Genomic DNA, 56,688 nt, shown 5'->3' with positions numbered 1-56,688 from the left:
GGCGACGACGAAGGAAATCAGCACCGCCGGGCCGGCCTTTTCCGCACCGACACCGATCAGGGTGTAGATGCCCGTGCCGACGATGGCGCCGATGCCCAGCGCGACCAGATGCGGCCAGCTGAGCGTGGGGACCAGCCGCCGGCCTTCTTCGTGCTCGGTGATCCGGTCGATGGATTTGCGCCGTAGCCAGGTCATGGAGGGTCCTCGGAGTGCGTCAACGGAACAGCGCGCGGGCGAAGCGCCAGCGCAGGCGGGATGCGGGGGTGATCGGGCACCAAGCCTCGACCGACCGCAGCCTAAGCGGCCCACCCCCGCGCTGGCAATCGGCGGCGCACCACGCGCACTCCCGCATGCTCAGGGGCTGAGACGCCAGCGGCTACACTGTCCGCATGGATTCCCAGACCCTTCTTTTCCTCCTCCTGGTCCTCGTCGCCATTGCCATCGTGCTGCTCGCGGTGCTGGTGCTGCGCCGTCCGGAGGCACGCATCGGCGACCTGCTCGAGCGCGCGTTGCGCGATGAACAACGCGAGGGCCGCAGCGAACTGCGCGAACAGCTCGAGGGCCTCTCGCGGGCGCAGGAGGTCCGCATCGACGGTTTCGCGCGCAGCCTGGCCGATCTCAGCACCCGTACCGACCAGCGCCTGGACGTACTGCGCGATACGCTGAGCGAGGACGCGCGCAAGGGTCGCCTGGAGGCCTCCGAGTCGCAGCAGCGCTTCGCCGACACACTCGGCCAGCGATTGAACGAATTGACCCAGCGCAACGAACAACGCATCGGCGAGATGCGCACCACGCTGGAAGGCCGCCTGAAGGAACTGCAGGCCGACAATGCCCAGAAGCTGGAGCAGATGCGCGCGACGGTGGACGAGAAGCTGCAGGCGACGCTGACTCAGCGCCTGGACGCGTCGTTCTCGCTGGTGTCCGAACGGCTGGAAGCGGTGCAGCGTGGCCTGGGCGAAATGCAGCAGCTGGCGACCGGCGTCGGCGATCTCAAGCGCGTGCTGACCAACGTCAAGGACCGTGGCGGCTGGGGCGAAGTGCAGCTGGAGAACCTGCTGGAGCAGGTGCTGACGGCCGAGCAGTTCTCGCGCAGCGTCAAGGTCCGCCCCGACAGCAACGAAGCGGTGGATTTCGCCATCCGCCTGCCCGGTCGCCAGGAGGGCGACGTGCCGGTCTGGTTGCCGATCGACGCCAAGTTCCCGCGCGAAGACTACGAACGCCTGCTCGACGCGCAGGAACGCGGCGACACCGAGGCGATGCGCCTCGCCGCCACGCAGCTGGAGCGTGCGATCAAGGTGCAGGCGAAATCGATCAACGAGAAGTACGTGGTGCCGCCGCATACCACCGACTTCGCGGTGCTGTTCCTGGCCACCGAAGGGCTCTACGCGGAAACCATCCGCCGTCCCGGCCTGGTGGATGCGCTGCAACGCGACCATCGCATCGTCGTCGCCGGACCCACCACCCTGGCGGCGCTGCTCAACAGCCTGCAGATGGGCTTCCGCACGCTGGCCATCGAAAAGCGTTCCAGCGAAGTACGCGTGCTGCTGGGCGCGGTGAAGACCGAGTTCGGCAAGTTCGCGACCGTGCTGGAAAAAGCCAACAGTCAGCTGGACACGGTGCAGAACAGCATCAAGCAGGCCGGCGTGCGCACCCGTGCGATCGAGCGGCAGCTGCGTGGTGTCGAAGCATTGCCGGGTGAGGAAAGCCAGAAGCTGCTGGGCGGCGACGAGGCGGAGTGAGGCGTCGCGTGTTGTTCCTTCTCCCCACCCGCGTGGAGAAGGCGCCCAGCGGGCGGATGAGGCGCGGGCGCGGCCCTCATCCTCGCGCTGGATCTTTCCCGCTCCGTTCGCCCCTCACCCGCCTTCGGCATCCTCTCCCCGCTGCGCAGGGAGAACCCCCAAAAGAAAACGGCGCCACCAGGCGCCGTTTTCATTCATCGCCACCTGCCAGCTTCAACCGCCGCCGCTGATCTCCGGCATCGGCATCGCGTCGGCCGGCACGGTCGGGGTGTTCTCGTCCTGCAGGTACTCCGGCAGCTCGTCTTCGGTCGACTGCTTGGTGCTGCGATGGCTTTCGATCTGGTAATTGCGGCGCTGCAGCCACGAGTCGCGGACCAGCGCGTAGTCGTCCACCGCACCCTCGCGCAGGCTGTCCAGTGACAGCAGTTGCGCCCGGGTATCCACCAGGTTCAGGCCCTGCAGGAAGATGCGCGTCTTGTCGTCCTCGATCTTGCTGACCGGACTGAGCGGCATGTCGCCGGCCAGGCCCAGCACGTCGCGTAGGGTGCGCGGGCCGAAGAACGGCAGCTCCACGTAGCGCGAGCGCTTCCAGCCCCACGTGCCCAGCGTCTGCCCGAAATCCTCGCTGCGGCGCTTCATCTTCAGGTCGCTGGCGGGGTCGAAGATGCCGCCGATGCCGACCGTGGAGTTGAGCAGGAAGCGGCCGAAGGTCTGCGTGGCGTCACGCGGACGCCCCTGCAGCAACTGGTTCACCATCGTCAGCGGCTGGCGCAGGTTGTCGAAGAAGTTGCCGACGCCCAGGCGCACGGGGCGCGGCACCGCCGCCACATAGACACGGGCCAGCGGCCGTGCGACGGCGCGGTCGACGACGTTGTTGAAGGCGTGCACCTTGCGGTTGAACTTCTCCCACGGGTCGTAGGCAGTCGGCGACTGCGCCGGTGCGGGCAGCGTGGGATCGGCGACCGGATCATAGGCGCCCTGGCCGTAGATGGCGGCGAAGTCGTCCTCGCCTTCCGACGCGGTGGCGGTGGCGGCCGCCGGTGCGGGGGCATCGATACTGGCGGGATCGATCGGTGGCTCGGGCGGCAACGGAGCCGACGCCGTGGCGGTACTGTCGACCACCACCGCATCGGCCGGCGCAGCCGTCGAAGAGGGGGGAGCCGACGCACAGGCGGTCGCCAGGGCGGCCAGCAGGACGACGGTGCTGAGGCGGAACAGATTCATCCTGATTCCTGCAAACGGCGGGGGTGGGGTTATGCCGGGAAATCCAGTTCCGGCGTCAGGCGATACGCGGCCTGGAGATCGGCCAGGCCAGCGGGCTGGCCTTCGAAACGCGGGGTGATACCACTGGCGTGCAGGCGCGCGGCCAGCGCCGACAACAGTGCCAGCCCGGCGCTGTCGACGGTAGTGACGTTGGTCAGGACGATGCGTTGCGCCCCGGCGCACTGCGCCGAGGCCTGTGGCCACAGCACGGCGGCCGCGGCGCGGTCCAGCGCGCCCGAGAACAGCAGCGCGTCGCCGTCCCGCCGGACGCCGGCGTCAGTTGCCGCCGGCACTGCCGTTGACCTGCAGCTTGCCGGACTTCAGGTCCGCCGCCACCTGCGCGATCGACTTCTGCCGCAGCGGGGTGTCGAACTGGGTCTTGAACGTCTGAACGAAGGACACGCCTTCCGGCAGCACGTCGAACACCTTCCACTGGCCGCCCACGTTGCGGGCATAGAAGGTGATCGGAGTGACCGTCTGGTCCGCCTGCACGAACTCGGTGTCCACCTTCACGCCGCGGCCGCCGGGCAACGGCGATTCGGACTTCACCCGCACCTTAAGGCGCGCGTTGAAGTCGGCCAGGCGCGCGCCGTAGGCGGACAGCAGGCGCTCGGTCAGGGCCTGGCCGAACAGCTTCACGTCGGCGTCGGAGGCGCCACGGCCGTGCACGCCCAGCACGAGGCGGGCCGCATAGTCGCCGTCGAACAGCGTGTTGAACTCACCGGTGACGAACTGGCGCAGCGCCGCGGGATTCGACTTGAACTCGGCGCGGCGCTGATCGAGCGTGGCCAGGATGCGCGTGCTGCTGGCCAGCACGACCTGGCTGGCGGTGGCCTGCTTGGCCGCGGTGGCCGGCGCGGCAGCCTGGGCGAACACGGCGACGGGCGCGGACGCCAGCAGCGCGGCCGACAGCACGACGGAGAGCAGGGAGGGCTTGATGAGGGTCTTCATGGGGTCGGTCCTTCCGTAACGGGGGGCGCGGCGGTCTCGCCGCTGGCCGGGGGTTCCCCGGAGCCTGCACCGGCATTGTTGGTGCCGCCGCTGAACATGTACTTGCCGGCCAGCTGCAGCAGGTCCACCGCCGGCTGGGTGAAGGCGATTTCCTCGCCGGGCTTCAGCACCTCGGGATCACCGCCCGGCGACAGGCCAATGTAGTTCTCGCCCAGCAGGCCGCTGGTGAAGATGCCGGCGGCGGTATCGGCCGGCAGGTCCTTGTAGCGGTTGTCGATGGACAGCGTGACGATGGAATCGAACTTGACCGGATCCAGCTGGATGTCGGCCACCTGCCCGATGACCACGCCCCCGATCTTCACCGGCGCCTGCTTGCGCAGCTGGCCCAGGTTGGAGAAGCGTGCGCTCAGCTCGTAGCTGCCGCCGCCCACGCCGAAGCGCTTGTTGGTGGAAGCCAGCGCCAGTACCAGCAGCGAGGCCAGGGCCAGCAGCAGGAAGGCACCGACGGCGAATTCGAGGCGGGGTCCACGGACGGACATGGGGTCAGCTCCTGAACAGCAATGCAGACATGACGAAATTGAACATCAGCACCAGCAGCGAGGCGTTCACCACCGCGCGGGTGGTGGCTACCGACGTGCCTTCGATGGTCGGCTCGGCGTGGAAGCCCACGTAGGCCGCGACCAGCGCGGCGGTGCCGCCGAACACGGCCGACTTCAGCAGTGCCACGCCGAAGTCGTCCCAGAAGTCCACGCTGTTCTGCAGCGCGGACCAGAAGGTGCCATTGTCGAGGCCTAGCACGTGCACGGCCTCGAAGTAACTGGCGCTGATCGCCAGCGAGCAGAAGAAGCCGGTCAGCAGCGGCACCGTCAAGACGGCGGCCCAGAAGCGCGGCGCCACGGCCTTCGCCACCGGGTCGATGGCCATGAGTTCCAGCGCCTTGATCTGGTCGGTGGCGCGCATCAGGCCCAGTTCGGCGGCGATGGAGCTGCCGGCGCGGCCGATGAACAGCAGCGCGGTCAGCACCGGGCCCAGTTCGCGATAGAGCGACAGGCCCAGCAGTGTGGACAGCGCATCGCTGGCGCCGAACGTGGTCAGCGTGCGATAGCCCTGCAGCGTCAGCACCAGGCCCACGAACGCACCGCCCACGGCGATGATCGGCAGCGAGCGGCCGCCGATCTTGTAGATCTCGCGGGTCAGCTCGGCGAAAAAGTCGCGGGTCGGCGCCGAGGCGCGGAACACCGACAGCGAGAACAGGCCGGCGCGGCCCAGCGACCGGGTGGCGGCGACGAAGGGCATCAGGCGGCCTCCCCGCGCTTGACCGTATCGAACGCGATCGGGCCGTCCGGCTCGCCGCGCAGGAACTGCTTCACCAGCGGGTCCGAGGTGGCTTCCAGCTCGGACGGCGTGCCCGAGAACACCAGGCCGCCATTGGCGATCACCACCGCCTGGTCGGCGATGGGCAGGGTTTCGTGCACGTGGTGGGTCACGATGATGCTGGTCAGCCCGAGGGTGTCGTTGAGGCGCTGGATCAGGCTCATGATCACGCCCGAGGCGATCGGGTCCAGCCCGGTCAGCGGCTCGTCGTAGATCATCAGCGGCGGGTCCAGCGCCAGCGCACGGGCCAGCGCCACGCGGCGCGCCATGCCGCCGGACAGCTCGCGCGGATAGGCGTCGGCAGCGGCGCGCAGGCCGACCGCATTCAACTTGAAATCGACCAGCCGGCGGATCAGCACGTCCGGCAGCTTCGTATGCGTGCGCAGCGGCAGCGCCACGTTCTCGGCGACCGTCAGGTCGGTGAGCAGGCCGTTGCCTTGCAGCAGCACTCCGATCCCCTTGCGCATCTCCAGCAGCGCGCGGCTGCGGTGCGGCACGGGCTGGCCGAACACCTCGACCGTACCGGCGGCAGGCGGGAGCTCGCCGGTCAGCGCCGCAAGCATGGTCGACTTGCCGCTGCCCGACGGGCCTAGCACCGCGGCGATGCTGCCCCGGGGCACGGTCAGGTCGATGTCGCGCAGGATGGTGCGGCCGCCGCGATCGAGGCGGAGGCCGGACAGGTGCACGGCAGGGGCGTCGGCAGGCGTCATGGGCGTCGTCGGCGGACCACAGGCGGGTTAACGGAAAAACAACGGCGTAGCTTCGCGGCCAGCGGCTGAACATAAACCGTACCGCGCAGTTTGATTATTGTGGCACCCGACCATCGCCTGCGCGCACGATCGTGCGGGATGCTGTGGCCCAAACCGCGGTGTCTCCGGCGCGATGCCGGCATCCGGCACAATGGCGAAGACGATGACGACCGACGCCACGCCCGACTTCCGCCTCTACCACTCCAATGCGCTGGAGGTGTTGGCGGGGCTGCTGGCGCGGGAATTGAGCACACCTGCGCCCGGTGTGCCGCTGCTGGCGCCGGAGACCGTGCTGATTCCCCAGGTCGCGATGCGGCGTTGGCTGCAAGCCACGCTGGCCACCGCGCATGGCATCGCCGCGAACCTGGAATTCCTCACCCCTGGCGAGTTCGTCGCACGTGCGCTGGACGCCAATGTGCCGGGCGAGGGCGACGATCTCGATGCCGCGACGCTGCACTGGCGGCTGTACGCCGCGCTGACCGACCCCGTGCTGCTCGCGCGCCCGGCCATGGCGCAGATCGCCGCCTACCTGGCGGATACCCCGTCGCGCCTGCCCGATCCACTCAAGCCGTGGTCGCTGGCGGGGGAACTGGCCGAGGTGTTCGAGAAGTACCAGGCCTGGCGTCGCGACTGGTTGCTGCGCTGGGAAAGTGGTGCCGATCCCGACGACCCGCAGGCGATCCTGTGGCGCCACGTCGCCGAAGGCCATGACTACCGCGCGCGGCGCATCCAGCGCTATCTCGACCGCTTCGAGGGCGCAGGCCAGCCGTTGCCGCAGGGACTGCCGCCACGCGTATTCGCGTTCGCCACGCTCAATGTCTCCCCCGATGTGCTGCGCGTGCTGGCCACGCAGGCGCGCGTGGGCACGCTGCACTTCTATGTCCCGTCGCCGGTGAAGGACTACTGGGGCGACCTGCAACGCCTGCGCGCGGGCGCCGAGGACGACACGACCGGCGACGCCCGCCTGCTGCAGGCGTGGGGGGCGGCGGGGCGCGATTTCATGGCCGTGATCGGCAGCTACGAACTGGTGCACCCCACCCTGGACGTGCGGGGCCATGCCGATCCCGGTACAGGGGGCGGCAAGTTCCACGGCAGCCTGCTGCGGCGCCTGCAGTCGGACCTGTTCCATCGCCGCGCGCAGCCGCCCGACCTGCTGCCGGCCCTGCGCACCGACGATCCCAGCCTGCAGGTACACGCCTGCCACACGCGCCTGCGTGAACTGCAGGTGCTGCACGACCAGCTGCGTGCGTTGCTGGAGGACGACCGCTTCGACCCGCCGCTGCAGCCGCGCGAGATCGCGGTTCTGGCGCCGGACATCGATCCGTACGTGCCCTATCTGGAAGCCGTGTTCGGCGCGCCGGGCGATGGCGACCGGTTGCCGTACGCGCTGGCCGACACCAGTCCGCTGGCCGGCGAGCCATTGGCCGACGTGTTCGTGCGCCTGCTCGGCCTGCCGGTTTCGCGCTTCGGTACCCACGAGATCCTCGATCTGCTCGCCAGTGCGCCCATCGCGGACGCGGCCGGTCTCGATGCCCCCGCCCTCGAACGCCTGCTCGCGTGGCTGCAGGCCGCGGGCGCGCGCTGGGGACTGGACGCGAAGCACCGTGCCGCGCACGGCGCACCCGCCGACGATGCCTACACCTGGCAGTTCGCACTCGACCGCCTGCTGCTGGGCCACGCCAGCGGCGCGCAGGACGACATCGCCGGCGTCGCGCCCTGGCCCGAACTGGAAGGCAGCGCGCTCGACGCGCTCGACATCCTGGTCCGCCTGCTGCGCGTGCTGGCCCGCCACCAGAAATCGCTGGGCGAGGCGATCACGCCTGCGCAATGGCGCGAACGGCTGCTTGGACTGCTCGCCGCACTGCTGCCGCGCGAACCTGCCCTGCCTGCCCGCCAGCGCGCACTAGACCGCCTGCGCATGCTCATCGACGACTTCGCCGTGCAGGCGGAGAAAGCGGGCTATGCCGACACCGTGCCCGCCGACGTGGTGCGCGCGCACTTCGCTACCACGCTTGCCGAAGCCGATACGCGCGCGCCCCTGTTGACCGGCGGCATCAGTTTCGGCCGCATGGTGCCGATGCGGCTGCTGCCGTTCCGCGTGATCTGCGTGCTCGGCATGAACGACGGCGACTATCCACGCCGCGATCCCGCCGCCGGCCTGAGCAAGCTCACGGCCGAACTCGGCACCGACAAGCGCCGGCATGGCGACCGCTCGCTGCGCGAAGACGACCGCTTCCTGTTCCTGCAGCTGTTCGCCGCCGCGCAGGATGTGTTCCTTCTCAGCTATCTCGGGGCCGATCCTCGCGACGGCAGCGCGCGCGAACCGTCGGTGCTGGTCAGTGAGCTCATCGACGCCGCCGCGCGGCAGCATGCCGATCCGGCGTCCGTCGCCAGGGCGATGGTGGTGCACCATCCGCTGCAGCCGTTTTCGCCCGTCGCGTTTGGTGGCAACGACGATCCACGCCGCTTCAGCTATCGCCGGCAGTGGCATCCCGCCGCCGGCCGGCTGGCGGGGCGACGCTCGCTCCTGCCGCGCTGGTTTCCGGGCGACGCGATGCCACCACCTGCCGACGCCGGCTCCGGGCTGTCGCTCGACCAGCTGCGCCGCTTCCTGACCGCGCCGGCCGAGCAGTTCCTCCACCAGCGGCTGGGCCTGCGGCTGGAGGGGATCGATGAAGCGGGCGATGACGTCGAGCCGTTGCTGCTGCCGGGCCGCGGCCTGGCGCGCAGCGACGTGCAGGCAGCCGTGTTCGCCGGGGTGCTGCAGGGCGACGATGACGCCACGCTGCATGCCGCCTTGCGCGCCCGCGCCCTGCTGCCTTCGGGTCCGCTGGGGCGGCGCACGCTGTCCACGCTGCGCAGCGAGGTCACGCCGTACGCACGCGCCTTCGCCGACTGGACCGGCGGCGAGTTGCCGGCGACGCAGCGCATCGAGGTGGACATCGACGGCGTCGCACTGCACGGCACGCTGGCGGGCATGTATCCGCATGGGCTCGCGCGTGTTCGCATCGGTTCACCGGGCGGAAGCGCGGCGATCCGCGACGGCCTGGACTGGCTGCTCGCCAGTGCGGCCGGCCTCGCGCTGCCGTTGGTTCAGTTCCACGAGGGCGGCACGAAGCCGGCATCCGGCCATCCGTTCGGTCCCCACGTGCGTCCGGCGCTCGATCCTGGCCAGGCACGCACGGTGCTCCGGCACCTGCTCTGGCTGCGCGAACAGGGCCTGCGCGAACCGCTGCCGTTCGCGCCTTACAGCGGCTGGGAATTCTTCGCCGCCGCGCCCGACATGGAAGCAGGCCTGAAGGAAGCGGCGAAGAAATGGTACGGAAGCGAGCGCGGCTGGAGCGAAGGCAACGGCGATGCGCTGCGGCTCGCGCTGCGCGGGTGCGATCCTTTCACCGATGACGCAGCGCGGCTGCGGTTCGCGGATCTTTCGATGTCGATCTATCTCGCGGTCACGCAGGGCGAGGTCTACGCTGGCACCGATCCGGATGCGTTGCGCGCACTGGCCCTCGTCTTCGACGCGGAGGACGCCGGATGACCGTCGCGCACGATCCCTACCTCGCGCTGCCGCTCGATGGCGTGCAGTCCATCGAGGCGTCCGCCGGTACCGGCAAGACCTTCACCCTGGCCACGCTGGTCGTACGGCTGGTGGTCGAAGGCGGCTTGCGCATCGGCGAAGTCCTGGCCGTCACCTTCACCGAGGCCGCCACCCAGGAGCTGCGCGCGCGCATCCGTGCCCGCCTGCTGCTGGCAGCATCGCTGCCCGCCGTCGCCGCCGCCGATGAAGCGCCTGAGGCGGCATTGACGCGTGCGCTCCTCGATGCGCATCTCGCGCGGAGTGGTGAACCTCCCGCCGCACTGCATCGGCGTCTGCGCGAAGCCGCCGACGGCATGGACCTGGCGGCGGTGTTCACCATCCACGGCTTCTGTGCACGGGTGTTGCGCGAACACGCCCTGGAAAGCGGGCACGGTTTCGATGCGCCGCCGTTGCTCGCCAATGACGCAGCGCTGCGGCAGGAAATCGCCGCGGACCTGTGGCGCGCGCATGGCGCGGACGATGACGGTGCGGATGATCTGCTTGCGCTGTGGAAGGGCGGCCCCGACGCCTTGGCGGCCGACCTGCCCGCGTTGCTGCGCGAACAGCGGTTGCAGCCATACCCCGTCGATCCGCTGCCTGCCGACCCTGCAACGGCCTTGCGGGCGGCCGGCGAAGCGCTCATTGCCGCGTATCGCGCGCACGCGAGCGCGTTTCGTGACGCCCTGGTCGCCGCAGTGGAGGGAAAGGTGCTGCACGGCGGCAGCTACAGGGTCGAGTGGATCATCGGACTGTTCGACGCGCTGGAGGCATGGGCGGCCGCGGACGATGCTGGCATGCCGTTCGCGCACGACAGGCTGCCGCAGTTGCGCCGTGAGGCGCTGCTGCTGAAAACCAGCAAGGCCGGCGCGGGCCGCACCCCGGAATCGCCGCTGACGCATGCCATCGATGCCTACCTGCAGGCGCAGGACCGCGTCGACGCCTATCGCGAAGCGCGCCGCGTCGCCCTGCTGCATCGCCTGCGCGACGATGCCCGGGCACGGCTGATGCTGCGCAAACAGCAGCTGCGTGTTCAGACCTACGACGACCTGATCGACGGCGTCGCGGATGCGCTCGAAACGCCACATGCGGACGCCCTCGTGCAGCGCCTGCGCGCCCAGTATCGCGTCGCGCTGGTCGATGAGTTCCAGGACACCGATCCACGCCAGTGGCGCATCTTCGACCACGTGTTCGGCAGCAGGAGTCCGAAGCCGGCGCTGTTCGTCATCGGCGATCCCAAGCAGGCGATCTACGGCTTCCGTGGCGGCGATGTGGAAACCTATCTCGCCGCTCAGGCCGATGCCGTCGCCGCACCACCGCTGTCGCACAACTTCCGCTCGCGGCCGTCGGTACTGCGTGCCATCGAAGCGTTGTACGCACAGGCCGGTGACGCCGCATTCGTCGATCCACGCATCCATTTCCATCCGGTCGCGCCCGGTGGCACACGTCACGATGACGACTTCCAGTGTCATGGCGCGGCCGCGCCCGCGCTGACCGTATGGCGAGCGCCATCGCCGGCGCCCGGACCGGACGGCAAGGTCAAGCCCTGGGACGCAGGCACCTCGCGTGAACTGGCCACCGCTGCCTGCGTGGCTGCCATCCACCGCGTACTGACGGATGCGCGCGCCGGCAACGCGACGATAGGAGGCAAACCCGTTCAGCCCGGCGATATCGCCGTGCTGGTCCGCACGCACCGGGATGCCACCCGCATCCGTGCCGCGCTGGCCGAGGTCGGCATTCCCGCTGTTGCCGCCGGCAAGCTCAGCCTGTTCGCCGCGCCGGAAGCGCGCGAACTGCACGCGCTGCTGCGCACGTTGATGCACGGCGCGGACGACGGCCATGTGCGCGCCGCGCTGTCCACCGTCCTGCTGGGCGTGGATGCCGCGGGCATCGCCGCGCTCGAAACCGACGGCGATGCGATGCGCGGCTGGCAACAGCGCGCGCAGGACTGGCGCGAACGCCTGCATCGCGGTGGCCCGCTGGCGCTGGTCAACGACCTGTGCGCCGAGCACGCCCCGCGCCTGCTCGGCCTGCTCGACGGCGAGCGCAGGCTCACCAACTACCTGCAGACGGCCGAGATGCTGCAGGAAGCCGACGCGCGTACGCTCGGCCTGCCCGGCCTCGTCGACTGGCTGGCCGCTGCCATCGCCGATGCCGGCACCGCTGCCGATGACGACGCACAGCTGCTGCGGCTGGAATCCGATGCGCACCGCGTGCAGGTGGTGACGCTGCACAAGAGCAAGGGCCTGGAGTACCCGCTGGTGTTCCTGCCGTATGCGGGCATCGGCGGAAGGGCGCCCGATCCCGGCCAGCGCGTCGTCGTCACCGACGCGGACGGCCGCGTGCTGCACTGGAAGTTGCAGGCGGAGGTCTCCGGGTGGGGCGCGGCCAGAGCGCAATGGAGCGAGGCGCAGCGCGCCGAAGACGCGCGCCTGCTGTACGTCGGCCTGACCCGCGCCAGCCACGCGCTGTGGCTGGCAACGGGCGCCTTCTACCAGCACGCGCAGTCGCCGCTATGGGCGATGGTGCGCGATGCCGACGCCCTGCTGGCGCACGACCCGGGCATCCGCATCGATCCCGCCGCACCGCCCGCCGAACTGCCGTGGTTGCCGCCCGTGGCGGAAGGCGCGGTGCCGCCCGCCCGCGTCGCCCGGCGTTCCATCGCGCCCGACTGGTGGGTCTACAGCTTCACCCAGCTTGCGCATGCCGATGCGGGCCACGCCGTCGACGCTGCCTCCACCGAGGCCGACGGCGCGGCCGCGGACGAACCGGTGCAGCCGCCCGATGACGCAGACGCGTCCCCCGACATCACCGCCGACGCATACGACCCGCGCTTCAGTGGCAGCCGTTTCGGCAACGTGCTGCATGCGGCGCTCGAAGACACCCGCTTCAGCGCATGGGCGCAGTGGCAGGCGGGGGATGCGGCGCCGGAAGGCGAACATGCCGCCCTGCTCGCCGCGCTGCGCAGGGAAGGCTACGCGCAGGACGACCTGGCCGAGGGCGTCGCCCTGCTCACCTCGCTGGTCGGACGCACGCTGACCGTCGCGCTGCCCGAGGGTGGCGCATTGCATGCGCTGGGCGACCACGAGCGGCGTGCCGAAATCGAATTCCATTTCGCCCTCGCACCCACTGCCGTGCCGGCGTTGCTGGCGCTGCTGCACGCGCATGGCGTGGCGCGCGCGCGCCACGGGTTCGGCCTGCGCTCGCGGCTGGAAGGGTTGATGACCGGCAAGATCGACCTGACCTACGTGCGCGACGGGCGCTGGTACGTGCTCGACTACAAGTCCAACCGGCTGCCGCGCTACGACGCGCCCGCGCTGGCGGCCGCGATGGCGCACAGCGAGTACGACCTGCAGGCCCTGGTCTACACCGTCGCGCTGCATCGCTGGCTGCGGTTCCGCCTGGGCGACGGCTACGACTACGCGCGCGATTTCGGCGGCATCCGCTACGTGTTCTGCCGCGGGCTCGATCCCGCGCGCGATGCGTCGCTCGGCGTGCATGCGCAGCGCTTCGCGCCGGAACTCGTGCACGCACTCGACGCCTTGTTCGCCGGCCACGGGCAGGAGGCGGCCGCATGAGCCTGCTCGATACCCTGTTCCGCAACGGCCACCTGCGTACCCTGGACCACGCCCTCGCCCAGAGCCTGCGCCGGCTGGATGTGGCCACGCCCGACGACGTGCTCGCCGCCACCGCGCTGGCGTCGCTCGCCGTCGCCAAGGGCCATGCCGGTCTATCGCTGCGCGAGCCGCAGGCACTGCTCGACGCCGATACCCCCATCGACTGGCCATCCGTCGACGCGTGGCGTGCATGTCTCGCCGCGTCGCGCTGGGTGGCCACGCCGGACGATGCCGATGCGGTCGCCGACCCGCACGCGCCGCTGGTGCTGGAACACGACCTCCTCTACCTGCGCCGTTATCGCGAGTACGAACGGGCACTCGCGGCCGGCCTGCAACGCCTCGCCACGCAACCGGTGCCGGCAACCGGCGTCGATGCGCTCGCGCCTTTGTTCGCGCAGCTCTTTCCGCCGGCCGCGCACGATGTCCACCAGGCGCGTGCCGCCGCGCTCGCACTGCGCCATGCCCTGCTGCTGGTCACCGGTGGTCCCGGGACCGGCAAGACCACCACCACCGCGCGCCTGCTGGTGCTGCTGGCCGCACAGGCACGGTGCGCAGGCCGCGCCGCGCCACGCATCGCCCTGGCCGCACCTACCGGTCGCGCCGCCGAGCGCATGGCCGAAAGCGTCCGCCATGCGGTGCAAGCCTTGGCGGCGCAGGGCGTGGACGCCGACCTGCTCGCGACGCTGCCCACCACGGGCACCACCCTGCACCGCTTGCTCGGCACGATTCCGGATTCGCCCCGCTTCCGCCATCACGCCGACAACCCGCTGCCGTTCGACGTGGTGGTCGTCGACGAAGCCTCGATGATCGACCTGCCGCTGATGGCCAAGCTGGTGGACGCCGTCTCCGATGGCACGCGCCTGGTGCTGCTGGGCGATCCGGACCAGTTGCCGTCGGTGGAAGCAGGCGATGTGCTCGCTGCCATCCTCAGCGCGGCAGGGGATGGCAACGACATCGGCTTGCGGGATGACGAGGCGCTCCACCCGTTGCTGGGCGATGCTTCCCTCGCTGATCATCCGGCAAGCCTGGATCATCGACACAACCGCTTCGCCGGCATCCGCGTGCACCTGCAGCGCGGCTGGCGCCAGAGCGAAGCCCTGCAGCTCGCGCCGCTGGCCGCCGCCGTGCGCGAAGGCGATGCCTCCACGACGCTCTCGCTTCTGCGCAGCGACACGCTGGCCGGCGTGCAGTTCCACGATGACCTGGTCGATCCGCTCGACATGCAGCGCGAACGCCTGCTGTTGCACTGGCGCGCGCTGGGCGAAGCCGCCACGCCCGCCGACGCGCTGGCGCTGTCCGCGCGCCTGCGCATCCTCACCGCCGTGCGTGAAGGCCCGCAGGGCGCGCGCACATTGAACGCCCGCATCGAGCGCCTGCTGGTGGAGGGCGGCAGCGGCCTGCAGCGCGCCGGGCAGGGCCACTTTCATGGCCAGCTGGTCATCGTTACAGAGAACAGCTATCGCCACCGTCTGTTCAACGGCGACATCGGGCTGTGTTTCCGCGATGCGCAAGGCGTGTTGCTGGCCTGGTTCCCAGGCGACACACCCACGCAGCCGCGCGCATTCCATCCCGCATCGCTGCCCGCGCACGAGTCCGCATTCGCCATGACCGTGCACAAGGCGCAGGGCAGCGAATTCGATGCGGTCTGGCTGCTGCTGCCCGCACGCGGCAACCGCGTGCTGTCGCGTGAACTCCTCTACACCGGCATCACCCGCGCCCGGCGTGAGCTGCACGTCGCCGGCAGCGAAGCGGTGATCCGCGACGCACTGTCGCGGCATGCGAGCCGGTGGTCGGGACTGGGGTGGCGGTTGGCGCTCCCACGCATCGCGTCGTAACGCCGCAGCGCCGTGCAGCCGCATCGCACGTGCGTCGCAAAGCATGAACACGGGTTTGCGGTCACGCCCCCAAGGGCGTATACCTGTCATGGCTGACGGGCAGTCTCCTCCGCCGCCTCCCGCGGGCCGATTTCTCTCCCTCTCGGCTTCATCCACGCGACGCCCTGTCGCGCCGAGGAGAGATGCGTGTCCAAGCAGCACGTCCAGGTGTTCATTCTTCATCTTGGATCGCAGCAATCCATCGGTCCGGGCGACCTGCGGGTGATGTGGGCCACGGCCTGCGAGTCGCCGGACATCGCGGTGTCCCGCCGGCCGGCGACCCACGGTCACGCCACGGCACGGCCCTGCTTCGAGTTGTGGGCGGGCCGCCAGTTCCACCGCGCACCGGCAGAACGGCGCATGCGCGCGTTGCTGGAGTCGCGCGGCTTTCTTTTCACGTTGACGCATACCGCCCTGTAGGAGGGTGCATGACTTTTGATGTCGGGATCGGCAAGTGCCGGTCGGTGCAATCGGATTCGGTGGACGTATGGGTGGACGGTTCCATCGTCCGCCGGCTGGTGCCGGAAACCAAATGGCAGCGGGACGGAATAAGCGTGTTGCAGGTGCCGGTGAAGCTGTGCAGTGCGCGCCATCGGTTGGCGGCGGGCGAGGAGGTGTTCCTCGACACGGCGCTCATCACTGCGAACAGTGCGGGCAAGCTGGACGTCGACGGCAGCGGCGACTATGCCAAGGCACGCCTGTCGCTGCTGGTTCCCAGTATCGACGCCACGCCCTCGCCCCCGCCGCCCTCGCGCAAGGCGAGTTGGCGCTGACACGCCGGCCCTGCAGGCTGTCGCGCACGCGGCGTTCGCCGTGGCGGCGGGCCCTGGAAGGAAAAGACGCTGCCTGCAACGCCGACGCATCCCTCGGAGGTCATGCCGACCTCTAGAATCGCGGCATGCCCGACGTCCTTCACGCCATCCGAGATGCCGCGTCCACCCTGCCCCACCTCGCCGGGTGGATCACGCTGGCCTGGCTGCTTTACCTGGTGCCACTGTGTACCTGGATCATCCTGCAGAAGCGCGAACCGGTGGCCACGCTCAGTTGGCTGCTTTCCCTCGCGCTGCTGCCGTACGTGGGGTACTTGGTCTACTTCCTGTTAGGGCCGCAGCGCATCAAGCGGCATCAACTCCGGCGGACGCGCGCGCGCGAAGGCGTGGAGAGCTACGAGGTCTTCGCACCGGCTGACGGCAACAGCGCGGAACTGCCCATGCTGGCCCAGAAGACGACGGGACTGCCGCCTTCCACGGCCACCTCGGTGCAGCAGCTCGTGGACGGGTGCGCCACGTACAAGGCGATCCTGGATGCGATCGCCGCCGCGGAGAACCACATTCACCTGGAGTACTACATCTTCAACGGCGACCGTACCGGCCAGCGCATCCTCGAGGCGCTCGCGGTGAAGGCGCGCGAAGGCGTCAAGGTGCGACTGCTGCTGGACGCCGTGGGCTCGAACCGACTCAAGACCCGGGCCTTGCGCGCATTGATCGATGCCGGCGGCGAGCACGCCTGGTTCCACCCTACCCGCTTCCGTCCCTTCACCCGTCCGTGGCTGAATCTGCGCACGCATCGCAAGATCGTGGTGGTCGACGGGCGCATCGCGTTCACCGGCGGCATCAACGTCACCGACGATGAGGACGAGTCCCTCTGCGACGATGCATTCCGCGACCTGCACCTGCGCCTCGAGGGCGAGATCGTGCGCAGCATCCAGCAGGTGTTCGTCGAGGATTGGGTATATGCCACCGGCCAGCAGCGCAAGGATTTCCAGGGCACGCGGCTGTGGAGCGCCAGCGATGCCAACGTGCGGGGCGGGATTGCGGTACAGGCACTGGTGTCGGGGCCTGATTCCGCATGGGAGCCCATCCACCGCACCAAGGTCGCGGCGATCCATGAGGCCAAGCAGCGCGTCTGGCTGGTCACGCCCTACTTCGTGCCGGGCGAAGCCGCGCGCATGGCGCTGACGTCCGCCGCGCTGGGCGGTCTGGACGTCCGCCTGGTGGTGCCCAAGACCAGCGATTCCCGGCTGGCGACGCTGGCCGCGCGGTCGTATTTCGACGAACTGCTCGCCGCCGGCGTGAAGGTCTACGAATACGGCCCACGCATGATGCACAGCAAGGCGCTGCTCTGCGACGACACGCTGGCCATCATCGGCAGCGCCAATTTCGACCACCGCAGCTTCCGGCTGAATTTCGAGATTTCCATGATGTTCCGCGACCGCGGCGTCGCCGGCACGCTGGGACAGTGGATGGAAGGCGAGATCGCCGCCAGTGAACCGGTGCGCCTGCAGCGCGACCGCGCGCTCTGGCGCCATCGACTGCCCGAAGCACTGGCACGGCTGATGTCGCCCTTGCTGTGAAGCCGGTCGATGCCTGCCGCGCAACGGACGCGGTAATATTCCGCCACCAAGCCCCGGGGGTGGACGATGCACTGGCTCTTCCTGTTGATGGCGATCGGCTGCCTGTTCATGGCCGTGCGCACCACGTCGATGCCCTTGATGGTCGTCCTGATGCTGGTGTCGCTTTGCCTCTTCGTGGTCTGGATCATCGGTCGGCATGCGCGCAGGCTGGGTGAAACGCGTCGCGACGAATCGCTGATGATCGATCCGGCCGAGCTGCGCCGCCTCCGCGAGATCGCCGAGGCGCGGCGCAATGCACCGCCGTCCGAACCGCCCGCACCGTGACCCTGCTCAGCGTCAACGTCAACAAGATCGCCGTCCTGAGGAATTCCCGCGGCGGCGATGAACCCGATGTGGTGCGCGCGGCGCAGGCTTGCCTGGCAGCCGGCGCACACGGCATCACCGTGCATCCCCGGCCCGACCAGCGGCACATCCGTCCTGGCGATGTCGACGCGCTGGCGCGGCTGACGCGCGGGCACGGCGTCGAACTGAATCTGGAAGGCAATCCGTTCGCTCCGCCCCGCGACGGTTATCCCGGCTTCCTCGCGCTGTGCGACGCGGCCCGTCCTGTGCAGGCCACGCTGGTGCCGGACGGCGACGGCCAGATCACGTCGGACCATGGCTTCGATTTCGAACAGGATTCGGAACGCCTGCGCCCGCTGATCGCGGCACTCAAGGCGATGGGATGCCGGGTCAGCCTGTTCGTGGATGCCGGCTGCGCGGGACTCGAGAATGCGGCGCACATCGGCGCGGACCGCATCGAGATCTATACCGGTCCATTTGCCGAGGCGGCTTCGCGTGGCGATGCCGGCGATGCGCTCGAGCGCTGCAGGCGCACTGCCGAGCAGGCCCACGCGCTGGGCCTGGGCGTCAACGCAGGGCACGACCTCAGCCAGGACAATCTCGGCGGATTCCTTGCGGCGGTGCCCGGGGTACGCGAAGTCTCGATCGGCCATGCGCTGATCGGCGAAGCACTGTACGCCGGCCTGGACGCGACCGTGCGCCGCTACCTCGCGATCCTGAGCCAGGCCGGGGGCGTCGCGCGGGACTGAGCGGTGTCGATCCCGGCGACGCGCGCCGGGCGTCAGTTCCTCATCACGATATTGCGCATGCCGCTGGCTTCGGCCTGCGACAGCGCGCTGACCAGTTGCTGGTAGTCGGCGCTTTCCGACGCCTCCACCTGCAGCACGGTACGGGGGTCGGCCGTGAGCGCATCTTCCAGCCGCGTACGGAGATCGCCCAGCGCAACCGGACGGTCGTCCAGGGTGTAGTGGCCGCCGACGCCCACCTTGAGCACCAGGTCGTTGGGCGGCTCGGCGTGCGTACCGGGAACCGGTTGCGGCAGGAGCGTCTCGATGGGGCGTGACAGCATCGGCGCCGTCACCATGAAGATCACCAGCAGGACCAGCATCACGTCCACCAGTGGCGTGATGTTGATGTCGGCCAGTTCGGAACGGCTTGCAGGAGCGGAGAACGCCATGGCACACCTCCTTCTGTCGGGGACCGTGCCCCTGACGCTACGCCCGCGCTTCCAAGGACGCAAGAGGGCCCCTGTTCGCCCTCCGGAACGAAGAACGCCGCCCCGGAGGGCGGCGTTCGAGAGCCAACTGCTGCTCGTTTCGCGATTACTGCACGAAACCGATCTTCATCATCTGCGCATTCTTCGCGGCGGCCAACACCTTGGCCATCACTTCGTAATGCGCGTCCGACTTGGCTTCGATGCGCAGCTCCGGCTGGTTGGTCGGATCGCGCTGGACTTCGTCTTCCATCTTGCGCTGGAGGTCGGCCACGTTGGTCGGGCTGTTGTTCCAGTACACCGTGTTGTCCGACTCGATGCGCAGGTCGATCGGCGGCGGCGGCTCGCGTACCTGCGGCGGCGGGTTGATCACACGCTGCGGCAGGGCCACCTCGATCGGGTACGTCATGATCGGTGCGGTCACGATGAAGATGATCAGGAGCACCAGCATCACGTCCACGAGGGGCGTGACGTTGATGTCGGCCATGGGGCCCTTGCTACCACCACTGCTGAATGCCATGGCTTACTGCCCCTTCTCTTTCGTGGCCACGTAGCCGATATCGAGCATGCCCTGGCCTTGCGCGATCTTGGTGACTTCCGCGATGGTGCCCATCTTGGTCGTCTTGTCGCCACGCAGGTTGAGCTTCGGCTGCGGCTGCAACTGGGCCACGCTCGACAGGCGCGATTCCAGGATTTCCTTGCTGACCGGCTCGTCGCCCCAGAACAGATCGCCATTGTCCTTGACGGAAATGGTGATCGGCGGGGTCTTGGGGGCGGTCTTTTCGTCCGGATTCTGGACGAGGTTCGCTTCGGGCAGCTCGATCTTCACCTTGTGCGACATCAACGGCGCCGTGATGATGAAGATGATCAGCAGCACCAACATCACGTCCACGAGGGGCGTGACGTTGATCTCGGCCATCGGGCCACCGCTATTACCACTACTGAAAGCCATGACGGGCTCCGTCTAGAACGTTGCGTTGACTGCTTGTACCGCCGGCTCAGCGAACGCGCGAGCCGGTGGCGAAGAAGTCGTGCAGGTCGTGCGCGAACGTGTCGAACTTGGCGATGACGGCCGCGTTCGTCTTGCTGAAGAAGTTGTAGGCGAACACGGCCGGGATGGCGACGAACAGACCGATGGCGGTCATGATCAGCGCTTCACCCACCGGGCCGGCGACGGCGTCGATCGAGGCCTGGCCGGTCGCACCGATGCGGATCAGGGCGCCGTAGATGCCCCACACCGTACCCAGCAGACCCACGAACGGCGCGGTCGCACCGACGGTGGCGAGCAGCGTCATGCCGCCCTGCAGGTTGGTGCTCTCGCGGGTCACGGCCTGGCGCAGGGCGCGGTCCACGAACTCCGAGCGGCTCAGGGTCTCGCCCGAACCTTCCGAACGCTGGTGGTGCGCAGCGGCCTGGGCGGCGTCGAGGGCGATCTTGGAGAACGGCTCGTTCTTCGGCTGCTCTTCCATCAGGCGGATGGCGTCCTGCGCATTCGGGGTTTCCCAGAAGGCGCTGGTCACGCGGTCAGCCTGGCCCTTCAGGCGGGTGCTGCGGAGCACGTTGATGACCGTCCAGTACCAGGACATGGCCGACATGATCACCAGGGTGAGCAGCACGACCCAGGAGACGATGAACTCGCCGGGCTTGCTGACCATCTCGCTGATCATGTGCTCGAAGCCCATCTGCGACAGGGCATTCGCGGCGTTGTTGCCCCCGGCGGCGGCGGCGAAAAGGGTTTCCTGCAGCATGACGCTTACCTTTATTTAAGTGTTGATTGAGGGTGGTGCGGGTTTCTTGCGTTGGAATCTGTCGATGCCTGGCGGCATCAGCCGCCCATGTTGAAGTCCACGGGCACGCGGACGCGGCCTGCGGCCTTCTGGCCATTGACGACGGACGCGTTGAAGCGCCATTTGCGTGCGGCTTCCATGGCAGCACGATCGAGATCGCGGTTGCGGCTGGACTTTTCCACCGACACATTGGTGACGTTGCCGTTCGCGTCCACGTCGATGATCAGGATGACCGTGCCTTCGATACCCGAGCGCGCGGCGGCCGGCGGGTAGCGGGGCGGATTCATGTTCTTGGACGAGATGTCGACGCTGGCGCCGATGTCCGGCGTCGGCGACGGCGGTGCGGGCGGCGACGGCGGGCTGACGATGTCGGTCGGACGCGGTTCGGCGATGTCCACGGGCGGTGCTTCCGGCGGCGGAGGCAGCGGTGTGGTCTTGGGCGGCGCGAGGTTCTTGACCGGCGGCGGCGGCGTGTCCTGCTTCGGCGGCGGCGGCGGCGGCGGCGGCGGGGGAGGCGGGGCGTCGACGATCACCACCGAGGTGCGACGTTCCTGCTCCTTCTCCGCCGGCGGGGCGACGGCCGGGATCAGCAAGGCCAGCAGCGCGGCTGCGTGCAATGCGATCACAAAGGCAATACCGATGATACGCGGCCAGTTGAGGCTGTTGTCCTCTTCCTGTTCCCGGTACCTGTTGATGACCAGTTGTTCAGCCATGCGCCAATTAACTCAAGGTTGATACGGGCACCGGAGCGCCTCGTTGATTCTGGATTCCGCCGGCCGTTTTGCGCGGCGGAATCCCCAGCTTATACCAATCCGACGCCCGGTTGCCATTATCCGTACGGATTTTTGGCCTACGGTGTCACTGGATCACGTCACTTAAGCGCGAGGATCTTCTTCGCGTCTTCCGGCTTCTTCAGACCCTTGTTCAACGCCGCCTGGGCGGCGGTCTTGGCTTCGGGGATGCGGCCTTCCTGCCAGAGCACGCGGGCCAGGTTGAGGTAGGTCTCGCCATCCTTCGCAAGCGGGGCGGCCTTCTGCCACGCCTCGATGGCCTGGGGGACCTGTTCGGAGTAGTAGTACGCCTGTGCCAACGCAAGATACGTCTGGTAATCCTGCTTCAACAGACCCTTCTGCAGGCCCTCGTTGACGACGGAGATCACGTCCTTCTCCTTGCCGTCCATGTTGGCGTAGGTGATGTACAGCTGGCGGTATTCCTTCTCGTCCGTCAGCTGGCCGGCTGCGCGCAGCTTTTCCAGGATCGCGGCGGCCTTGTCGAACTGGTCGGCCTGCTGGTACGTCGCGACCAGGTTCATCTGCGACTTCTTGTCGGTCGGGTTCTTGGCTGCCTGCTGCTCGGCCAGCTTGATGGCTTTCTCCGGCTGGCCCGCTTCGTTGTACGACGCCAACAGCAGGCTGTACCAGCTGTCCTTCGGCTCTGGAGTGGCGGCAATGGCCTTTTCCAGTACCGGAATGGCTTCGGCGAACTTTTCCGTCTGGTACAGCGCCTGGCCCTTCATGATGAGGTCTTCCGGACGCGACGACTTCGTCTCGGTCAGGTAGCGATCGAGGTTGGCCATGCCCGGCTCGAACTCGTCGTCCTGCAACTGCAGCTGGGCCAGCATCATCATGGACTGGTAATGACCGTTGTTGTCCAGCGCGTTGAGATCGACGGCCTGCCGCAGCAACTGCTTCGCGGTCGCCATGTCGTCGAGGTTGTAGGCAGCCTGCGCGCCAAGCTGCGCGGCCATCGCCTTGTCGTAGTCGTTGGCGTTGGGCTCGGCCAGCAGATCCTTCGCGAGGGTCAGCGTCTCGGTGTCGTTGTCTTCCTTCTCATAGGCCTTGAACAGCTTGCTGAGCTTGCCCTGGGCCTTGCTCGAACCCTTGGCCTTGGGCTCCTCGCGGGTCGCGTCCGGATAACGCACTTCCGGCTTGGCGCTGCTCTTGCGTCCACCGCGTTCTGCGGAGCGGGCGTCATACGCCACGGCGTCGGCAACGACGGCGCCGCCAAAGGCGGCCAGCAACATCAGGCTGAGGACAGTCTTCTGGGGCATGCGGTGTTTCATGTCTAAACCTCGTGGGGACAAGCAGAAGGCGGTTCACCCGTCCCCTCTGCGTGCGGGGCCGGCAAAACTAACAGAAACCAAGGGAAGGCGGATACCGTTTCACGTGCTGCTGCGCAGCAATACCGGCGCGTGTGTCAGCCGCATTTCGGCGCGTTTCCGGCCTTCCTGGCCGCCTCGTACGTGGGTACGAGGGAAGGGGCATCGCGCTCGAGCTCGCGGATGCGGTTGGCGGGGTCGGGGTGGGTCGACAGCCATTGCGGCGAGCGTCCTCCGCTGGCGGCCATCATGTTCTGCCACAGGCCTACCGCTTGGCGCGGATCGAAGCCGGCCTGCGCCATCAGACGCTGGCCGACGACGTCGGCCTCGCTTTCCTGTGTTCGGGAACCGGGCAGCAGGAACGCCGCCTGCGCGGTCATGCCGCCGAGCTGGTTCACCGTACTGGCGGCACCCTCACCGTAGCGAGCGCCGGCCAACGCGCCAAGCACACCCAGACCCGCCTGCGCACCCATCTGCCGCGTGATGCGTTCTTCGTGGTGTCGTGCGATCACATGGCCGATTTCATGTCCCAGCACGGCAGCAAGCTGGTCCTGGTTCCTGGCGACGGTGAAGATCCCGGTATTCACGCCGACCTTTCCGCCCGGCAGGGCGAACGCATTCGGCTCGCTGTCGGTGAAGACCGCAGTCTCCCACGCAACGCCGCGCTGCTCCGGTGGCAGCTGGCGGACGAGGGCGTTCACCACGCAAGTGACGTAGGCGTTCTGGCGTGCATCACGGTTGAGGGTCTCCTTCGCCTTGGTCTCGGCGAAGGCCTGTGCGCCCAGCTGGTCCAATTGGGCCTGGGAAACACCGCCAACCATCTGGGTGCGTCCCGTCGGCGACGTCGTGGTAGCACAGGCGGCAAGGCCCAGCACCATGGCGGTTCCGAGAATCTGGCATTTCATGCTCGCCCCCCTGCGATATTGCGTGCGACCAGAGTCTGGGCAAGCCCGTCTTAAACTTTTGTCAATCACATTAGACGGATGCGTCGCCGTACACCTGCAAGACAGCCAGCGCTATCGCATTGTTCAGGATGTGGGCAGCGATGGGCGCCCATAGCGTCCCGGTGCGGCGATACACCCAGGCGAAGATGCCGCCCATGCCGGCGTACACCGCGATCAGGAACAGCGTGCTGCCCGCCGGCTTGCCGTTGAGGCCGGGCAATTCGTGGACCAGGGCAAACACCAGGCTGCTGAGCACCAGACCCAGCATGGGCCATCCAGCCTGCCACAGCCGTGCGAACAGCACGCGCCGGAACAGCAGTTCTTCGTAGAGCGGTGCCAGGACGACTGCGAACAACGCAAGGAACAGCGGGTAGCGCGCGAAGCCGTCCTTGATCAGGTCCAGGTTGCTCGGTTCGAGGTCCAGACCCAGCCACAGGCGGCCTGCCGCACTCATCAGCGTACTGAAGAGGAATGTGGCCACGCCGGCGACAAGCGCCCAGATCCACGTGCGGGCGTTACGCAGGCGGTCCAACGACGCGCGGCGTTCGGCCTGCGTGGCCCGGCGTCGCCACAGGTAGAGCACCAGGGCCGTGCCGCCGGTGCTCACGAGCGTCATGACGATCAGGAACAGGACCGGAGGCGTACCGAGTTGCGCCTGCAGTGCCTGTGCATCGGGCGTGCCCCCGGCTCGCTGCGCGAGCTGGATGCCTCGCCATGCCGCCCAGCCGAACAGGCCCAGCATCAGCGTCGAGAACGACAGCGCGATGGCGAGCGCCACATCGATGGCGAACGCGGGCAGTACGCTGCGCAGCGGCAGTGTGGACCGCGCCGCATCCAGCACGCCGGACGGGGAGGGCACGTCGCTCATCCGTGCAGCGTCAGACGTCGAGGTTGGCGACCTTCAGCGCGTTGTCTTCGATGAACTCGCGCCGCGGCTCGACGACATCCCCCATCAGCGTGCTGAAGATCTGGTCGGCGGCGACCGCATCTTCGATCCGCACCTGCAACAGGCGACGCGTCTCGGGATTGACCGTGGTGTCCCACAGCTGCTCGGGGTTCATTTCACCCAGGCCCTTGAAGCGCTGGATGCTGCGACCCTTCTTGGCCTCTTCGAGCAACCACGCCTGCGCCTCGGCGAACGTCGCCACCGGCTGCGCCTTGTTGCCGCGGACGACTTGCGCGCCATCGCGGACCAGGCCATGCAGCAGTGCGGCGGCTTCGCGCAGCGGACGCAGTTCGCCGCTCTCGAACGCCGACAGCGACAACACCTGCACCAGTTCCTCACCCATGTGGCGACGGGTGGACAGCAGGGCAGCAGGGCGCTGTTCGTTCGCCGGCTGCAGCGTGAGTGCATAACGCGCACTGCCGATGCTGCCACGGTTGAGCTTGGCTTCCAGCGCGGCCAGTTCATGCCGCTCGTCGATGTTCTGCTGCAGGTGTTCGGCATCGAGCGGCGTGAAGTCGATCAGCGACTCCAGCAGCACCGGATCATAGCGATGCGCGTTGCGTGCAATCGCGTCACGCGCGGTGCTGAAGACGAGCAGCAGTTTCTCCAGCGCCTCGCCGGAAATCGGCGGCTCGCCGTTGGCCGGAATCAGCGATGCGCCTTCCACCGCATTGTTCGCCAGGTAGACGTTCAGCGCCGCGTCGTCCTTCAGGTAGAGCTCCTGCTTGCCCTGCTTCAGCTTGTACAGCGGCGGCAGGCCGATGTAGACATGGCCGCGCTCGATCAGCTCAGGCATCTGCCGGTAGAAGAACGTGAGCAGCAGCGTGCGGATGTGCGAACCGTCGACGTCGGCGTCGGTCATGATGATGATGCGGTGGTAGCGCAGCTTGTCCGGGTTGTACTCGTCCTTGCCGATGCCGGTGCCGAGCGCGGTGATCAGCGTCCCGACTTCGGCACTGGCGAGCATGCGGTCGAAGCGCGCGCGTTCCACGTTGAGGATCTTGCCGCGCAGCGGCAACACCGCCTGGTTCTTGCGGTTGCGGCCCTGCTTGGCGGAACCGCCCGCCGAGTCACCCTCGACGATGAAGAGCTCGGACAGCGCCGGATCCTTCTCCTGGCAGTCGGCCAGCTTGCCGGGCAGGCCGGCGATATCCAGTGCACCCTTGCGGCGGGTCAGGTCGCGCGCCTTGCGGGCGGCCTCGCGGGCGCGGGCGGCGTCGACGATCTTGCCGGCGATCGCACGGGCCTCGTGGGGGTGCTCCTGCAGGAACTCCTCCAAACGTGCACCGAACGTGCTCTCAACGACCGGCCTGACGTCGGAACTGACGAGCTTTTCCTTGGTCTGCGAGGAGAAACTCGGATCCGGCACCTTCACCGACAACACGGCGATCATGCCTTCGCGCATGTCGTCGCCGGACAGGTTCACCTTCGCCTGCTTGGCGATGCCGCTCTGTTCGATGTAGTTCGTCAGCGTGCGCGTAAGCGCGGCACGGAAGCCGATCAGGTGGGTACCGCCATCCTTCTGGGGGATGTTGTTGGTGAAGCAGAACATCGTTTCCTGGTAGGCGTCGGTCCACTGCAGGGCGACTTCCACCGTGATGCCATTCTGCTCGCCACTGACCGAGATCACGTTCGGATGCAGCGGCGTCTTGAGGTGGGCGAGGTGCTCCACGAAGCTGCGGATACCGCCTTCGTAGTGGAAATCGTCGCGACGGCCTTCGCCCCGCTCGTCGACCAGCACGATCTTCACGCCGGAATTCAGGAACGACAGCTCGCGCAGACGGCGGGCCAGGATGTCGTAGTGGAATTCGACGTTGCCGTGGAAGGCCGTTACCGACGGCCAGAAGCGGAGCGTGGTGCCGCGCTTGCTCGTGCTTTCGACCTGGGTCAGCGGTACCAGCGCGGCGCCGTTGCTGTATTCCTGACGATAGTGGAAGCCGCCCTGGAAGATGTCCAGCTGCAGTTTCTCGGACAGGGCGTTGACCACGCTGACGCCCACGCCGTGCAGGCCGCCGGACACTTTGTAGCTGTTGTCGTCGAACTTGCCGCCCGCGTGGAGCACCGTCATGACGACTTCAGCGGCGGACACCTCGCGGCCGAGCTTGGCGCTCATCTGCGCATGCTTGCCTACCGGGATGCCGCGTCCATTGTCGGACACCGACACCGACCCGTCTTCGTGGATCGTCACCGCGACATGGTCCGCGTGGCCGGCCAACGCCTCGTCGATCGAGTTGTCGACCACTTCGAACACCATGTGGTGCAAGCCGGTGCCGTCGTGCACATCGCCGATGTACATGCCGGGGCGCTTGCGGACCGCTTCCAGGCCCTCCAGCGCGGTAATGCTGTTGGCGTCGTACGTATTGCCGTTCGGTGCAGAAGAGGTCGTTTCGTCGGTCATTCGCTTCGTGTCGGCTGCATGGCGGGGCAGGCGCCACCGGGTCGGTAGGCGCCCTGCGCAGGCCAAGGGATCAATGCGGAATTATAGCACTGGTGCGTACTTAGACCCGGTTCAAGGGGTAATGAGGCGCTCCACGCCCCCTTGTTCCACGTGGAACAGAGCAGGTGCCACATCGCTTTCCACCAACCCGACCGGCGGTTCGGTACCGGTAATGAATATCTGGGCACCGCTGGCGAGCAGACGCGCCAGAATTCGACGCTGGTGGTGCCGGTCCAGTTCGGACGCAAGATCGTCCAGCGCGATGACGGGCCACTCACCGCGTCGACGGGCGAAATCCTGTGCCTGTGCCAGCAGGCAGGACAGGGCGGTCAACTTGGCCTGGCCCCGGGACAGCGTCTCGCGCTGGGGCAGCGCGCTGTAGTCGATCCGCCAGTCCGCACGGTGCGGACCCACGGTCGTATAGCCGGCCGCACGATCCCGCTCCCGGGCGAGCAGCAGTGCGTCCGCCAGAGACAGCTCATGCCGGCGCCATCCGGGCAGGAAGTGCAGCGACGCGTTTCCCAGTGACGGCGCCAGTTCACCCACGACGGACGACAGATCATCCTGAAGCGCATCCAGATATCCCTGACGGTGCCGGGTCAGGGGCTCGCCCGCCTCGGCCAGCTCGTGGTCCCATGCGTCCAGCTGTCCACCGCCGCTTCCCGCCTTGAGCAGGCTGTTCCGTTGTTTCAGGGCACGTGCATAGCGCCGCCAGAGGGGAAGAAAGCCCCCCTCGCGCCCCTGTTCCACGTGGAACAGCCCCCAATCCATGAAGCGGCGCCTGGGCTCCCCGCCCCCTGTGACGAGGGCATGGCTTCCCGGCTCAAAACTCACGACCGCCAAGGCCGCACAGAGATCACCCAACTGGGTAACGGTCTCTCCGTCCAACCGGCCCGTCCATGCCTGCCCGCTATGGCGCAGGCCCGCTCGGCGTTGGCGCCCTTGGCTGGCTTCCCGCCACTCTACGAAGACCTCGACCGCATCGGATCCAGTACGGACCAGACCGTCCCGGACACGCCCCCTGAAGCTGCGTCCGTATGCCATCAGATGCAGCGCTTCCAGCAAACTGGTCTTGCCGGCACCGTTGTCGCCCGTGATGAGGTTGATGCCAGCCTCGGGGGCCAACGAGACCCGCTGGAACCGCCGCAGGCCACTGGCCTCCAGTCGCGTTACCTGCACGACGGGTCCGCACGCGCAGTGGATGCCTCGGAGTGCTCGCACGAATCTGACAACGACGAGGGCGGGGAGAGGCTAGGGGGCATGCCGAATTGTAGCCCGCGAACCCGCCGCGGCTGGCGACAGGCATCGGCCGACGGACTCCTGAAACGAGATCGCCCGACACGGGGGTCGGGCGATTGATGTTCCACGTGAAACAAGAGGTGTCAGAGACGCAACGGCATGACCACGTGGCGGGACTTTTCACTGCTCGCCTCGCGTACGAGGGCAGAAGAGTTGGCGTCCCGAAGCTGCAGGACCACATGCTCATCGCGCAATGCCGACAACGCGTCCAGCAGGTAATTCACATTGAAGCCGATAGCCAGGCCGTCGACCTTGGTATCCGCCTCGATTTCTTCCTGGGCTTCTTCCTGTTCGGGATTGTGCGCGCTGATCTTCAGCTGACCGGGCGATACCTCGACCCGCACACCGCGGTATTTCTCGTTGGACAGGATCGCGGCGCGCTGCAGGGCGGCCCGCAGCACTTCGCGGTCAAGCAGCACTTCGCGGTCCGCGCCGATCGGAATCACCGCCGCATAGTCGGGGAAGCGGCCGTCGATCAGCTTCGAGGTGAAGGTGACATCGTCGCGCTTCACGCGGATATGACTGCGTCCGACCTCGAGCTCCAGCGCGCGGTCACCGCCTTCCAGAAGCCGCTGCAGCTCGGTCACGCCCTTGCGCGGCACGATGATCTGGCGCTTGCCGACCGGCGCTCCGTCCAGCTGCGACTCGCACATCGCCAGGCGGTGACCATCGGTGGCGACGCAACGCAGCGTGCGCTCGCTGAGGTCGAACAGCAGGCCATTGAGGTAATAGCGGACGTCCTGTTGGGCCATCGCGAACGATGTGCGTTCGATGAGCTCCTTCAGTGTCGCTTCCGGCACTTCGATGCGTTCGGTCGCTTCGACCTCATCCACGGACGGGAAATCGTTGGCCGGCAACGTCGCCAGAGTGAACCGGCTGCGGCCTGCCTGGACGGTGACCTTGTCGCCGCTCTGGCTGACGGTCACCTTGCTGCCGTCAGGCAGTGCGCGAACGATGTCGAACAGCTTTCGGGCGGGGATCGTCGTCTCACCGTCCTGCGCGTCATCGACCGCACTGCGGGAAATCATCTCGACCTCAAGGTCGGTACCCGTCAACGAGAGCTGCCCGCTCTGTACCTGCACCAGGAAATTCGCCAGGACCGGCAACGTCTGCCGGCGTTCGACCACATTGACCACTTGGGCCAACGGCTTGAGGAAAGCTTCGCGCTGCAGACTGAAACGCATGAGTGTGGGAGCCCCTTCGCTTTGGATTTTCAAGACTAAAAGCTTAAAAGCTGGTGGTGGTGGTAGGGCCCGAAACCCGGGAAAACCTACGTAACCCCATAAATCTATTGTTTTTTTATCACCTGCAACCCAGTGGACAGGCGCCCTGCAGGCGATGGTGAAACCTGTGGACAACTTTACGCCCGGAAACCACGCACATCTTATCCACAGAAGGTGAGCGTACTTGCCCACGATGTTATGCGTTGCTCGTCCCCATCGCCTTGCCTACAGTGACCGCAACGGCGAGGAAGACGACGTGCGACACCATGGGAGCCGGCACGTCGGATACAACCCTGCCTGTCCTGCCTGCCTACGAAGAGCGGAACCGGCTCGTCGCGGTCATATCCTCCTGCCGATATCTCCACACGTTGCAACGACGAGGGCTGGTCCGCCTACTCGCTGAGCTTGCGGATCAGCTTGTCCCAGTCCTCCCGCAACTTGCCATCCGTTTCCATGAGGGTGCGGATCTGGCGGCAGGCGTGCAGCACGGTCGTATGGTCACGGCCGGCGAACGCATCGCCGATTTCAGGCAGGCTGTGTTCGGTCAATTCCTTCGCCAAGGCCATCGCCACCTGTCGTGGACGCGCGAGTGAACGCGTGCGCCGCTTGGACAGCAGGTCCTTGATTTGCAGACCGTAGTAGTCTGCCACGGTCTTCTGGATATTGGGGATGCTGATCGCCTGCTGCTGCGCGCGCAGCAGGTCGCGCAGCGTTTCCTGGGCGAACTCGGTGGTGATCGCGCGGCCGGTGAAGTTGGCACGGGCGGCCAGCGTGTTGAGGGCGCCTTCCAGGTCGCGCACGTTGCTGCGCATCTTCTTGGCCAGCAGGAACGCGACGTCGTCCGGGATCTGCGCACCGCGCTCGTGCGCCTTGGCCAGCACGATGGCCGCACGCGTCTCGAAATCCGGCGGGTCGATCGCCACGCTCAGCCCCCAGGCCAGGCGCGATTTCAGCCGCGGTTCCAGGCCTTCCACCTCGCGCGGGTAGCGGTCGCAGGTCAGGATGATCTGCTGGCGGCCGTCGAACAGCGCGTTGAAGGTGTGGAAGAACTCTTCCTGCGTGCGGTCCTTGCCGGCGAAGAACTGGATGTCGTCGATCAGCAGTGCGTCGACCTGCTGGAAGCGACGCTTGAACTGGTCCATCGACTTTTCGATCAGCGCCTTGGTCATGGCGCTGAAGAACTGTTCGCTGCGCAGGTACAGCACGCGCGCATTCGGATTCTGCCGGCGCATCTCGTTGCCGGCAGCGAACATCAGGTGGGTCTTGCCCAAGCCGGTGCCGCCGTACAGCAGCAGCGGGTTGTGGGCGCGGTCGCCCGGCTTCTGCGCGGCCTGCCACGCGGCGGCGCGGCCCAGCTGGTTGCTGCGGCCCTCGACGAAGTTGTCGAAGGTGTAATGCATGTCCATGTTGCCGGCGAACGGTTCGGCCGGTGCGGCCGTGCTCGCGGTGCCTGCCGTCGGCGCGCTGGCCGTCTCCGGTGCCCTGCTGCGCGAGCCGATTTCCAGCGAGACGTCGTCGTGGCCGGCGAAATAGTCCAGCAGCTCGCGGATGCGACCCAGGTAGCGCTCGCGGACCTGTTCGACGATGAACGCATTCGGCGCGTACAGCACCATCGCGTTGCTGCGCTGCTCGGCCTGCAGGGGCTTCAGCCAGGTGTGTACATCCTCGGCCGGCAATTCGGCTTCCAGGCGTTCGAGGCAACGGGGCCAGGCATCCATCAGGTGGAACAACTCGCGAGTGGGGGCGAACACGCCATCCCGCATTGCCAGAGGCAGCGCGGGACGGAATCCATGGGGTCGGCCAGACTACCACCCCCGTCGGAACCCGCCAACGATCCTGTGTATAAGATGTGGATGAACGCGGGGAACCGCCTGCGGCGACGGTCCGCGCAGGACGCACGCATCGAAAGCACACGGGGAGTTGACCGTAACCCGGCGGTTCCTATAGAATTTCCGGTTCTTTCCACCCGAACACGCACGAGGGCCCCATGGCCACCAAGCGCACTTACCAACCCAGCAACCTCAAGCGCAAGCGCGACCATGGTTTCCGTGCCCGTATGGCCACGGCCGATGGCCGCAAGATCCTGGCCCGTCGCCGTGCCAAGGGCCGCAAGCGCCTGACCGCCTGATGGCTTGGCCGTCGAACGACGGCCAGCATCCATGCGTTCCCTGTATCGAAAGGAGCCCGCCCGTCCACGAGCGGGCTTCTTGCTGAGATGAGCACGGCTTTTCCGCGCAGCGCACGGGTACGCGCGAGCGCCGACTATGCGCGCGTGTTCGACCAGGCCCGCCGCACGTCCGATCCGCTGATGAGCCTGCACTGGCTGCCGGGCGACGTGCCCGCGCGTCTGGGTCTGGCGGTGTCCCGCAAGGTCGATACCCGTGCCGTCGGCCGCAACCGCATCAAGCGCCAGCTGCGCGAACACTTCCGTCGCTTGCGCGCTTCGCTGCCGGGTGGCGACTACGTCGTGGTCGCCCGTCCGCCCGCGGCGAAAGCCGATTCCTCGCTGCTGCGCGCGACCTTCGAGCGCGTGCTGACGCGCGCCGGCGCATTGCCGGCACCGGCACCGGGCGGCACAATGCCGCCGGGCTTGAATTCGCCTGCGCCGCCTCCCACTCCCTCTTCTCCGACCAAACCGGTTTCCGACGCCGGTTGAGACTGCCTGCCTGATGAACCAGACCCGTGTATTCCTGATCTTCGCCTGGCTGATGGTGGCGACCCTGTTGTGGCTGGAATGGAACAAGGCAGCGCCCGCGACCCCGACGGTCGCCACGCAGGCCATCGCGCCGGCGGGCAGTACCGTCCCCGCGCCGGTAGCGGCGAGCGCGCCGGCGTCGGGCAGCGTCCCCAGTGCGCCCGCCGCGGCGCCTGCGCCAACGGGCGCTCCGAAAGGAGCGGCGGGGCCGCGCGTCACCGTCAGGACCGACGTACTGAGCCTGGTGCTGGACGGCGGCAGCGTGCTGCAGGCCGACCTGCTGCACTACCCGCAGAGCAAGATGCCGGGCAGTGGCCCGGTGCGTCTCTTCAGCGAAGACCCGCAGCATTTCTACGCGGCGGAAAGCGGCTGGGTCAGCAGCGGCTCCAAGGCGCCTGACCACCACGCGTTCGTCCCCGAACAGGGCGCGCGCGACGTGGCGCTGGCGCAGGGCGCGGACAGTGTCAGCGTGCCCTTCATCTGGCAGGGACCGGACGGCGTGACCATCCGCCGTACCTACACCTTCAAGCGCGCCAGCTACGAGATCGAAGTCCGCGACCAGGTAGTCAATGCCGGCACCGGCACGTGGCAGGGCATGGTTTACCGCCAGCTCCTGCGCACACCGCCGGTGGTCAAGAGCGGCATGACCAATCCCGAGTCCTTCAGCTTCAACGGCGCCACGTGGTGGGATGGCAGCTACCAGCGCCGCAAGTTCAACGAGGACTATCTGGAAGACGGCCGCGTCAACGCGCAGGTGAAGGGTGGCTGGATCGCCATTCCTCAACACCACTTCTTCAGTGCGTGGATCCCGCAGGCCGACGACACCACCACCATCTCGCTGGACAATCCCGACAACGGCACGCGCGCGCTGATCCGCGAGATGGGTCCGGGCGTCAACGTCGGTCCCGGCCAGCAGGCCATAACCACCGCACGCCTCTGGGTGGGTCCGAAGCTGGTCGACAAGATCCATGCGATCAACGCGCCCGGCATCGACCGGGTGGTGGACTACAGCCAGTTCGCGATCCTGGCGATGCTGGGGCAGGGCCTGTTCTGGGTGCTGAACTTCCTCCACGGCTTCATCGGCAACTGGGGCTGGTCGATCATCGGCCTGGTGATCCTGGTGAAGCTGGCGCTGTACCCGCTGTCCGCTGCGCAGTACAAGAGCTTCGCCAAGATGCGCAAGTTCCAGCCGCGCATCCAGCAGCTGAAGGAGCGCTACGGCGACGACAAGCAGAAGTTCCAGGTCGCCATGATGGAGCTGTACAAGAAGGAGAAGATCAACCCGATGGGCGGCTGCCTGCCGATCCTCGTGCAGATGCCGGTGTTCCTTGCGCTGTACTGGGTGCTGGTGGAAACCGTCGAACTGCGCCAGGCGCCGTGGTTCGCGTGGATCCAGGACCTCACCGCGCGCGATCCGTACTTCATCCTGCCGGTACTCAACATGCTGGTGATGTGGCTGACGCAGAAGCTGACGCCGGCGCCGGGCATGGATCCCATGCAGCAGAAGATGATGCAGTTCATGCCGCTGGTGTTCGGCGTGATGATGGCGTTCTTCCCGTCGGGCCTGGTGCTGTACTGGGTAACCAACGGCGCGCTGGGCCTGCTGCAGCAGTGGTGGATGACCAAGCGCCATGGCGAATCGGCGACGCCGCCGAAGGCCGCGAACGCGAAGTAAGCCGCACCGCCCGCCGTGCCACGAAGCCCGCCCTCCGGCGGGCTTCGTGTTTCCGCTACCCTTGAAGCGCTTCCACGAACCCTCACCATGACGCCAGCGCAGGACACCATCGTCGCGATCGCCACGCCGCCGGGAGCGGGCGGCGTCGGCATCGTCCGGCTGTCGGGGCCGGCGGCGCAGGCGATCGCGGCGACGATCTGCGCACGCGCGCTGTCGCCGCGCCGCGCCTGCCACGTCCACTTCCGTGATGCCGATGGCGGCACGCTGGACGACGGCATCGCGCTGTCGTTCCCCGGTCCGGCGAGCTTCACCGGCGAGGATGTCGTGGAACTGCAGGCGCACGGCAGCCCGGTCGTACTGCAGCAGCTCGTTGCCCGGGCCTGCGCGCTCGGCGCCCGGCTGGCGCGGCCCGGCGAGTTTTCCGAACGCGCGTTCCTCAACCACAAGTTCGACCTCGCCCAGGCGGAAGCGATCGCCGACCTCATCGCCGCCGCCGACGCGCGCGCGGCCCGCGCCGCCCGGCGCTCGCTCGAGGGCGTGTTCTCCGACCGCGTCGACGGCATCGGCCAGTCGCTGCTGGCGCTGCGCGTGCATGTCGAAGCAGCAATCGACTTCGCCGACGAATCCATCGAGACGCTGGGCGGCGAGCAGGTACGCGAGCGCCTGCTGGATGCGCGACGGCGGCTGGAGGCCTTGCTCGTCGACGCCGAACGCGGGCGCAAGCTGCGCGATGGCGTGCATGCGGTGATCGTCGGTCCACCGAACGCGGGCAAGAGTTCGCTCTTGAATGCGCTGGCCGGCAGCGACCGCGCCATCGTCACCGACGTTGCCGGCACCACCCGCGATACCCTGCGCGAAACCGTCCGCCTGGATGGGCTGGAACTCCATCTGGTGGACACTGCCGGCCTGCGCGAGGGTGGCGATGCGATCGAGCGCGAAGGCATGCGCCGGGCCCGGCTGGAACTCGGCCGCGCCGACGTGGCGCTGGCAGTTGTCGATGCGCGCGATCCCGACGCCGGTCGGGCGGCGATCGCCGACAGCCTCCAGGACGTGGGCACGGTGCTGTGGATCCACAACAAGGCCGACCTGCTCGCCGACGTGCCCGCGGAAGACGGCGATCATGTGTACGTGTCCGCCGCGCGGGGCACGAATCTCGACCGTCTGCATGACCGCCTCCGCGCGCTTGCCGCCGGGCCGGCCAGCGAGGGGGGCGACGGCGAATTTTCCGCGCGTGCTCGCCACGTCGATGCCCTGCGGCGCGCCGCGGCCCACGCGGCGCTGGCGGCGGAGCATCTGGCACACGAGCACCTTGAACTGGCCGCCGAGGAACTGCGACTGGCCCACGATGCGCTGGGCGAGATCACCGGTCGCCTCAGCGCGGATGACATGCTGGGCCATGTCTTCTCGACGTTCTGCATCGGGAAATGACGCTCAAGCCGCCTAGTCCACCAAAAGTGTGACGAACATCAAGTGTCGTGCCCGAGGTGCCGACGTACTCTGGCGTCCGGGTAGGGGTACCCGGAAGGCATCGCGCTGTTCCCGGCCGGAAGGTCGGGTGGATGGCGGGCCCGTGCTGATTCGCGACACCCGGTCCCGCGCCTCCCGAGGGCGCACCGGACGTGCCGACACCATAAGAACGTACTTGGGGGAATTGAAACGATGTCCTTGATCCAGACCACCGGCCGCCTGCGCTATGTCGCGCCGCTGATGCTCATTGCCGCCCTGGCGGCGTGTTCCAAGCAGGACGAAGCGGCCAAGCCCGCCGCCACGCTGGGTGCGGCGGCCGTCCCCGCGACGCCGCCGCCGCCGGCGGTGTCCGCGCAGGTCCAGGCGATGGACGCCGACGCACTGCGCGACGCCGCCACCAAGGCGCTGCGCGAGAACCGCATCTATGCGCCCGGCGGCGACAACGCCATGGAGTACTACCTGGCGTTGCGCGACAAGCTGCCGAACGATCCGGGCGTGACGAGTGCGCTGACCGACCTGATGCCGTACACGCTGATCGCCGCCGAGCAGAGCATCGCGCGCGAAGAGTTCACCGAGGCCCAGCGCCTGTCGGCGATCATCGAGAAGGCCGACCCGAAGGCGCCGGCCCTCCCACGCCTGCAGCAGAGCATCGCAGCGGCGCAGCAGGCGGTCGCGCAGCGCGCGGTCACCGACGAAGCCACCAAGACGAAGGCCGACGAGGACGCACGCCTGCGCGAGCAGCAGCGGTTGGCGCAGCAGGCCGAACAGCAGCGCGCCAGCGAAGCCGCCGCCGCCCAGCAGCTGGCCCAGCAGCAGGAAGCCGCGCGGGCCGAAGCCGCACGGCAGGAAACCGAACGCCAGGCCGCCGCGCAGCGTGAAGCTGCCGAACGCCAGGCCGCCGCCACGCGTGCGGCCGTACCCGCCGCCGCTCCGGCGCAGACCCTCCGCGCGGTCAGCACGCCGGCGCCGCGCTATCCTCCGGAAGCGCTGCGGTCGGGCACGCAGGGCGAGGTGCTGGTCGAGATCACCGTCGGCGTGGACGGATCGGTCACCAATGCCCGCGTCGTGCGCGCCACGCCGGCACGCGTGTTCGACCGCGAAGCGCTGAATGCCGTGCGCCGCTGGCGCTTCGAGCCGCTCGATGCCCCGGTCACCACGCGTCGCACGATCGGCTTCAGCCCGGGTTGATCGCACGCCCCAGCCGCATGCGGAACGCCGGCCTCGTGCCGGCGTTTTCGTTTGCGCCGCACATCGACTGACACAAGACCTGCGGCACTGGACGCCAACACGGACGACGATTACTGTGCCGCCGCCCGCGTGACGGGCGAACATCACAACAACACGGAAGGATTCCATGAAGCGATTCACTGTTGCCGGCGCGGTTGCGCTGGCGTGCCTGACCCTCTCCACCACCGCCGCCGCCACACAGGCAGGCCAGTGGTACGGCCGTGCCGAGATCGGCCACAGCGACCTGGAGATCGAGGTCGACGGCCTGACGGCCGACGATACCGACACCGCCTACAGCCTGCGCGTAGGCCACTACGTCACCCCGCACTTCGCCGTCGAAGGGTTCTATTCGATCCTCGGCGACCGTTCCATCCAGGGTATTTCCTACGACATGGATGCGGTCGGCCTGGGCGTGGTGGGCAAGAAGGCGTTCGGTGCCGACAACACCGGCTTCTTCATCGCCGGGCGTGCGGGCGCGCAGAGCGTCAATTCGAAGCTGAGCGCCGATGGCGTGTCGTTGCGCGAACGCTCCACCAAGCCGTACGTGGGCGTGGGCGTGGGTTACGACTTCGACCACAACAACGGCCTCAGCCTGAACTACGACTACAACAAGGGCGACCTGTTCAACGCCGACGTCACCGCCCAGACGCTGACGCTGGGCTACGAATACCGGTTCTGAGTCAAAAAAACGGCCACCGCACGGTGGCCGTTTTCTTATCCGGCAGGGAGCGCCGCCGTCATCCCGCGACGGCGAGCTTCTCCTGGTGGTAACGGCGCACCGCCGCGTACCACAGCAGCGCGGCCACGCCGAATGCCGCCGCCACATAGACCAGCCAGGTCTGCGCGCTGATGTATTCGTTGCGGATGACCTTCAGCAGCAGCTGGTTCTGCGCCAGGAACGGCACGGCGAACTGCCACAGCTGGCTCTTCAGCGGGTTCGCCATCAGCGCGAACGTCGGGATCATCGGCAGCAGCATCAACCACGTCATGTGGCTCTGGGCTTCCTTCATGCTTTTGGCCGACGCGGCCAGGTACGTGAGCAGCGAGGTGCCGATGAAGAGCATGGGCAGCAGGATCAGCAGCATCTTGCCCATCGACAGGAACGACACGTTCAACTGACGGCCCAGCGTGCCCGCGAACTGCGCACTGAACTTGAACGCCAACAGCGTCAGCAGCAGGGTGGTCAGGCCGATCACGCACGCGGCGGCGATCTTGCCGCTGACCACCGCGCTGCGGGGCGCGGGTGTCGCCAGCAGGGGTTCCAGCGATTGCCGTTCGCGCTCGCCGGCCGTCGCGTCCAGGATCAGGTACGCGCCACCGATGAACGAGGTGAGGATCAGCAGATAAGGCAGCAGCACCGAGAGCAGCATTCCCTGCTTGGCTTCGGGCGTCGCCAGGTCCTGCATGCCGATGTTCACGGGCCGCGCCACCGACGCATCGACGCCGCGTGCCAGCAGGCGCAGCGCGCCGACCTGCTGCGCGTAAGCCGACAGGGCGGCGTTGACGCGCTGCGTCGGGATATCGGCGTCGCGTCGCGTGCTGTCGCGGATGATCTCCACCAGAGCCGGACGCCCGTTCCGCCAGTCCTCCGCGTAAGCGGGACTGATCCGCAGCGCGACGTCGATCTCCTGCGACCGGATCGCGGCATCCAGGTTGTCCGGCGCCTTGGCGGGGGTGATGCCGTTGGTGGCGAGGAACTTCACCAGATTCGGCGCATGCTCGGCGCCGACCATCGGAATCTCCAGCGTCTTGTCGACCTGCGTGCGGATGCGGTTCTCGGTCAGGTAGCCCATGCCGAGCATCAGCGCCGGATAGAGCAGCGGTCCGAGGAACAAGGCCAGCGCCAGCGTGCGACGGTCGCGCGACAGGTCGCGCAATTCCTTGCGCATCACGGTGAATACAGTGCGGAACATGTTCATGCCAGCAGGCCCTCCTCCGAACCGATCACCTTGACGAAAGCATCCTCCAGGTTGTCCTCGCCCGCCTGCGCGCGCAGTTCGTCGGCGGTGCCGGCGGCCACCACCGTGCCCTTGGCGATGATGACGATGCGGTCGCACAGCGCCGCGACCTCCTGCATGATGTGGCTGGAGAAGATCACGCAGCGGCCTTCGTCGCGCAGCTGGTGCAGGAAGCTGCGCATCGCGCGCGTTGTCATCACGTCCAGGCCGTTGGTGGGCTCGTCGAGGATGACGTTGCGCGGGTCGTGGACCAGCGCCCGCGCGATCGCGGTCTTGGTGCGCTGGCCCTGGCTGAAGCCTTCGGTCTGGCGATCGAGGATGTCGCCCATGTCCAGCGCATCCGACAATGCCTTGGTGCGTTCGGCGATCTGCTTCGACGAGAGTCCGTGCAGTTCGCCGAAGTAGGCGATGTTCTCGCGTGCGGTCAGGCGCTTGTACACGCCGCGCGCGTCGGGCAGCACGCCCAGTGCGCGGCGCACGGCGACGGGGTCCTGCGCGGTGTCGATGCCGTCGACCTTGACTTCGCCGCGATCGGGCGTCATCAGCGTGTACAGCATGCGCATGGTGGTGGTCTTGCCGGCGCCGTTGGGGCCGAGCAGGCCGGTGATCTGGCCGTCGTGGGCGGTGAAGCTGACGCCGTCCACGGCGGTGACCGTGCCGGTCTTGGTCTTGAAGGACTTGTGCAGGTCGTTGGCGATGATCATTCGGTCATGTCCATTGAAATGAAGTGGCGCGCGGTGGCGCGGCTCACGGTTCCCAGCCATTGAAGCTGGTGAAGGGCGGTACGTAATCGAGGCTGTCCAGGCAGGTCGCGTCCAGATCCTTGGCATCGGCGGTCTCCAGGAAGCGGCCCAGCAACTTGGGCATGCAGCCGACCGCGAACGTGCCGTGGCCCTGGCCCTTCAGCACCAGGTGGCGGCCGTTCGACAGCGTGCGCAGCACCTGCTCGCCGTAGCGCGGCGGGGTGACCGGATCCAGCTCGCCCGACGCGATGAGCGTGGGGATGTCGGAGTTCCAGGCGGTGTGGAAGTCCGCCGGCCGCTTGCCCGTGGGCCACGCCGTGCACTGCGTCTTCAGGGTGTCGCCGAGCAGGCTGCCGAGGACCGTGTCCGCATCCGCCGGATCGGACTTCAGCAGGTCCGCGTCTTCGGCGCAGATCACGGACAGCTGCATGCCGTGCATGAACTGGTCGCCCACCTGGGTCTCCAGCAGCTTCGACAGCGACATCAGCGAGCCGTAGCGGCCCTGCTGCGCCTCGTTCAACACCAGCGGCAGCAGGGCAGCGCCCTGCGGGTAGTACGAGTACATGCGGGTGATGCCGGCGACGGCGCCCGCGGTGACCTCACCGGTGACGAGCTCGCCGGTGGAGGGGTCGCGGTACTCGGTGCTCACCGGCGCGGCGGCCAGGCGCGTCATCAGTGCGCGCAGCTGCCCGCGCAGGTCGTCGCCGAAGCGCTCCTTGCACGTCGGCGTCGCCTGGCAGCGCTGGAACTGCAGCGCCAGCGCCGCGTCCAGGTTGCGGGCGTGCTCGCTGCCCAGCACCAGTTCGTTCGGTACCACGCCGTCGATCACCACGCTGCGCGTGCTGTCGGGGTGACGCATGGCGTACTGCTGCGCCACGCGCGTACCGTACGAACCGCCGACCAGGTTGATCTTCGTGGCACCCAGCGCCTTGCGCACGCTGTCCAGGTCGCGCACCGCATCCGTGGTGGTGTAGAAGCGCGGGTCGGCCTTCAGCGACGCCGCACAGGCACGGGCGAACGCGGCCGCCGATGCCTCGCTCATGTCCTCCGGATCGCCGTAGGCGTTGCGGCCTTCGTCATCCTTGCAGGACAGCGGATTCGACTTGCCGGTACCGCGCTGGTCGACCAGCACGATGTGGCGGGACTTGCGCACCTCGCGGAAGGCCGCGTCGATCGCCGGCCAGACCTGCACGGCCGACTGCCCCGGACCGCCGGCGAGGAAGAACACCGGGTCTTCGGTCGCCGCGCCCTCGTTGGTGGCCGGCAGCCACGCGATGTTCAACGCGACCTTGCGGCCCTCTGGCCTGGCCGGATCCTCGGCCACCTCGTACGTCGTGCATTGCGCTTCCACCGTCGTGGTGAGGTAGGGCGCGGTGAGCGTGCAGGGCGTGAAGGCCAGCGCGCCGTAGTGGCGGACGGCCTGCTGGTCGGGGCCCCGGGCCGCGCCGTTGCAGCCGGCGAGTATCAGGGCGCCCAGGGCTGGCGCGAGTGTTCGACGAAACTGGAATTCCATGTATCTGTCCCGTTGTAGGCTGGTTCCAGCATGCCATGACGACGTGGCAGGCCGGATGTGACCAAAGAAACGGGACGGCGTGCCGGGAAGCCCGGCATCGCGACGGGCTACTTGCTGCTGACGTACTTCTCGCGCCGGATCTGGGGAACCGGCAGGCCGTGTTCCTTCAACGCCTCGAAGCAGGCGTCCACCATGTTGGGGTTGCCGCACAGATAGGCGATATCGCGCGCCGCATCGGGAGCGAACTCGGGCAGGAACTGCTGCACGTAGCCCTGGCGTACATCGGGATGGGGGTCGTCGGGCAGCTCGCGGGAGAAGCAGGGCACGAAGCGGAAGCCGGGATGCGCATCGGCGAAGGCGCGGAACTCGTCGCCGTACAGCAACTCGGCCGGCGTCCGCGCACCCTGCAGCAGCACGACCTCGACGCCGCGCTCGGCCATCAGGGCTTCCAGCTGCGGCAGCATCGAGCGGTACGGCGTGACGCCGGTGCCCGTGGCGATCAGCAGGTAGCGCGCGTTGCGGTCGCCCGGCATCAGGCAGAAGCGGCCGAACGGGCCGCTGGCTTCCACGTGTCCGCCTTCAGGCAGGCCCTCGAACAAGGCAGTGGCCGCACCGCCCGGCACGTAACTCACTGCGATCTCCACCGCGTCGCCCGGGCCCATCGCATGGTCGTGGATCGTTGCCAGCGAATAGCTGCGCTTGGTCGCGGTGCCATCGGCATAGGCGAAATGCACCTGGATGAACTGGCCGGGGATGAAATCCAATGGCTGCCCGTCGTCGCGGACGAAACTGTAGTGGCCGACGCTGGGCGCCAGCATGCGGCGTCCGACGAGCTTCAAAGGGAAATGCACGATCGCCAAGGCGGCTGGAACACTGTGTGGCCCGGGTCGGCCCCGGCGGGACGCCTATAATAAGCGCTCGCATCCCCCCGGGCGCCGTCGCGGCGCCACAAGGTATCCCATGGCGTCCACGACAACGGCTCCGGCGGCGGTTCCCGCGCTGGCCATCACCGACCTGCGCAAGGTCTACGACACCCGCGTGCAGGCCCTCAAGGGCGTCTCGCTGCAGGTCGAACCCGGCGATTTCTTCGCCCTGCTCGGGCCGAACGGCGCCGGCAAGTCCACCCTGATCGGCATCGTCAGCTCGCTGGTCAACAAGAGCAGCGGCCAGGTCGGCGTGTTCGGCGTCGACATCGACCGGGACCGCGACGGCGCGATGCGCCTGCTCGGACTGGTGCCGCAGGAAATCAACTTCAACATGTTCGAGAAGCCGCTCGACATCTGCGTGAACTACGCCGGGTTCTACGGCATCCCGCGCGCCGAAGCGCTGGTGCGTGCGGAAGAGGAACTCAAGCGGGCGCAGCTGTGGGAGAAGGCCAGCGTGATGAGCCGCACGCTGTCCGGCGGCATGAAGCGCCGGCTGATGATCGCGCGCGCCATGATGACCCGGCCGAAGCTCCTCATCCTCGACGAGCCCACCGCCGGCGTGGACATCGAGATCCGCCGCGGCATGTGGAAGACGCTGAAGGACATCAACGCCGCCGGCACCACCATCATCCTCACCACGCACTACCTGGAAGAAGCCGAGAGCCTCTGCCGCAACCTGGCCATCATCGACCGCGGCGTGATCGTGGAGCAGGGCCCGATGCGCACGCTGCTCGCCAAGCTGGACGTGGAAGGATTCCTGTTCGACATCGACGGCGACCTGCCGGCCCAGCTGCCGGTGATCGAGGGCACCACGCTGACGGCCACCGACGGCCACACGCTGGACCTCGACATGCCGCGTGCGATGGACCTCAACCGCGTGTTCGCCGCGCTCAACGACGCCGGCATCCGCGTGCGCTCGATGCGCACCAAGAGCAACCGCCTCGAGGAACTGTTCGTGCGCATGACCGGCAATGGCGATGGCACCAAGGAGAAGGCGGCATGAGTTCCCCGAACATGGTCGCGCTGGGCACCATCGTCCGCCGCGAAGTCGCCCGCATCCTGCGCATCTGGGGCCAGACCCTGGTGCCGCCGGCCATCACCATGACGCTGTACTTCCTGATCTTCGGCGGCCTGATCGGCCGCCAGATCGGCGACATGGGCGGCTATACCTACATGGAGTTCATCGTGCCGGGCCTGGTGATGATGAGCATCATCCAGAACAGCTACGGCAACATCTCCTCCTCGTTCTTCGGCGCCAAGTTCGGCCGACACGTCGAGGAGCTGCTGGTCAGCCCGATGCCGAACTGGGTGATCCTGCTCGGCTACGTGGCCGGCGCGGTGCTGCGCGGCCTGCTGGTCGGCGCCATCGTGCTGGTGATCGCGATGTTCTTCACCAAGGTGCGCATCCCGCATCCGCTGGTGACCATCACCACGGTGCTGCTGGGCGCGACGATCTTCTCGCTGGCCGGTTTCGTCAATGCGGCCTATGCGAAGAAGTTCGACGACATCGCCATCGTGCCGACCTTCATCCTCACCCCGCTGACCTACCTGGGCGGCGTGTTCTATTCGGTGACGCTGCTGCCGCCGTGGGCGGAAGCGCTGACCCACGCGAACCCGATCTTCTACATGGTCAACGCGTTCCGCTACGGCCTGCTCGGCACCAGCGACGTGCCGCTGTGGATCGCCTACGCGCTGATGCTGGCGTTCGTGGTCGGCCTGGGCGCGCTGGGGCTGTGGCTGCTGAAGAAGGGCGTGGGGCTGCGCAGCTGATGCGCCTGCTCGTACTTGGCGCCGGCGGCACCGGCGGCTATTTCGGCGGCCGGCTGGCGCAGGCCGGCATCGACGTCAGCTTCCTGGTGCGTCCCGCGCGCGCGGCGCTGATGCGCGAACGTGGCCTGCGCATCCGCAGCCCGCTGGGCGATGCGGATGTTCCCGCCCAGGTCATCACGGCGGACGAACTCCGTGATGCCGCGCCGTTCGACCTGATCCTGCTGAGCTGCAAGGCCTACGACCTTGACAGTGCGATGGACGCCATCGCTCCTGCGGTCGACGCGGGGGCGCGTGTGGTGCCACTGCTCAACGGGCTGCGCCACTATGAAGCGCTCGACGCGCGCTTCGGCTTCGATAACGTGCTCGGTGGGCTGTGCTTCATCAGCGCCACGCTGGGCCCCGACGGCGACATCCTGCACCTCGGCAAACCGGCATCGATGACCTTCGGTGAACGCGACGGGCAGGCATCGGAGGACCGTCTGAAGGCGCTCGCGGCCGCCTGCGCGCAGGCGGCCATCGATCACCTTTACACGCCGGACATCGCGCAGGCGCAGTGGGTGAAGTACAGCTTCCTGACCGCGCTCGCCGCCGGCACCTGCCTGATGCGCGCGCCGATCGGCACGATCATGGCGGGCGAAGGTGGCGTGGACTTCATGACGGCATTGCACGAGGAATGCCTGGCGGTCGCCGCGGCGTCGGGCCGGCCGGTGCCGCCGTCTGCCCAGGCATCGGCGCGCGAAACGCTGACGGCCCTCGATTCGCCGCTGAAGGCGTCCATGCTGCGCGACCTGGAAGCGGGCCAGCGCATCGAGGCTTCTCATATCGTCGGCGACATGGTGCGTCGTGCACTGTCCGACGGTGTCGACGTGCCGCGATTGCAGACGGCGTGGGTCGCGCTGCAGGCCTACGAACAGCAACGCGACGCATGAGCCCGGACGCGCCGCCGCCCTGGTTGCGGCGGCTGGTCGTGTTCGGCATGGGTTACACCGGTACGCGTTTCGCGCAGCGCCTGCGGGCGCACGGCGTGCACTGCGTGGGAACGACACGCACGCCCGACCCCGAAGACCCGACGCGCCGCCGTTTCGATGGCCGGCTGCCGGTCGATCCCCGCCTGCTGGATGCGCTGGCGCAGGCCGACGCCATCCTCGGCTCGATGCCTGCCGGTGCGGACGGCGATCCCGCGCTGCCGTTGCTCGCCGATGCGCTGGCCTCGAACGATCGGCTGCGCTGGTCGGGCTATCTCTCCTCGACCGGCGTGTATGCGGACCGGCAGGGCGGCATCGTCGACGCGGCATCCGTCGCCGACGGCACCGATGCCACCGCGCGCATGCGGCTGACAGCGGAACGGCAATGGCGTGAACTCGCGCGGCGACGCGGCATCCCCTGCGGCGTGTTCCGGCTCGCGGGCATCTACGGGCCCGGCCGGAACGCGCTGCGCCAACTGGCCGACGGCACGGCACGCCACTGGGTGAAGCCCGGCCTGGTGTTCAACCGCATCCATGTCGATGACGCCTGCGACGCGATCACCGCTTCGCTATGGCATACGCGCACGCCGGACGCGACCTACCTGATCGCCGACGAGCTGCCGGCACCGCCGCAGGAGGTGCTGGCCCACGCCGCCGCGCTCAGCGGCCTGCCGTTGCCGCCGGCCGAACCCTACGACGCCGAACGCGCATCACCGGCATTGCGTCGCTTCTACGGGGCGAGCAAGCGCATCGACGCGCAGCAGACCCGGGAAGCGCTGCACTGGCGGCCGCGCCACGCCGACTACCGGCAGGGACTCGCATCGCTGTGGGGGGCCGGAGAAGGACGCTCCTGCGCGGGTTGAACCTGCCACGCGAGGGGAGAGCGTCTGCTCCCGGCTTCACGCCGCCCTGACGCTGTCTGCCTCCATGCTTCGCCACCGCTCCGGGGCGCCGCCATGAAGCACCTGCACAAGCTGTTCCTCGCCGGCCACCTGGCCATCATCGCCCTGTTCTTCGCCGCCGCCATCGCGCTCGTCGTCCTGGCCGCGAGCGAGTTGTGGCATGGCGTGGTCATCGCGGGCAGCGACGCCGGCCTGCGCGGCCGTTTCGACAACATCCTCGAGAGCATCGGCATGCTGACCATCGGGCTGGTCGCGCTGGAGCTGGCGCAGACGGTGTTCGAAGAAGAAGTGCAGCGCGACGTGAAAGTCAGTGGTCCCACGCGCGTGCGGCGTTACCTGTCGCGCTTCCTCGTCGTCATCGTCATCGCACTGTCCATCGAGACGCTGGTCGCCGCGTTCGAACTGATGCACGAAGATCCCCGGCAGTTGCCTTACGTCTTCGCGATAGGCGGCTCGGCGGCGCTGCTGCTGGTGGCGTGGGGCGTGTTCGTCCGCCTCAACCGCAGTGCCGAAGAGCTCGAACCCGAGGCCATGCAGCAGGCCAAGTCTGAGGACACCAAGGTCGGTTGACGCGGTCCTGCTCAGGCACCTTCCGGCAGCCGGAAGAACGCGCGCGCCGTCGCCGTCGTGGCGGCGGCGGTGACCTCGATGTCCTCGCCGCGGTCGCGCGCCAGCTCGGCCACGATGTGGGCCAGGTACATCGGCTCGTTGCGGCGATGCGAGGGCTGCGGCTTCACCGTGCGCGGCAGCAGGTAGGGCGCGTCGGTCTCGATCATCAGCCGGTTCGCCGGGATGTTCTTCACCAGCTCGCGCAGGTGCAGGCCGCGGCGTTCGTCGCACAGCCAACCAGTGATGCCGATGTACCAGTCCTGGTCCAGGCAGTCGAACAGTTCCTTCTTCGTGCCGGTGAAGCAGTGCACGACGGCCGGGCCGAGCTGGCCGTCGAAGTTCTTCATCATCGCCACGAAGTCGTCATGCGCGTCGCGCTGGTGCAGGAACAGCGGCTTGCGGGTGTCCACCGCGATCTGCAGCTGCCGCTCGAACGCCTTGCGCTGCGCCGGCCGCGGCGAGAAATCGCGGAAATAGTCCAGCCCGCATTCGCCCACCGCGACGACCTCGGCATGCGCATGCAGCGCGCGCATCTCGGCGTCGCATTCGTCGGTGTACTCGGTGGCGTGGTGCGGATGCACGCCTGCCGTGGCGAATAGCTCGCCCGGATGCGCCTGCGCCAGGCGCAGGGCCGTCGGCGAATGCTCGCGGCTGGCGCCGGTGACCACCTGCTGCACCACCCCGGCTTCGCGCGCGCGCTGGAGCACCGCGTTGCGGTCGTGGTCGAAGCTTTCGTGGGTGAGGTTGGCGCCGATGTCGATGAGATCCATGGCGGCATTTTAGCCGGTGTAAGCGCTGGGTTCTGGGATGTGCGATGTGGGAGCGACGTAAGTCGCGATGCGGCCTCTGCGGTGATTCATCGCGACTTACGTCGCTCCCACATCCAGGCGCAAGAGTTCGACCGGGAAAGCCTTATCCTTTCCACCGCATGCCATCACCCGCCTTCCCGATCACCCCACTGCTGCCGGACATCGTCCGCAGCCTGTCCGACCATCCGCGCCTGGTGCTGGAAGCCCCGCCCGGTGCGGGCAAGACCACGCAGGTGCCGCTGGCGCTGCTGGACGAGCCGTGGCTGCAGGGCCGCAAGATCGTGATGCTGGAACCCCGCCGCGTGGCCGCACGTGCGGCGGCCGGCTTCATGGCGAAGCAGCGGCGCGAAGCGGTCGGCGGCACGGTCGGCTACCGCATCCGGTTCGAGAACAAGGTCGGGCCGGACACGCGGATCGAAGTGGTCACCGAAGGCATCCTGACCCGGATGATCCAGGACGATCCGATGCTGGAGAGCGTCGGTGCGATCCTGTTCGACGAATTCCACGAACGCCACCTGGCGGGCGACCTCGGCCTGGCGCTCGCGCTGGACGTGCAGGCGCAGCTGCGCGAGGACCTGCGCATCGTCGTGATGTCCGCCACGCTCGACGGCGAGAAGCTGGCGCGGTTCCTCGATGCGCCACGGCTGAGCAGCGAAGGCCGCGGCTTCCCGGTCCAGGTCGCGCACTTCCCCGCGCGCCGCGACGAGGCGCTGGAGGTCCAGGTACGTCGCGCCGTCGAGCATGCGGTGCAATCGCATCCCGGCGATGTGCTGGTATTCCTGCCGGGCCAGCGCGAGATCGCGCGGCTGGAGGCGATGCTGAGCCCCTCTCCCACCGGGAGAGGGCTTGGGGAGAGGGGTAACGAAAGTCGCGATGGGGCCGGCAACAGGACTGCGCTCGCCCCTCATACGCCCTCCGGGCACCTTCTCCCGAGGGGAGAAGGGAAAGAGGACTTCGTCGTCCTCGCCCTGCATGGCGAATTGCCAGTGGAGAAACAGTCCGAAGCGTTGCAGCCGGAGCCACAGGGCCGACGCCGCGTCGTGCTGGCGACCAACGTCGCCGAATCGTCGGTGACGTTGCCCGGGGTGCGCGTGGTGGTCGACAGCGGACAAGCGCGGGAGCCTTCATACGACCCGAACAGCGGCTTCTCGCGACTGGAAGTGACGACCATCTCGCAGGCCTCCGCCGACCAGCGCGCCGGTCGCGCTGGTCGCGTGGCCGAAGGGTGGGCGTATCGCCTGTGGCCGCAGTCGCAGCGGCTGGATCCGCAACGGCGGCCGGAGATCGCGCTGGTCGAACTCGGCGCGCTGGCGTTGGAGCTGGCCGCATGGGGCAGCGACGACCTACGCTTCGTCGATGCCCCGCCGCCCGGCGCGATGAACGCCGCGCGCGACCTGTTGCGCCGCCTCGGCGCACTGACGCCGACGAATGCCATCACGCCGCTGGGCAAGCGCATGCTCGCGCTCGGCACGCATCCGCGGCTCGCGGCGATGCTGCTGTCGGCAGGCGAGGGCGAGGACCGCGCGCTCGCCTGCGACCTCGCCGCGCTGGTCGAAGCGCGCGATCCGCTGCGGATGGGCGGCGATGCGCTGGCCGCGCGCTGGCGCGCCCTGGCGGCGTTCCGCAGCGGCCGCGCGCCGCAGGACGCGAACCGCTCCGGCCTGGCCGCGATCGAAGCCGCCGCGAAGCAGTGGCGCCGCCGCGTGCGTGAGAACGCAGCGCCGCCATCCTCCGTTGAAGCGCATCGCCTGGGCGACGTGCTGATGCATGCGTTTCCGGACCGCATCGGTTTCCAGCATCCCCAGGACGCGCGGCGCTACCTGCTGGCGAACGGACGCAGCGCACGGCTGTTCGACGACAGTGCGATGGTCGGCGAGCCGTGGATCGTGGTCAGCGAGCTTCGCCATGAAGCGCGCGACGCGCTTGTGCAGCGGGCCGCGCCGCTGGACGAACGGCGACTGCGACGCGACTTCGCCGATCGCTTCGTCACCGAGGACACCGTGCGCTGGGATGCGTTGCGGCGCGCGCTGTCGGCGCAACGCGAATCGCGCTTCGACCAGATCGTGTTCGACGCGCGGCCCGCCGGCCGCGTGGATCCCGTGCTCGCCGCCGCCGCGCTGACCGATGCGGTGCGCGACCTCGGTCTGGACGCGTTGCCGTGGCCCGAATCGCTGCAGCAATGGCGCGAACGCGTGCGCTGCCTGCGCGAGTGGATGCCCGACCTAGGCCTGCCCGACCTGTCCGACGACGCGTTGATGGCGACGCTCGATACCTGGTTGAAGCCCGCCTTCGCCGGCAAGACGCGGCTGGATGCGCTGGGCGAGGACGATCTGGCGAACGCGCTGAAGTCCGGCCTCGACTGGTCGCTGCGCCAGCGCATCGATGCGCTCGCACCCACGCGGATCACCGTGCCGTCGGGCATGGAGCGCCGCATCGAGTATGCGCACGGCCAACCGCCGGTGCTGGCGGTGAAGCTGCAGGAGTTGTTCGGCCTGGCCGACACCCCGCGCGTGGCCGATGGCCGCGTGCCCGTCCTGCTGCATTTGCTGTCGCCGGGCGGCAAACCGCTGCAGGTGACCTCCGACCTGCGCAACTTCTGGAACTCGACCTATGCCGAGGTGAAGAAGGAGATGAAGGGGCGGTACCCGAAGCATCCGTGGCCCGACGACCCGTGGAGCGCCCAAGCGACCCATCGGGCGAAGCCGCGCGGTACGTAGCGCGTCGTTATCGCCTGCCGCGGCGGCGGCGCACCCACTACGTTGGCGGTGGGTTCCACTCGGCGCGGCCCGACGACCCGTGGAGCGCCCAGGCGACCCATCGGGCGAAGCCGCGCGGTACGTAGCGTGCGCCATGCGCACGACCGCATGAAGCTCGCTTCATCGCACGGCCTCACGCATCCGCCTCTCTTTCGCGTGCTCTACGCGCATCACGTTCAGCCGGCGGCCAGCACGGGGCAGCGGAACTAACACCACGTAAACATCCAGCGCCGGACACTGGCGTCCTCCCCACCCCTTTCAGGGAAGACTCCATGAGCAAGCTGACCACCATCACCGATCGCGCACTCGAGCTGGCCAGCCAGGCCGGTACCAGCCTCAAGCATGCGGTTCCCAGCGCCGACAAGCTGCTGCAGACCGGCGCCGCGCTGGGCGTGGCGAAGACCGGCGGCAGGCTGGCCGTGGGCTTCGTGCGTCGCAATCCTGCCGTCGCCGTGGCCACCGGTATCGGCGTCGGGCTGCTGGCCCTGGTCGCTTACCGCAAGCGCAAGCAGGACCAGGCCACGGGTGCGATCGAAGGCAAGTCGCGCCGCGTTGAAGCGCGGAAGGTCAATGGCACGGCCAAGACCTCCACTGCACGCAAGACCGGAACGCCGCGCAAGCCGCGCAGCACGGCGCGCACCGCCGAGAGCTGAAGCACGGTGGCGTAGCGCCCGCGTTACAGCGGGCGCCACATGCCCGGCATCAGGTCACCCAGTCGGGTATCGCCCATCGACGTACGCACCAGTCGCAACGTGGGCAGGCCGACGGCCGCGGTCATCCGCCGGACCTGGCGGTTGCGACCTTCGGTGATGGTGACCGACAGCCACGCATCCGGTACCGACTTGCGGAAGCGCACGGGCGGATCGCGCGGCCACAACGCCGGCGCGTCATCCAGCCGCTCGACCAGCGCAGGTCGCGTCGGTCCATCGTTCAACACCACGCCAAGACGCAACGCGTCCAGCTGATCTTCGGTGGGCGAGCCTTCCACCTGCACCCAGTACGTCTTCGGTTGCTTGTGGCGCGGATCGGTCAGCCGGTTCGCCAGCCCACCGTCGTCGGTCAACAGCAACAAACCCTCGCTGTCGTAGTCGAGCCGACCGGCGGCATACACGCGCGGTGGCAGGCCGAACTCCGCCAGTGTCCGCCGCGGCGGATCGCTGCGGTCGGTGAACTGGCAGAGCACGTTGAAGGGTTTGTTGAACGCGATCAGCACGCGCGGCGGTCCGGCCATCGAGCACGATGCGCATTGCCGCGCGGATGGAGTGTCGGGTCCGTCACTCAGGCGGCCGGCGCCGGCGGCTCGGGCGGCTGGCTATCGGGCGTCGCCGGCCCACGGGGTCTTGCGCGCGCCATGGCCTCGAAAACGCCATCGCGACGCACCCAGGCATGGTGGAGCGCTGCCGCCGCGTGCAGCAGGATCAGCGCGAACAGCGCATAGCCCAGCACGCCGTGCGCCTGTCGCAGGGCGCTGTACAGGGCGGGATCGTACGGAAGGATCGGTGGCAGCGAAAAGGTGGCGGTCATGCGGACCGGATAGCCGCCGGCCGACAGCATCGCCCAGCCGAGCAGCGGCATGGCCAGCATGGCCGCATACAGCGCGACGTGCGACCCCTTCGCCGCGAGCGCCTGCGCGCGGGAAAGCGAAGCGGGCAGGGGAGGTGGCGGGTGGCGCCAGCGGTACAGCAGGCGGACCAACGCCAGCACCAGCACGGCGATGCCCAGCGGGCGATGCAGGTCGACCAGTGCCGGCCGCCAGGCGAGCGACGCGACCATGCCGACGCCGACGAACAGCATCGTCAGGATCAGGACCGCCATGCCCCAGTGCAGCAGGCGCGCGACCGCATCGAAATGGCCGTGACGGTTCACCGGCCCACCTCCGCGTCCGATGCGGACGGCGGCGTCGCGATGTCGCCGCGCGCAGTCTCGCGCTCGCGACGATTGAACGACACGCTGTACGCAGCGGCGCGTGCAGCGAGGATGGGGTCGCCGGACAGCGCCACGCCGTCCGGCACCACGGTGGGGTCGTAGTTCACGTCGCGGCATGCGCCAGTGGCCTGGGCCTCGCTGCGGTCCAGCACCAGCGTGCCGACCACCTGCTGCGGCCGCGACGCCGGCCACGGCTGCGACGGGTCATCGACCGGATCGCCGGCCACCGCTTCCGTGACCACCATGTCCCAGCGCAGCGGGCCCCGGGCGAGCCGTCCCTGCAGTTCGCGTTGCAGGTAATCCGCTTCGGCCTGCCGGCGTGCGGTGTCGGCCAACGGTTCGAACGCGGCCTGCGGTCGCATCGACCACCGCACGAAGCGCGAGCGGCCTTGTGCATCGATGAATCGGAAGGCGTTCACGCCGTTGTAGTCCGTGTTCGCCCAACTGCTCGACCACGGCGCGGATTTCGCCCAGGCCTGGAAGCGGGCGGCTTCCGGATACTGCGCGAGGAACGCCGCCATCTTCGCCGGGTCGGGCTTGCCGGTGGCCGGATCGGGGCGCGATGCCAGCATCTGTGCATGGAAACCAGCCGGCGTGGCCACCGCGAAGAACGGGAAGCTGTTCATCGCCATCCGCCATTCCTGCCCGTCGTCCGTCCGCAACGACAGCGCCAAGCTGCGCACGCGCGCCTGCGCCTCGGCGCCGAAGGGATCGCCGCCACCGATCGACAGGCGCCCCTGCACCGGCGTCCTCGGCTGGGCGAAGACGCGGGCACGCGACAGCGCAGCGGCCTGCGGCGTCGGGACGAAATGGCCGGACACGCACATGCCCTTGCTGTGCGCGCGCCGGAAGCCCGGATAGGGCTTGCCGTTCTCGATGTCGTCGACCAGCCGCGGGGCGGTCAGGCGAGTTTCCGGCCCGATCCGGCCCGCGACCCAGGCGAAGGCCAGCGCCGCCGCCAGGACGATGGCGGCGATCGCCAGCAACGCTCGCCAAGGACGTCGACCCTGGCCCGCGTGCGCATCATCGTGAGGAACGCTCATCGCGACGCCCGCGCCCCTGTCAGGGCTTCACGAACCGCAGCGTCATGCGGTCGCTTTCCCCGATGGCCTGGTACTTCGCGCGGTCCGCTTCCGGGTGGTTGTTGGACGGCGGCAGCGTCCACACGCCGTTCGGGTGGTCCTTGGTGTCCTTCGGATTGGCGTTGATCTCGCTCTTCGCCTGCAGCTGGAAGCCGGCGGCCTTCGCCAGCGCGATCACCTGCGCCTCGCTGACATAGCCGGTGTCGTCGTCTGCCGCCACGTCCTGGTTCGCGCGATGCTCCACCACGCCCAGCACGCCGCCGGGCTTGAGCACGGCGAAGAAGCCCCTGAACATCCCTTCGGCCTGGTTCGCGCTGCGCCAGTTGTGCACGTTGCGGAACGTCAGCACCACGTCGGCGGAATTGGCCGCGCCGAAGACCGGAGCGGCGGGGTCGTACTTCACCGTCACCGCCTTGTCGAACTGCGCGGGAGCATCGACGAACTTCTTCTGCAGGCCATCGACGCTGCGCTGGTAGTAGCTGCGGCTCTTCTCGGCCGCTGCCGCCGGATCGACGACCGCAGCGACATAACGCCCCTCCGCCTTCAGGTACGGGGCCAGCACCTCCGAATACCAGCCGCCGCCGGGGGTGATTTCCACCACGGTCTGCGATGGCTTGACGCCGAAGAAGGCGAGGGTTTCCTTCGGATGGCGATGGACGTCGCGCACAGTGTTCTTGGCATCGCGCCACTCGCCCTTCAGCACGGTGTCGAGCGCGGCGGCATCGGATGCCGACAGCGTGTGCGCGGCGTCCGCGGCCTTGGCCGGCGAAGCGGCGAATGCGGGTTGCGATGCGGCCAGTGCGGCCACCAGCGCCAGGGACAGCGGAACCATGCGGATCGTCATCGGGAAGGCCTCCAGAAAGGTGCGCGGAGCCTAGCACGCAGCATGTTCAGCCCGCATGGCGGCCGTCGCGCCGCGGCCACGCTTCATCGCATCCGCACGCGGCCTCGCTAGACTGCGACGCATCGCACCGCCGGACACGCCGCCATGACCCGCCAGGATCCCACCCGCAACACCCGCATCGTGCTGGCCGCCCGACCGCAGGGCGAGCCGACGGCCGACGATTTCCGGATGGAACAGGTGCCGCTGCCTGCTCCCGCCGATGGCCAGGTGTTGCTGCGCAACCGCTACCTGTCGCTGGACCCGTACATGCGCGGACGCATGAATGCCGGACGCTCGTACGCCAAGCCGGTCGAGATCGGCGAGGTCATGGAGGGCGGGACGGTGTCCGAGGTGGTCGCCTCCCGCCACCCCGATCTGAAGGTGGGCGATGTCGTGCTTGCGCACGGCGGCTGGCAGACGCATGCGGTGGCCGATGGCAAGGGGTTGAAGCGCACGCTGGACGCACGCGTGGCGCCTTTGACCACCGCGCTGGGCGTCTATGGCATGCCGGGCTTCACCGCCTATGTCGGCCTGCATGAAATCGGCAAACCGCAGGCCGGCGAAACGGTCGTGGTGGCCGCCGCCAGCGGACCGGTCGGCGCGACCGTCGGCCAGATCGCGAAACTGCAGGGGGCGCGTACCGTCGGCATCGCCGGTGGCGAGCGCAAGCGTGCCTACCTGCACGACGAACTCGGCTTCGACGTCGCGCTCGACCATCGCGCCCCGGATTTCGCCGACCAGCTGCGCGCCGCGTGCCCTGACGGCATCGACGTCTATTTCGAGAACGTCGGCGGAGCGGTGTTCGATGCCGTGGTGCCGCTGCTCAACGATTTCGCCCGCATCCCGGTCTGCGGGTTGGTGGCGCACTACAACGACAAGGCCTTGCCGGCCGGGCCCGACCGCATGCCGTGGCTGATGGGCCAGATCCTCTCCCGGCACCTGACCGTGCGCGGCTTCATCCAGTACGACTTCATCGCGCTGTATCCGCAGTTCCTGCGCGAGATGGGCGGCTGGCTCGCCGAAGGAAAGATCCGCTACCGCGAGGACATCGTGGAGGGCCTGGAGAACGCACCGCGCGCGCTGATCGGCCTGCTGCGCGGGGAGAACTTCGGCAAGGTGGTGGTGAAGCTCTGAGCACTGCGGCTCAGCGCGCGATGCCGTGCTCGGCTTCGTAAGCCTGCATCTTCGCGATGGCGTCCAGCAGATACGCTTACCACGCCTTCTCGATCTCCTCGATCGGTCCGATCAGGCGTTCGAAGTCGGGCGTGGAGGCGCCAAGGGCGAGCAACTGTTTGTAAGCGCTGGCGTACGTCCCGTCCCGGTGGTGGAACAGGAAGTGCGAGAGACTCCAGTAGTGCAGGTAGTACAGATTGACGTGCTCGTCGATGCCCGGGCCGCGGCCTTCCACCAGCTCCCGCAACGGGATGAAACGCAAGGCCGCGACGTCGGCGTCGAGGCTCCCCGTGAGCTTCATGCGCGACAGCCACCAGGTCGGATAGGTGTCGGGATCGCTGCGACCCGGGGTGAGCACACCGTTCTCTAGCCAGCTCGCGCCGAGATAGCCCGCGACGCCTTCGTTGGCCCACGCGGGCAACCGCCAGCCGGCGACTTCGGTGTTCAGTTGGTGCACGGCCTCGTGCAGCATCCAATGGTACGGGTTCGCGCTGCCGCTCCCGTAATACGCATAGCAGGCGGGCCGCAGGTAATAGGCTTCGGCCCATGGCCGGCTGCGGTTGTTGCGCGCGAACTCGTCCGCGTCGCGGTAGAGCACCAGGATCAGCGGCGTGGTCGACGGCGCCACATGGTCCGCGAACAGCGACAGGTAGGCGGCATGCAGGCTTTCCGCGGCGGCGGCGATCTCCTGGGTCTGCGCAGGCGTCGCCGTGCTGTGCACGTGGTAGTGCGCGGTCTGCAGGAGGCGTGCGCCGTCCGGGATCGATGCCTTGGGCACGGAAGCACGCTTCGGGGGTGCGGCCTTCCACGCGATGACGCCGGCGACCGAAGTCGCCAGCGCCAGTGACGTCGCGACCAGCACGGTGCGACGCTTCATGCGGAGGCGGGCACCGGCAGGCTGACGTTCATCAGCGTGGGGTCGTCCGGGTCCAGCTTCACGGTGAAGCCCAGGCTTTCGCACATCGCGAGCATGGTGCGGTTCTCGCGCAGCACTTGGCCTTCGATCAGCTTCAGGCCCTGCCATTGCGCGTACTCGATCATGATCTGCATCAGCTTCCAGCCGATGCCGTGGCCCTTGAGGTCCGAGCGAACGAGGATGCCGTACTCGCCTTTCTCGTAGTTTGCATCCGCATGAAGGCGGACTGCGCCCAGCATCTCGTGGGTGCCCGGATGTACCGCGACCAGCGCGATCGAGCGCGCATAGTCGAGCTGGGTCAGGCGTGCGATGAACTCGTGGCTGAAATGGCGTACCGACTGGAAGAAGCGCAGGCGCAGGTCCTCGTCGGTGATGTGGGTGAAGAACTCGCGGAACATCGCGTCGTCTTCCGGCCGCACCGGTCGAACCAGCGCGGGCTGGCCGTCGGCGAGTTCGATGGTCCGCTCCCACTCCGTCGGATACGGGAAGATCGCGAAGCGCGGATGGCCGCGGCCCTTGTGCAATGCCCGGCCGCGCGCCACGGCGATGCGCGCGTCCACCGCGACCACGCCATCGCGGTCGGCGAGCAACGGGTTGATGTCGAGTTGCTGGATCTCCGGAATGTCCGCGGCCAGCTGCGCCAGCTTCACCAGTACCAGCGCGACGGCGCGCTCGTCGGCCGCCGGCACGTCGCGGTACGCCTTCAGCACGCGCGACACACGGGTGCGTGCGATCAGTTCGTGCGCCAGGCGCAGGTCCAGCGGCGGCAGGGCGACAGCCTGGTCGTTGATGACTTCCACCGCCGTGCCGCCACGGCCGAACGCGATCACCGGGCCGAACACGGGATCGTCGGCGATGCCGGCGATCAGTTCGCGCGCCTTCGGGCGCAGCACCGTCGGTTGCACCAGCA

53 protein-coding genes and 1 pseudogene (2 of these 54 running past the window's edge) are annotated in these 56,688 nt (G+C 68.1%); 24 read left to right on the top strand and 30 right to left on the bottom strand.

What is annotated here, in order from left to right:
• Positions 1–195 carry the start of an amino acid permease gene (locus Q0907_RS11505; protein ID WP_299344747.1) on the bottom strand. It extends 1,242 nt beyond the left edge of the window, so 195 of the gene's 1,437 nt are visible here — the first part of the coding sequence; the start codon lies at positions 193–195; the stop codon falls past the left edge of the window.
• A 194-nt stretch (positions 196–389) separates the two neighbouring features.
• Here Q0907_RS11505 and rmuC point away from each other — a divergent pair, with 194 nt between their 5' ends.
• Complete coding sequence (gene rmuC, locus Q0907_RS11500; protein WP_299344745.1) at positions 390–1,739, top strand: DNA recombination protein RmuC; 1,350 nt, start codon at positions 390–392, stop codon at positions 1,737–1,739.
• A 213-nt stretch (positions 1,740–1,952) separates the two neighbouring features.
• On the opposite strand, the gene Q0907_RS11495 is transcribed toward rmuC, so the two are convergent.
• Genes Q0907_RS11495 through Q0907_RS11470 form a run of 6 tightly spaced genes read right to left on the bottom strand, consistent with a single transcriptional unit; the run spans position 1,953 to position 6,037 of the window.
• Entirely contained in the window at positions 1,953–2,963 is a 1,011-nt protein-coding gene (locus Q0907_RS11495) for a VacJ family lipoprotein (protein WP_299344743.1), read from the bottom strand.
• 29 nt (positions 2,964–2,992) lie between these two features.
• A complete protein-coding gene (locus Q0907_RS11490; protein ID WP_299344741.1) occupies positions 2,993–3,295 on the bottom strand; it encodes an STAS domain-containing protein in 303 nt (100 codons plus the stop codon).
• On the bottom strand, positions 3,279–3,941 hold the full coding sequence (locus tag Q0907_RS11485) for an ABC transporter substrate-binding protein (RefSeq protein WP_299345233.1): 663 nt from the start codon (positions 3,939–3,941) through the stop codon (positions 3,279–3,281). Before Q0907_RS11485 ends, Q0907_RS11490 begins: the two co-directional genes overlap by 17 nt.
• 8 nt (positions 3,942–3,949) lie before the next feature.
• Entirely contained in the window at positions 3,950–4,492 is a 543-nt protein-coding gene (gene mlaD, locus Q0907_RS11480) for an outer membrane lipid asymmetry maintenance protein MlaD (protein WP_299344736.1), read from the bottom strand.
• Positions 4,493–4,496: 4 nt separating this feature from the next.
• Positions 4,497–5,249, bottom strand: a complete 753-nt coding sequence (locus Q0907_RS11475; protein ID WP_296278695.1) for an MlaE family lipid ABC transporter permease subunit — start codon at positions 5,247–5,249, stop codon at positions 4,497–4,499.
• Positions 5,249–6,037, bottom strand: a complete 789-nt coding sequence (locus Q0907_RS11470) for an ATP-binding cassette domain-containing protein (protein WP_299344732.1) — start codon at positions 6,035–6,037, stop codon at positions 5,249–5,251. Before Q0907_RS11470 ends, Q0907_RS11475 begins: the two co-directional genes overlap by 1 nt.
• 202 nt (positions 6,038–6,239) lie before the next feature.
• Here Q0907_RS11470 and recC point away from each other — a divergent pair, with 202 nt between their 5' ends.
• From recC to Q0907_RS11430, 8 genes are all read left to right on the top strand, one after another.
• A complete protein-coding gene (gene recC / locus Q0907_RS11465; protein WP_299344730.1) occupies positions 6,240–9,614 on the top strand; it encodes an exodeoxyribonuclease V subunit gamma in 3,375 nt (1,124 codons plus the stop codon).
• Positions 9,611–13,228: an exodeoxyribonuclease V subunit beta gene (locus Q0907_RS11460; protein WP_299344728.1), complete on the top strand. Its 3,618-nt coding sequence runs from the start codon at positions 9,611–9,613 to the stop codon at positions 13,226–13,228. The genes recC and Q0907_RS11460 overlap by 4 nt, the downstream gene beginning before the upstream one ends.
• A complete protein-coding gene (recD, locus tag Q0907_RS11455) occupies positions 13,225–15,102 on the top strand; it encodes an exodeoxyribonuclease V subunit alpha (protein ID WP_299344725.1) in 1,878 nt (625 codons plus the stop codon). Before Q0907_RS11460 ends, recD begins: the two co-directional genes overlap by 4 nt.
• A gap of 186 nt (positions 15,103–15,288) precedes the next feature.
• On the top strand, positions 15,289–15,561 hold the full coding sequence (locus Q0907_RS11450; protein ID WP_299344722.1) for a hypothetical protein: 273 nt from the start codon (positions 15,289–15,291) through the stop codon (positions 15,559–15,561).
• Positions 15,562–15,569: 8 nt separating this feature from the next.
• The gene (locus Q0907_RS11445) at positions 15,570–15,914 is read left to right on the top strand and encodes a hypothetical protein (protein ID WP_299344719.1); all 345 of its coding nucleotides are present in this window, start codon (positions 15,570–15,572) and stop codon (positions 15,912–15,914) included.
• Between the two features lie 125 nt (positions 15,915–16,039).
• A complete protein-coding gene (gene cls / locus Q0907_RS11440) occupies positions 16,040–17,494 on the top strand; it encodes a cardiolipin synthase (protein WP_299344716.1) in 1,455 nt (484 codons plus the stop codon).
• A 66-nt stretch (positions 17,495–17,560) separates the two neighbouring features.
• Positions 17,561–17,818 (top strand): hypothetical protein, encoded by a 258-nt coding sequence (locus tag Q0907_RS11435; protein WP_296278703.1) that lies wholly within the window; start codon positions 17,561–17,563, stop codon positions 17,816–17,818.
• Positions 17,815–18,585, top strand: a complete 771-nt coding sequence (locus Q0907_RS11430) for a pyridoxine 5'-phosphate synthase (RefSeq protein WP_299344714.1) — start codon at positions 17,815–17,817, stop codon at positions 18,583–18,585. Before Q0907_RS11435 ends, Q0907_RS11430 begins: the two co-directional genes overlap by 4 nt.
• Before the next feature lie 32 nt (positions 18,586–18,617).
• Here Q0907_RS11430 and Q0907_RS11425 read toward each other — a convergent pair whose 3' ends face one another.
• The 12 genes from Q0907_RS11425 to dnaA all read right to left on the bottom strand — a co-directional run bounded on the left by Q0907_RS11425 (position 18,618) and on the right by dnaA (position 31,501).
• On the bottom strand, positions 18,618–19,013 hold the full coding sequence (locus tag Q0907_RS11425; RefSeq protein WP_299344712.1) for a biopolymer transporter ExbD: 396 nt from the start codon (positions 19,011–19,013) through the stop codon (positions 18,618–18,620).
• A 145-nt stretch (positions 19,014–19,158) separates the two neighbouring features.
• Positions 19,159–19,569 carry a biopolymer transporter ExbD gene (locus Q0907_RS11420; protein WP_296278706.1) on the bottom strand — a complete coding sequence of 137 codons (411 nt, stop codon included), beginning with the start codon at positions 19,567–19,569 and terminating at the stop codon, positions 19,159–19,161.
• A 3-nt stretch (positions 19,570–19,572) separates the two neighbouring features.
• Positions 19,573–20,001 (bottom strand): biopolymer transporter ExbD, encoded by a 429-nt coding sequence (locus tag Q0907_RS11415; RefSeq protein ID WP_296278707.1) that lies wholly within the window; start codon positions 19,999–20,001, stop codon positions 19,573–19,575.
• 46 nt (positions 20,002–20,047) lie between these two features.
• Positions 20,048–20,797, bottom strand: coding sequence for a TonB-system energizer ExbB (gene exbB / locus Q0907_RS11410; RefSeq protein ID WP_296278708.1), 750 nt, complete (start codon positions 20,795–20,797; stop codon positions 20,048–20,050).
• Between the two features lie 77 nt (positions 20,798–20,874).
• Positions 20,875–21,549 carry an energy transducer TonB gene (locus tag Q0907_RS11405; RefSeq protein ID WP_296278709.1) on the bottom strand — a complete coding sequence of 225 codons (675 nt, stop codon included), beginning with the start codon at positions 21,547–21,549 and terminating at the stop codon, positions 20,875–20,877.
• Between the two features lie 158 nt (positions 21,550–21,707).
• The gene (locus Q0907_RS11400; RefSeq protein ID WP_299344709.1) at positions 21,708–22,898 is read right to left on the bottom strand and encodes a tetratricopeptide repeat protein; all 1,191 of its coding nucleotides are present in this window, start codon (positions 22,896–22,898) and stop codon (positions 21,708–21,710) included.
• A 134-nt stretch (positions 22,899–23,032) separates the two neighbouring features.
• Positions 23,033–23,839, bottom strand: coding sequence for a M48 family metallopeptidase (locus tag Q0907_RS11395; RefSeq protein WP_299344706.1), 807 nt, complete (start codon positions 23,837–23,839; stop codon positions 23,033–23,035).
• 70 nt (positions 23,840–23,909) lie between these two features.
• The gene (locus Q0907_RS11390; RefSeq protein ID WP_299344703.1) at positions 23,910–24,746 is read right to left on the bottom strand and encodes a CPBP family intramembrane metalloprotease; all 837 of its coding nucleotides are present in this window, start codon (positions 24,744–24,746) and stop codon (positions 23,910–23,912) included.
• A gap of 10 nt (positions 24,747–24,756) precedes the next feature.
• Positions 24,757–27,222 carry a DNA topoisomerase (ATP-hydrolyzing) subunit B gene (gene gyrB, locus Q0907_RS11385; RefSeq protein WP_296278713.1) on the bottom strand — a complete coding sequence of 822 codons (2,466 nt, stop codon included), beginning with the start codon at positions 27,220–27,222 and terminating at the stop codon, positions 24,757–24,759.
• A gap of 111 nt (positions 27,223–27,333) precedes the next feature.
• A complete protein-coding gene (recF, locus tag Q0907_RS11380) occupies positions 27,334–28,440 on the bottom strand; it encodes a DNA replication/repair protein RecF (protein ID WP_299344700.1) in 1,107 nt (368 codons plus the stop codon).
• Between the two features lie 203 nt (positions 28,441–28,643).
• Entirely contained in the window at positions 28,644–29,744 is a 1,101-nt protein-coding gene (gene dnaN / locus Q0907_RS11375) for a DNA polymerase III subunit beta (protein WP_299344698.1), read from the bottom strand.
• A 431-nt stretch (positions 29,745–30,175) separates the two neighbouring features.
• A complete protein-coding gene (gene dnaA / locus Q0907_RS11370) occupies positions 30,176–31,501 on the bottom strand; it encodes a chromosomal replication initiator protein DnaA (protein WP_299345230.1) in 1,326 nt (441 codons plus the stop codon).
• A gap of 269 nt (positions 31,502–31,770) precedes the next feature.
• Between dnaA and rpmH the strand changes: the two genes are divergently transcribed.
• From rpmH to Q0907_RS11340, 6 genes are all read left to right on the top strand, one after another.
• Positions 31,771–31,911, top strand: a complete 141-nt coding sequence (gene rpmH, locus Q0907_RS11365; protein WP_027083663.1) for a 50S ribosomal protein L34 — start codon at positions 31,771–31,773, stop codon at positions 31,909–31,911.
• An 87-nt stretch (positions 31,912–31,998) separates the two neighbouring features.
• Positions 31,999–32,439: a ribonuclease P protein component gene (gene rnpA / locus Q0907_RS11360; protein WP_299344695.1), complete on the top strand. Its 441-nt coding sequence runs from the start codon at positions 31,999–32,001 to the stop codon at positions 32,437–32,439.
• Positions 32,440–32,452: 13 nt separating this feature from the next.
• On the top strand, positions 32,453–34,153 hold the full coding sequence (gene yidC, locus Q0907_RS11355; RefSeq protein WP_299344692.1) for a membrane protein insertase YidC: 1,701 nt from the start codon (positions 32,453–32,455) through the stop codon (positions 34,151–34,153).
• 87 nt (positions 34,154–34,240) lie between these two features.
• Positions 34,241–35,581, top strand: a complete 1,341-nt coding sequence (gene mnmE, locus Q0907_RS11350) for a tRNA uridine-5-carboxymethylaminomethyl(34) synthesis GTPase MnmE (RefSeq protein WP_299344689.1) — start codon at positions 34,241–34,243, stop codon at positions 35,579–35,581.
• Between the two features lie 231 nt (positions 35,582–35,812).
• Positions 35,813–36,808, top strand: a complete 996-nt coding sequence (locus Q0907_RS11345; RefSeq protein ID WP_299344686.1) for an energy transducer TonB — start codon at positions 35,813–35,815, stop codon at positions 36,806–36,808.
• A 166-nt stretch (positions 36,809–36,974) separates the two neighbouring features.
• Entirely contained in the window at positions 36,975–37,526 is a 552-nt protein-coding gene (locus tag Q0907_RS11340; protein WP_299344683.1) for a porin family protein, read from the top strand.
• A 58-nt stretch (positions 37,527–37,584) separates the two neighbouring features.
• Here Q0907_RS11340 and Q0907_RS11335 read toward each other — a convergent pair whose 3' ends face one another.
• The 4 genes from Q0907_RS11335 to Q0907_RS11320 all read right to left on the bottom strand — a co-directional run bounded on the left by Q0907_RS11335 (position 37,585) and on the right by Q0907_RS11320 (position 41,921).
• The gene (locus Q0907_RS11335) at positions 37,585–38,766 is read right to left on the bottom strand and encodes an ABC transporter permease (protein ID WP_296278720.1); all 1,182 of its coding nucleotides are present in this window, start codon (positions 38,764–38,766) and stop codon (positions 37,585–37,587) included.
• Positions 38,763–39,509 carry an ATP-binding cassette domain-containing protein gene (locus Q0907_RS11330; RefSeq protein ID WP_299344680.1) on the bottom strand — a complete coding sequence of 249 codons (747 nt, stop codon included), beginning with the start codon at positions 39,507–39,509 and terminating at the stop codon, positions 38,763–38,765. Before Q0907_RS11330 ends, Q0907_RS11335 begins: the two co-directional genes overlap by 4 nt.
• 43 nt (positions 39,510–39,552) lie before the next feature.
• Complete coding sequence (locus Q0907_RS11325; RefSeq protein WP_299344677.1) at positions 39,553–41,061, bottom strand: alpha/beta fold hydrolase; 1,509 nt, start codon at positions 41,059–41,061, stop codon at positions 39,553–39,555.
• 107 nt (positions 41,062–41,168) lie between these two features.
• Positions 41,169–41,921 (bottom strand): ferredoxin--NADP reductase, encoded by a 753-nt coding sequence (locus Q0907_RS11320; RefSeq protein WP_299344675.1) that lies wholly within the window; start codon positions 41,919–41,921, stop codon positions 41,169–41,171.
• Between the two features lie 100 nt (positions 41,922–42,021).
• On the opposite strand from Q0907_RS11320, the gene Q0907_RS11315 reads away from it, so the two are divergent.
• The 5 genes from Q0907_RS11315 (at position 42,022) to Q0907_RS11295 (ending at position 46,194) form a co-directional block, all read left to right on the top strand.
• Entirely contained in the window at positions 42,022–42,990 is a 969-nt protein-coding gene (locus Q0907_RS11315; protein WP_299344673.1) for an ABC transporter ATP-binding protein, read from the top strand.
• Positions 42,987–43,757 carry an ABC transporter permease gene (locus tag Q0907_RS11310; RefSeq protein ID WP_296278725.1) on the top strand — a complete coding sequence of 257 codons (771 nt, stop codon included), beginning with the start codon at positions 42,987–42,989 and terminating at the stop codon, positions 43,755–43,757. The genes Q0907_RS11315 and Q0907_RS11310 overlap by 4 nt, the downstream gene beginning before the upstream one ends.
• Entirely contained in the window at positions 43,757–44,686 is a 930-nt protein-coding gene (panE, locus tag Q0907_RS11305) for a 2-dehydropantoate 2-reductase (protein ID WP_299344670.1), read from the top strand. Before Q0907_RS11310 ends, panE begins: the two co-directional genes overlap by 1 nt.
• Positions 44,683–45,585 carry an epimerase gene (locus Q0907_RS11300; protein ID WP_299344669.1) on the top strand — a complete coding sequence of 301 codons (903 nt, stop codon included), beginning with the start codon at positions 44,683–44,685 and terminating at the stop codon, positions 45,583–45,585. Before panE ends, Q0907_RS11300 begins: the two co-directional genes overlap by 4 nt.
• A 93-nt stretch (positions 45,586–45,678) precedes the next feature.
• Positions 45,679–46,194 carry a hypothetical protein gene (locus Q0907_RS11295; protein ID WP_299344667.1) on the top strand — a complete coding sequence of 172 codons (516 nt, stop codon included), beginning with the start codon at positions 45,679–45,681 and terminating at the stop codon, positions 46,192–46,194.
• An 11-nt stretch (positions 46,195–46,205) separates the two neighbouring features.
• Here Q0907_RS11295 and Q0907_RS11290 read toward each other — a convergent pair whose 3' ends face one another.
• Positions 46,206–47,003: a TatD family hydrolase gene (locus tag Q0907_RS11290; RefSeq protein ID WP_299344664.1), complete on the bottom strand. Its 798-nt coding sequence runs from the start codon at positions 47,001–47,003 to the stop codon at positions 46,206–46,208.
• A 158-nt stretch (positions 47,004–47,161) separates the two neighbouring features.
• Between Q0907_RS11290 and Q0907_RS18990 the strand changes: the two are divergent.
• From Q0907_RS18990 to Q0907_RS11280, 3 genes and pseudogenes are all read left to right on the top strand, one after another.
• A pseudogene (locus tag Q0907_RS18990) lies at positions 47,162–47,851 on the top strand (DEAD/DEAH box helicase); the annotation flags it as partial.
• Between the two features lie 6 nt (positions 47,852–47,857).
• Positions 47,858–49,759: an ATP-dependent helicase HrpB gene (gene hrpB / locus Q0907_RS11285; protein WP_343229816.1), complete on the top strand. Its 1,902-nt coding sequence runs from the start codon at positions 47,858–47,860 to the stop codon at positions 49,757–49,759.
• A gap of 311 nt (positions 49,760–50,070) precedes the next feature.
• Positions 50,071–50,451, top strand: coding sequence for a hypothetical protein (locus tag Q0907_RS11280; RefSeq protein WP_296278731.1), 381 nt, complete (start codon positions 50,071–50,073; stop codon positions 50,449–50,451).
• Positions 50,452–50,474: 23 nt separating this feature from the next.
• Here the strand turns inward: Q0907_RS11280 and Q0907_RS11275 are convergent, their stop codons facing one another.
• The 4 genes from Q0907_RS11275 to Q0907_RS11260 form a co-directional block, all read right to left on the bottom strand.
• Positions 50,475–51,011: a pseudouridine synthase gene (locus Q0907_RS11275; RefSeq protein WP_299345227.1), complete on the bottom strand. Its 537-nt coding sequence runs from the start codon at positions 51,009–51,011 to the stop codon at positions 50,475–50,477.
• Positions 51,012–51,076: 65 nt separating this feature from the next.
• Complete coding sequence (locus Q0907_RS11270; RefSeq protein WP_299344658.1) at positions 51,077–51,664, bottom strand: cytochrome b/b6 domain-containing protein; 588 nt, start codon at positions 51,662–51,664, stop codon at positions 51,077–51,079.
• Positions 51,661–52,767, bottom strand: a complete 1,107-nt coding sequence (locus tag Q0907_RS11265; protein ID WP_299344656.1) for a catalase family peroxidase — start codon at positions 52,765–52,767, stop codon at positions 51,661–51,663. The genes Q0907_RS11270 and Q0907_RS11265 overlap by 4 nt, the downstream gene beginning before the upstream one ends.
• A 19-nt stretch (positions 52,768–52,786) precedes the next feature.
• On the bottom strand, positions 52,787–53,650 hold the full coding sequence (locus tag Q0907_RS11260; RefSeq protein ID WP_299344653.1) for a methyltransferase: 864 nt from the start codon (positions 53,648–53,650) through the stop codon (positions 52,787–52,789).
• Positions 53,651–53,794: 144 nt separating this feature from the next.
• On the opposite strand from Q0907_RS11260, the gene Q0907_RS11255 reads away from it, so the two are divergent.
• Positions 53,795–54,823, top strand: coding sequence for an NADP-dependent oxidoreductase (locus tag Q0907_RS11255; protein WP_299344651.1), 1,029 nt, complete (start codon positions 53,795–53,797; stop codon positions 54,821–54,823).
• A gap of 76 nt (positions 54,824–54,899) precedes the next feature.
• Here Q0907_RS11255 and Q0907_RS11250 read toward each other — a convergent pair whose 3' ends face one another.
• Together Q0907_RS11250 and Q0907_RS11245 are read right to left on the bottom strand one after the other, a co-directional pair.
• The gene (locus tag Q0907_RS11250) at positions 54,900–55,739 is read right to left on the bottom strand and encodes a hypothetical protein (protein ID WP_299344649.1); all 840 of its coding nucleotides are present in this window, start codon (positions 55,737–55,739) and stop codon (positions 54,900–54,902) included.
• A protein-coding gene (locus Q0907_RS11245) for a bifunctional acetate--CoA ligase family protein/GNAT family N-acetyltransferase (RefSeq protein WP_299344647.1) crosses the window boundary here: on the bottom strand, positions 55,736–56,688 show its end. It continues 1,753 nt past the right edge of the window; 953 of the gene's 2,706 nt are visible here — the last part of the coding sequence; the start codon falls outside the window, past its right edge — the gene reads right to left on this strand; its stop codon occupies positions 55,736–55,738. Before Q0907_RS11245 ends, Q0907_RS11250 begins: the two co-directional genes overlap by 4 nt.

It is taken from the genome of uncultured Pseudoxanthomonas sp., from assembly GCF_947498795.1.
GTDB lineage: Bacteria > Pseudomonadota > Gammaproteobacteria > Xanthomonadales > Xanthomonadaceae > Pseudoxanthomonas_A.
This window is presented reverse-complemented; position numbering and strand designations above follow the sequence as displayed.

Excerpts from the sequence above, each read along its gene's own strand:
- yidC (WP_299344692.1), top strand. The coding sequence starts at position 32,453 with ATGAACCAGACCCGTGTATTCCTGATCTTCGCCTGGCTGATGGTGGCG.
- Q0907_RS11425 (WP_299344712.1), bottom strand. The coding sequence starts at position 19,013 with ATGGCGTTCTCCGCTCCTGCAAGCCGTTCCGAACTGGCCGACATCAAC.
- rpmH (WP_027083663.1), top strand. The coding sequence starts at position 31,771 with ATGGCCACCAAGCGCACTTACCAACCCAGCAACCTCAAGCGCAAGCGC.
- Q0907_RS11340 (WP_299344683.1), top strand. The coding sequence starts at position 36,975 with ATGAAGCGATTCACTGTTGCCGGCGCGGTTGCGCTGGCGTGCCTGACC.
- Q0907_RS11400 (WP_299344709.1), bottom strand. The coding sequence starts at position 22,898 with ATGAAACACCGCATGCCCCAGAAGACTGTCCTCAGCCTGATGTTGCTG.
- Q0907_RS11255 (WP_299344651.1), top strand. The coding sequence starts at position 53,795 with ATGACCCGCCAGGATCCCACCCGCAACACCCGCATCGTGCTGGCCGCC.
- Q0907_RS11420 (WP_296278706.1), bottom strand. The coding sequence starts at position 19,569 with ATGGCATTCAGCAGTGGTGGTAGCAAGGGCCCCATGGCCGACATCAAC.
- mnmE (WP_299344689.1), top strand. The coding sequence starts at position 34,241 with ATGACGCCAGCGCAGGACACCATCGTCGCGATCGCCACGCCGCCGGGA.
- Q0907_RS11470 (WP_299344732.1), bottom strand. The coding sequence starts at position 6,037 with ATGACGCCTGCCGACGCCCCTGCCGTGCACCTGTCCGGCCTCCGCCTC.
- panE (WP_299344670.1), top strand. The coding sequence starts at position 43,757 with ATGCGCCTGCTCGTACTTGGCGCCGGCGGCACCGGCGGCTATTTCGGC.
- Q0907_RS11300 (WP_299344669.1), top strand. The coding sequence starts at position 44,683 with ATGAGCCCGGACGCGCCGCCGCCCTGGTTGCGGCGGCTGGTCGTGTTC.
- dnaA (WP_299345230.1), bottom strand. The coding sequence starts at position 31,501 with ATGGATGCCTGGCCCCGTTGCCTCGAACGCCTGGAAGCCGAATTGCCG.
- Q0907_RS11460 (WP_299344728.1), top strand. The coding sequence starts at position 9,611 with ATGACCGTCGCGCACGATCCCTACCTCGCGCTGCCGCTCGATGGCGTG.
- Q0907_RS11290 (WP_299344664.1), bottom strand. The coding sequence starts at position 47,003 with ATGGATCTCATCGACATCGGCGCCAACCTCACCCACGAAAGCTTCGAC.
- Q0907_RS11330 (WP_299344680.1), bottom strand. The coding sequence starts at position 39,509 with ATGATCATCGCCAACGACCTGCACAAGTCCTTCAAGACCAAGACCGGC.
- Q0907_RS11415 (WP_296278707.1), bottom strand. The coding sequence starts at position 20,001 with ATGGCTTTCAGTAGTGGTAATAGCGGTGGCCCGATGGCCGAGATCAAC.
- mlaD (WP_299344736.1), bottom strand. The coding sequence starts at position 4,492 with ATGTCCGTCCGTGGACCCCGCCTCGAATTCGCCGTCGGTGCCTTCCTG.
- Q0907_RS11395 (WP_299344706.1), bottom strand. The coding sequence starts at position 23,839 with ATGAAATGCCAGATTCTCGGAACCGCCATGGTGCTGGGCCTTGCCGCC.
- Q0907_RS11250 (WP_299344649.1), bottom strand. The coding sequence starts at position 55,739 with ATGAAGCGTCGCACCGTGCTGGTCGCGACGTCACTGGCGCTGGCGACT.
- Q0907_RS11325 (WP_299344677.1), bottom strand. The coding sequence starts at position 41,061 with ATGGAATTCCAGTTTCGTCGAACACTCGCGCCAGCCCTGGGCGCCCTG.
- exbB (WP_296278708.1), bottom strand. The coding sequence starts at position 20,797 with ATGCTGCAGGAAACCCTTTTCGCCGCCGCCGCCGGGGGCAACAACGCC.
- Q0907_RS11265 (WP_299344656.1), bottom strand. The coding sequence starts at position 52,767 with ATGAGCGTTCCTCACGATGATGCGCACGCGGGCCAGGGTCGACGTCCT.
- Q0907_RS11335 (WP_296278720.1), bottom strand. The coding sequence starts at position 38,766 with ATGAACATGTTCCGCACTGTATTCACCGTGATGCGCAAGGAATTGCGC.
- Q0907_RS11445 (WP_299344719.1), top strand. The coding sequence starts at position 15,570 with ATGACTTTTGATGTCGGGATCGGCAAGTGCCGGTCGGTGCAATCGGAT.
- cls (WP_299344716.1), top strand. The coding sequence starts at position 16,040 with ATGCCCGACGTCCTTCACGCCATCCGAGATGCCGCGTCCACCCTGCCC.
- Q0907_RS11295 (WP_299344667.1), top strand. The coding sequence starts at position 45,679 with ATGAAGCACCTGCACAAGCTGTTCCTCGCCGGCCACCTGGCCATCATC.
- Q0907_RS11435 (WP_296278703.1), top strand. The coding sequence starts at position 17,561 with ATGCACTGGCTCTTCCTGTTGATGGCGATCGGCTGCCTGTTCATGGCC.
- Q0907_RS11260 (WP_299344653.1), bottom strand. The coding sequence starts at position 53,650 with ATGACGATCCGCATGGTTCCGCTGTCCCTGGCGCTGGTGGCCGCACTG.
- recD (WP_299344725.1), top strand. The coding sequence starts at position 13,225 with ATGAGCCTGCTCGATACCCTGTTCCGCAACGGCCACCTGCGTACCCTG.
- Q0907_RS11280 (WP_296278731.1), top strand. The coding sequence starts at position 50,071 with ATGAGCAAGCTGACCACCATCACCGATCGCGCACTCGAGCTGGCCAGC.
- Q0907_RS11405 (WP_296278709.1), bottom strand. The coding sequence starts at position 21,549 with ATGGCTGAACAACTGGTCATCAACAGGTACCGGGAACAGGAAGAGGAC.
- recC (WP_299344730.1), top strand. The coding sequence starts at position 6,240 with ATGACGACCGACGCCACGCCCGACTTCCGCCTCTACCACTCCAATGCG.
- Q0907_RS11475 (WP_296278695.1), bottom strand. The coding sequence starts at position 5,249 with ATGCCCTTCGTCGCCGCCACCCGGTCGCTGGGCCGCGCCGGCCTGTTC.
- rmuC (WP_299344745.1), top strand. The coding sequence starts at position 390 with ATGGATTCCCAGACCCTTCTTTTCCTCCTCCTGGTCCTCGTCGCCATT.
- hrpB (WP_343229816.1), top strand. The coding sequence starts at position 47,858 with ATGCTGAGCCCCTCTCCCACCGGGAGAGGGCTTGGGGAGAGGGGTAAC.
- Q0907_RS11390 (WP_299344703.1), bottom strand. The coding sequence starts at position 24,746 with ATGAGCGACGTGCCCTCCCCGTCCGGCGTGCTGGATGCGGCGCGGTCC.
- Q0907_RS11315 (WP_299344673.1), top strand. The coding sequence starts at position 42,022 with ATGGCGTCCACGACAACGGCTCCGGCGGCGGTTCCCGCGCTGGCCATC.
- dnaN (WP_299344698.1), bottom strand. The coding sequence starts at position 29,744 with ATGCGTTTCAGTCTGCAGCGCGAAGCTTTCCTCAAGCCGTTGGCCCAA.
- Q0907_RS11495 (WP_299344743.1), bottom strand. The coding sequence starts at position 2,963 with ATGAATCTGTTCCGCCTCAGCACCGTCGTCCTGCTGGCCGCCCTGGCG.
- Q0907_RS11310 (WP_296278725.1), top strand. The coding sequence starts at position 42,987 with ATGAGTTCCCCGAACATGGTCGCGCTGGGCACCATCGTCCGCCGCGAA.
- Q0907_RS11345 (WP_299344686.1), top strand. The coding sequence starts at position 35,813 with ATGTCCTTGATCCAGACCACCGGCCGCCTGCGCTATGTCGCGCCGCTG.
- gyrB (WP_296278713.1), bottom strand. The coding sequence starts at position 27,222 with ATGACCGACGAAACGACCTCTTCTGCACCGAACGGCAATACGTACGAC.
- rnpA (WP_299344695.1), top strand. The coding sequence starts at position 31,999 with ATGAGCACGGCTTTTCCGCGCAGCGCACGGGTACGCGCGAGCGCCGAC.